Consider the following 57671-nt stretch of genomic DNA (forward strand, 5'->3'; position numbering starts at 1 on the left):
AACCATACGGAAGCCGTGATCGCGGAAGATCCGGCCGTCGTCGAGCGATTCTTCACCGAGATCGATTCGGCCATCCTGCTGCATAACGCTTCCACGCAATTTGCCGACGGCGGCGAGTTTGGCATGGGTGCGGAAATCGGCATTGCGACGGGCAAGATGCATGCCCGCGGTCCTGTTGGTGTCGAGCAGCTTACCTCCTTCAAATACCGCGTGCGCGGCACCGGACAAACGCGGCCCTGACGTGACGACAGACGAAATAGATCGTCGCTACCTTCGCATGCCGCACACCGAGCGAGGCATGGTCGTCGGTCTTTTCGGCGGATCCTTTAATCCACCGCACCAAGGGCATGCGCTGGTTGCGGAAATCGCCATACGGCGCCTCGGCCTCGACCAACTCTGGTGGATGGTGACGCCTGGCAATCCGCTGAAGAATCGCAACCATCTTGCGCCGCTTGCCGAGCGGATCGCACTCAGCGAAGCGATCACAACCGATCCGCATATCAAGGTGACTGCATTCGAACAGGCATTCGGCGTCAGTTACACGGCAAATACACTCGCCAGGGTAAAGGCGCGCAATCCGAACATCCATTTCATCTGGATCATGGGTGCCGACAGCCTGCAAACCTTCCATAGATGGCAAAAGTGGCAAGAGATCGCGCGCACCTTCCCGATCGCCGTCATCGATCGCCCCGGGGCGACGCTTTCCTATCTCTCGTCAAAAATGGCAAAGACCTTCGATTTCGCCCGTATCGACGAGGACGATGCCCGCGTGCTCTGGAAAAAATCCGCCCCTGCCTGGACCTTTATTCATGGCCCGCGCTCGGCATTGAGTTCGACCGCTATTCGCAAAGCGGCTGAATAGCGGCAATTTCAGGAAGTTTGACAAATGAAAAGCCCGACGGGGGAGGATCCGTCGGGCTTTATAAACTTGATCGACAGCTGGGAGGAGGAGTGCTGCCGACCCATATCTAACGGCTTTGGGAGGAGGAGATCGCCGTTTCGATAAGTATGTTTTATCATAAGTTCGGAAAACTGGAATACCGTATATTGCATTGCAGCAATGCGATGCGCGCAAGGCTCCTCGAATCCACATCTCACTGTTGCCGCTTTTTGCGGCATTGGAAAAATAGCTCTATCGCGTTCGCACAGTCTAATAGCATATCCACCTGAGCGGAATTCCAGTCCAAAAACGAGGGCGGAGCGGTCCTCAAGCCGGAGAGGGCGCAAAACCGACGAAGTTAGGACCAGACCAGATTCGCCAAGCTATGTCGCGTCGGGCCGTAGCGGCTGCCGACTGTTTCAGTAGCAAACGCGACCACGGCAGGGCAGCGTCTCGCCCGACGCGGACTTCGATGCCGGAGCAATTGGGTCTGGACTCGCGCCTCAGTAACTGATCGACCTCGAGTAACTGATTGACGCCGGCCACCTTGGCCCTCGTAGCTCGGGGCACGTATCCGGCGTTTTCCGCGTGACTACGACTTGCCGAACAGATTGATGACCTGGCGCATGAGCACTTGCGCTGGACAGCCCCATCTATTCCCCGAACCCGCAAAGCCAGCGTTTCGGTATACGGGTAAGATTTGTATTCTTTGGATACGTACAATTCGAATGAAATAAGCAATCAATCGTATATCTCTAACATCTAATACTTCGGCTTGAGTACTCGGAACTGGGGCATACTCATGCGTGAAGTTCTCAAACGGCATGTCGATCGATTTATTCGCGACGAGGTCGGCAACTTTGCAATCCTGACTGCGGTCGCAATCGTTCCCTTGCTGGGGGCGGCCTCCGTCGCGATCGACTTCGTTAATGCCAGTTTCGAGGCTGACAAATTGCAGGAGGCGCTGGACAGCGCCACGCTTGCGGCGGTGCGCCTTTACGGCGAGGGCTACAGCGAGGCGGAAGCCACTCAATTGGCGAACGAAATGTTCTTCGGCAATTATCAAGAGGCGGCTGCCGTCTCCCAGGGCGACGATGCAATCACCCCGGCAGCGGAACCTCCATCCCTGCATATCGTCTATTCCCTGGCGGGACAGCAGGTAACGGCGACGGCTGACTACGCAGTCAACTACCAGCCGGCATTTCTCACTCGATTATCATTCCCTATCTCCCGCCGCAGCAGCACCGCTTACCAAGCGGGCAACGAAGCCTGCATTCTGGCGCTCAGCCCGACGGCAGATCGCGCCTTCGAGGTTTCCGGTAGCTCGAAGGTCGACACGTCGAATTGTGCGATCACCGCGAACTCGCGCAGCAACGAAGCCATCTATGTCGGTGGATCAGGAAGCCTGAAGACGGAATGTCTTTATACGCCAGGCAAGATCTCCGCCTCGCCGTACAAAATCGATCTCGAATGCGACAAGCCGTACGAGGGAACGGCAGCGGCCCTCGACCCATTCAGACTCAAAACGGTGCCGAAAGCAGGTACGTTGGCCAAGAACAACGGCTCGGGCGAACTGGTGCCCGGGACGTACAAGGGTCTCCAGGTCAAGGGCGATGTGAAGCTGCAGCCCGGTGACTACATCATTGACGGGGGCAAGCTGAATTTCGGGAGCCAGTCGGTCATCACTGGCGAAGGGGTCACATTCTTCCTGCTCAACGGCGCTGAAATCGACATTCATGGCGGTTCGACCGTTAACGTCACTGCCCCGACATCGGGGCCATGGGCGGGTTTCGTCATCGTTGCCGACCGCAATAACACGTCCTCCGCAGTGATCAATGGCAACAGCAACTCGAACATCAGCGGCATCATCTACATGCCAGCAGCCGAAGAAATTCAGTATTCCGGCAATGGTACGACGTCTGGCGAGTGCGTCCGAATCATCGCCCAGAAAATCATCATGACCGGCAACAGCACTTTCAAGCTCGATTGCAAGTCGGAACTGGCGAACAACGAGATCAATAATCTCGGCGCCGTCCGGCTTGTCCAATGAGGGTGGAACACACGGCGACGGACGGCGGCCACATCTTTGGCGTCTTGCCTTCGCGGTAAAAGCCTGTCTAATTTTCCGCTCTGCCCGAACCCGGCAATCTCGATCACCTGCTATCGATGGCCGGTGGTGGTCTGGCCGATATCAAACAACCTCCAAGCCGATATTTTCTTCAAAACCTATCCCTAGCCAATTCTATCGATATCGATATATTCCTGTGAATATTTCGTCGGAGAATTGAAGATATGCATGATCGCCGGCAATGGATGAAACGTGTCGTCGGAATGTTTTCCGTGGTCGCCTGGATTGGCGCTGCCGGGCTGTTGCCGCAGCCAGCAGGGGCCAAAGACAGGATCACCGTCTTTGCGGCGGCGAGCCTCAAGAATGCCCTTGATGCCGCAAATGCAGCTTGGGCGAAGGAAAGCGGCACGGAAGCCGTCGTTTCCTATGCAGCGAGCTCCGCACTCGCCAAGCAAATCGAAAATGGCGCACCAGCCGATATCTTCATCCCCGCCGATCTCGACTGGATGGACTACACCGCCAAGAAGGGCCTGATCCGGGGAGACACCCGCGCAGACTTGCTTGGCAACCGCATCGTGCTGGTGACTGCCATCGATAAGGCAAAGCAGGTCGATATTAAGCCGGGCTTTGATCTTTCCGGTCTACTTGGCGATGGCAGGCTCGCCATGGGAGAAGTGACATCCGTCCCCGCCGGCAAATACGGCAAGGCCGCGCTCGAAAAGCTCGGCGTCTGGGCATCGGTGGAGCCGAAGATTGCCGGTGCCCAAAGCGTTCGTGCCGCTCTTGCGCTCGTCTCCCGCGGCGAAGCGCCTTATGGCATCGTCTATCAGACAGATGCGGCGGCAGATGACGGCGTCGCAATCGTCGGCATGTTTCCGTCCGATTCGCATCCGCCGATCATCTACCCTATCGCACTGCTTGCCGCCAGCAAGAACCCGGACGCGGTTGCCTATCTAAAGTTTCTAAGGTCGGATAAGGCCGCTCCCTTCTTTACTGCGCAGGGCTTTACGATCCTGAAGTGAACAGGGAGTTTATCCGCAGCTTCGAACCGATCTATCGGAGATACCCAACTTGGATTTTGGCCTGAGCAATGATGAGTGGACGGCTATCTTGCTCAGCCTGCGGGTTTCCGTTGTCGCCATGTTCGCGAGCCTGCCGTTCGGCATTGCGGTTGCGCTGCTTCTTGCCCGCGGCCGCTTCTATGGCAAGGCTGTTGTCAATGGCATCGTTCATCTGCCGCTCATTCTTCCGCCGGTCGTCACAGGCTTCATTCTTCTGATCCTCTTCGGCCGCAGGGGACCGATCGGCAGCTTGCTGGATCAATATTTCGGGATCGTCTTTTCCTTCCGCTGGACAGGCGCAGCTCTCGCCTGTGCGGTCATGGGGTTCCCGCTGATGGTCCGAAGCATACGGCTTTCGATTGAAGCGATCGACCGCAGGATCGAGGAAGCGGCAGGCACGCTTGGCGCAAGCCCGCTATGGGTGTTCCTCACCGTTACGCTGCCGCTGACGACGCCTGGAATCATCGTCGGGATGATCCTGTCCTTTGCCAAGGCGATGGGCGAATTTGGCGCAACCATCACTTTCGTATCGAACATCCCGGGCGAGACTCAGACGCTGTCTTCGGCCATCTACACATTCACCCAGGTCCCAGGCGGCGACGCCGGCGCTATGCGCCTCACCCTGGTTGCTATCGTCATCTCCATGGCAGCGCTGCTGGCGTCTGAACTCATGGCGCATCTCGCTGGCCGGAGGATAGACCCGGAATGACGCTCACCATCGAAACCAGGCACCGCTTCGGCGCCTTCATCCTTGATGCAGCCTTTACCTCCGAAGTCGGCGTAACGGCCCTCTTCGGCCGATCCGGTTCGGGCAAGACCTCGATGATCCGCATCATCGCCGGCCTCGTCCGGCCGGATGAAGGCCGGGTTCTCCTCGACGGTACGCCACTCACCGACACGGCCAAAGGCATCTTCATCCCCCGCCATCGCCGCCGTTTCGGCTATGTCTTCCAGGATGGCAGGCTCTTCCCGCACTTGAGCGTTCGAAAGAACCTCTCCTATGGAAGCTGGTTCGCGCCCAAGGCTTCGCCAAGCGGAAACTTTGACCACATCGTCGAGCTGCTCGGGATCGAAAGCCTGCTCGATCGGAGCCCTTCCAATCTCTCAGGCGGAGAAAAGCAACGGGTGGCGATCGGCCGCGCGCTGCTTTCCTCTCCGCGTCTTTTGCTGATGGACGAACCGCTCGCAGCGCTTGACGAGGCCCGCAAAGCCGAGATCCTGCCCTATCTCGAACGTCTGCGTGACGAGACGCAGATTCCGATCGTCTATGTCAGCCATTCGATCTTCGAAGTGGCACGCCTCGCCAATCAGGTCGTCGTGATGCGCGATGGCAAGGTTGAGGCCGCGGGCAGCGCGACCGATGTGCTGAGCCGTCCTTCGGCGGCCGAAGACCGGCGCGAAGCAGGTGCCCTTCTGGAAGGCGCTATCGAAAGCTTCGATGAAAAACATCGCCTTGCGACGCTCGCATTGAAGGCGGCCCGCCTTTATGTGCCGGGTGTCTCGGTGCCGCCGGGCAAGCGCGTTCGCGTCCACATTCCTTCCCGCGATGTCATGCTGGCGACCGTCAGGCCGGAAGGTTTAAGCGCATTGAATATAATCGACGGCATCGTCCGACATACATCGCCTGCGGAAGACGGAACGGTCGAGGTGCAGATCGACTGCGGCGGCGATATCATCCTGTCGCGTATCACCGCCCTGTCTGTTGAGAGGCTCGATCTTGTGCCCAACAAGCATGTCTTCGCTGTCATCAAGACAGTCGCGCTGCAGCCGTGACTATTTTCTTGCCGCCTCGGCCTGACTGCGGTTGCCTTCCAGCCAGGCAAGATCGCCCGCAAGGGCTATCCGCATGGCGTCCTCCATATGCCGGAACCGCGACAGCAACTCCTCGCCGAACGGCGTCAGCGCAGCGCCGCCACCCTTCTGGCCGCCGCGCTGGGATTCGACTACCGGCGCCTTGAACATGCGGTTCATGTCGCTGACGAGCAACCAGGCGCGCCGGTAGGACATGTCCATCGCCCTGCCGGCTGCCGAGATCGAGCCGGTTTGGCGGATGTGCTCCAGGAGTTCCATCTTGCCGCGGCCTAGGCGATCCTCGTGTGGAAAGCTAATGCGTAGGATGGGAACGAGTTGATTTCTGGCGGTAGTGTCCATTCGGTTCTGCAGTTACGGAAAATCGCAGCCACTTTACGCTTGGCCGTTGGCGCTGTACACAGCCGCCTTGCTGCCGGTAACGACATAAATCTTGAACGCGAATTTAAGTCTTCGCGAAATGAAAACCGGCTCGTGTCTTGAAAGATTAACGGTTTGATGCCTATCTTAACCATGATTTGGTTCGCCCAAATCAGTGATGCGCATGTTCTGTTATTGCAGGAAAGGAAAAGCACTGACAACAGTACACGCCAAGGGAAGAACGCTCGCCGTTGTCCCGAAGAGCCTGGAACGTGGCGCCGATGCCGCCGCCCGCGCTCTGCAAGCTGTCCTCACGAGCCTTGAGGACTCCAAAGCTGAAGATATCGTCACCATCGACATTGCTGGGAAATCTGCGCTGGGGGACTATATGGTCGTCGTCTCCGGCCGATCGAACCGCCATGTCCTGGCGATCGCGGATCATCTGCTCACCGACTTGAAGGACGAGGGCTTTGGCGCAGCCCGCGTTGAGGGCAAGGACGGCGGAGATTGGGTCTTGATCGACACCGGCGATATCATCGTGCACGTCTTCCGCCCCGAAATCCGCGAGTTCTACAACATCGAAAAGATGTGGGGCGCGCCGGATTTGGACGAAGAAACGCGGCACTGATAGGCGGGCCGGCTTGTCCGGTGCCTGAGCGCGGCAATAAACAGGCCGGAAACATGAGAACCCGGCCCAAAGCCGGTATTGTGCCTTCGCGGTGCATGACAGGAGCGGGTGGATGCGGGTTGGTCTTTTTGCGGTGGGACGGCTGAAGTCCGGCCCCGAGAAGGATCTTGCGGCCCGCTATTTCGACCGTTTTGCCAAGGCTGGTCCTGCGATCGGTCTCGAATTTACTCGCGTTGCCGAGGTTGCTGAAAGTCGCGCCGCCAGTGCAGAAACGCGCAAGCGCGAAGAAGCAGCCATGCTGCAGAAGACGCTAACTGAAGGCAGCATTCTCATTCTCCTCGACGAACGCGGCAAGGCGTTGGACAGCGAAGCTTTTGCAAAGGTCCTCGGCAACTATCGCGACCAGGGCAAACGGGATCTAGTGATTGCCATCGGCGGAGCCGACGGCCTTGACCCGGCGCTTTACGACCGCGCCGACATGACCTTATGCCTCGGCAAGATGACCTGGCCGCATCAGTTGGTGAGGACGCTCATTGCCGAACAGCTCTACCGTGCCGTCACTATCCTTTCCGGTCACCCCTATCACCGCGTCTGATCAGTCACGCAGCCGTGTTTTGCCAAGTGTGACCTTGTTCGCCAATCTTTCTGGCAAATGACGGCAAATCGGCATAGTCTCCGCGCGATTTGAAAGTTACCCCTGAACACGCATGACGAGAACTGCCCGCAAGCGAACGCGATTGATCCTGCCCGCATTCGCGGCTGGCCTCGGCGCGACAGTCATTTTCGCCCAGTTCGATTTTGGTGGAGCGGGCGCGTTCGCCCAGGATGCACCAGTCGCAGCGCCCGGGGCCGGAACATCTCAACAGGCCGATCAGACGTTGCCGGACCCGGCCGCCGAGCTCAAAAAAAAGCGCGACGAGACCCGCACTGAGCTCGAGGCCCTGTCAAAAACGATCAATCTTTCGTCAGATAGAGTGATGGCGCTGCAAAAAAGCATCGCCGATCTGGACAAAAGCAGCACGAACATCCGCCAGGCGCTGATCGATTCCGCAGCAAGGCGCAAGACGCTCGAAAAACAGATCCTCGAAAGCGAAAAGAAGCTTGCCGATCTTGGCATCAAGGAGGACGCCATCCGCCGCTCGCTTCATGAGCGGCGCGGGCTGCTTGCCGAAGTGCTCGCCGCCCTTCAGCGCATGGGCCGCAATCCGCCGCCCGCTCTCCTTGTGACACCGGACGATGCGCTTGCCTCGGTGCGTAGCGCCATCCTGCTGGGTGCTGTCGTGCCAGGCATGCGCAAGGAGACCGATAAGCTTGCCGCAGATCTCGCCAACCTCGCGGCCTTGCAGGCGGCGAGCGTGGTGGAGAAGGCAAATCTTACCGCCACCATGACGAATGGTATCGAAGAGGAGCGGCGCATGGACCTGCTTCTTGCCGAAAACGATAAGCTAAGCCGCAGCAGCGCTGCCGATCTCGAAGCCGAAAAGAAGCGCTCTGAGGAATTGGCAGGCAAAGCGACAACGCTCGAGGGCCTCGTCGCTTCGATGGAATCCGAGATCGCCTCCGTGCGCGAAGCCGCTGAAGCGGCCCGGCGCGAGGAAGAGAACCGGAAGCTGCTCACGGACGAGCAGCGGGCACAAGCCAGGGCACTTGCCGACAGCGGTGTGCCCGATAAAAACCGCATTGCGCCCGCATATCCGTTCGGAGAATTGAAGGCGAAATTGGAGCTGCCCGTGGCGGGCGATATTCTGCGCCACTTCGGCGACGCCGACGGCACTGGACACGAGGCCATGGGAATGACGCTAGCCACCAATCCGGATACGGTGGTGACTGCGCCAGCGGATGGACTGGTGGTTTTCGCAGGCGCCTTCCGCAGCTACGGCCAGATGATCATCCTCGATGCAGGCGAGGGATATCACTTGGTCCTCTCCGGAATGGACATAATCAGCACGCGCCAAGGAAAATTCGTTTTCGCAGGCGAACCGCTTGCGGTGATGGGTGCAAAAAGAGTCGCGAGCGCAACAGCATTGGCGCTGGAAACCAACCGGCCAACGCTTTACATTGAATTTCGAAAGGACGGAAAACCGGTCGATTCCCGACCGTGGTGGTCCGCCAAAGACACTGGAAAGGCACGCAATGATTCGTAGGGCTTCTCTTGTTCTGGTCGGCGCATTGATGGGTGCGACTGCCATGAGCGTAATTTATGCGGCAGGAGTGCCGGCCGAAGCGGCCGGGGCATCCACCTACAAGGAACTCTCCGTGTTTGGGGACGTCTTCGAGCGCGTCCGCGCCCAGTACGTCACGCCGCCGGCAGAAGACAAACTGATCGAAAATGCCATCAATGGCATGCTTTCGTCCCTCGATCCGCATTCGAGCTATATGAATGCCAAGGATGCCGAGGATATGAGCACCCAGACGAAGGGTGAATTCGGCGGTCTCGGCATTGAAGTCACGATGGAAGACGAACTCGTCAAGGTCATCACGCCGATTGACGATACGCCCGCGTCCAAGGCAGGCGTTCTTGCCGGCGATTATATTTCCGAGATCGACGGCCAGTCCGTCCGCGGATTGAAGCTCGAAGAAGCTGTCGAAAAGATGCGCGGCGCCGTCAACACGCCGATCAAGCTCACACTCATCCGCAAGGGTGCGGATAAGCCGATCGAGTTGACGATCGTTCGCGACATCGTCGCCGTACAGGCCGTCAAGTCTCGCGTCGAGGATGATGTCGGCTATCTCCGCGTCATCTCCTTCACCGAAAAGACCTATCCGGACCTCGAAAAGGCGATCGCCAAGATCAAGACGACGGTTCCGGCCGACAAACTCAAGGGTTATGTGCTCGATCTGCGTCTCAATCCGGGCGGTCTGCTCGATCAGGCAATCAAGGTTTCTGACGCTCTGCTGCAGCGCGGCGAAGTGGTCTCGACCCGCGGCCGCAATCCGGACGAGACCCGACGCTTCAATGCCGGCCCGGGCGACCTCACGGATGGCAAGCCGGTGATCGTGCTTGTCAACGGCGGCTCGGCCTCCGCTTCGGAAATCGTCGCCGGTGCCCTGCAGGATCTACGCCGCGCGACTGTTCTCGGCACGAGGTCCTTCGGCAAGGGCTCCGTCCAGACGATCATTCCGCTTGGCGAAAACGGCGCACTCCGCTTGACGACCGCGCTTTACTACACGCCGTCGGGCCGCTCGATTCAGGGCACCGGCATTACGCCGGACATCAAGGTCGAGGAGCCGCTGCCGGACGATCTGAAGGACAAGATGGCAACCGAGGGCGAGTCCAGCCTGCGCGGCCATATCAAGGGTCAGAGCGAGACCGATGAAGGCTCAGGTTCTGTTGCCTATGTTCCCCCGGATCCGAAGGACGACGTGCAGTTGAATTATGCGTTCGACCTGCTTCGCGGCAAGAAGACCGACCCGGCCTTCCCCCCGAATCCGGACAAGGCGGTTTCCGCCAAGTAACTTTCATGGGTCGTCAGGCCGGATTGTTGATCCGGCCTGATTTTTTGCTGTTTCCCGGTTTTGGAGCGGGCGAGGAAATTGGGAACGGATTTGCATGCACCATTAGGCCAGAACCGCAAGGCTGGCCGAAAGCGGCCGAATATCTTGCGGATCGGCCGGATTGCCGCCAGCCTCTGCCTGATCGCGATCGGCGGCTTTTCTCTCTACACGATGCTCAGTGACGATGGCCTTCAGCGGACACAGCCCCCTCTGGCCGAACAAGCGGCGTCACCACCAACAGATACCGGCCAGCCCCCCCCGACGCAAAGCCAGGCCGCAAATGGCATGCCTCGCTCCGACCCAAATTCCGGTGCGAATGTCGAGCGGATGGTGACCGGGGACGGCTCGGTTGTGACCAAATACAGCCCGCGGCCACGCGATGATAACGGCCCGGCGCTAGTAGACGCCATGCAGGTCGGCCAGGATCCGCGCATGGCGGCGATGCCGAATGAGAGCCTTCTGGAAGACAGCCAATTTGGCCGCCTACCCGTCATCGGGCCGGATGGCCGTCGCCCGATGGATCAGTATGCACGTCCATGGTCGGGCGCGCGCGGCACCCGTGTGGCGATCGTGGTCAGCGGTCTCGGCCTCAGTCAGACGGGTACGCAGCGCGCCATCAAGGAACTTCCGGAGGAAGTCACCCTCGCATTCGCCGCGAGCGGCAACAGCCTGCAGCGTTGGATGCAGGAAGCGCGCCGCAGCGGCCATGAGATCCTCCTGCAGGTTCCACTGGAGCCCTTCGATTATCCGGCAAACGATCCCGGCCCCGAGACGCTGCTGACCTCGAAGTCGCCAGCAAGAAATATAGAAAACCTGCACCGCGCGATGGGCGAAATCACCAATTATACGGGCATCATGAACTATCTGGGAGGGCGTTTTCTCTCCAATCCCGATGCCATGGAGCCGGTGATGCGCGATATCGGCAAGCGCGGATTGCTGTTTCTCGACGACGGTTCGTCTGCGCAGTCAAAGACGGAAGCTGTGGCGAAGGGAACGGAGCTTCCTCATGCTTTTGCGGACCTGCAGCTCGATGGTCAGGTCGATGTCAACGCTATCCTGCAGAGGCTTGACGAGCTCGAGCGCATTGCCAAGCGCAACGGCCAGGCAATTGGTGTTGCGGCGGCTTTCGACGAGAGTATTGAGGCAATATCCAAATGGAGCGACGAGGCGGGGATGCGGGGCATTGAGATCGTCGGTGTTGCTGCTCTTGCTGCAGATCCTAAAAATCCTTAAGGAGCATCCCGTGAATCAGGCAACAATCAAAGCCGAAGACCTTCCTTACCGTGCCTGCGTCGGCGTGATGGTTCTCAACCGCGACGGGCTTGTATGGGCGGGCCGGCGTGTCCCGGTTGGCAATTCCGAATATGATGGCTCACCACAACTGTGGCAAATGCCGCAAGGTGGCATCGACAAGGGCGAGGATCCGCTCGAAGCGGCATACCGCGAACTCTACGAAGAAACCGGTATCAGAACTGTGACCTTGCTCGCGGAGGCGAGAGATTGGATCAACTATGATCTACCGCCGCAACTGATCGGCATCGGCCTCAAGGGTAAGTTTCGCGGCCAGACCCAACGCTGGTTCGCCTTTCGCTTCGAAGGCGATGAAAGCGAAATCGCCATCAACCCGCCGCCCGGCGGCCACGAGCCAGAGTTTGATGCCTGGGCGTGGAAATCCATGCACGAGCTGCCTGGGCTGATCGTGCCTTTCAAACGCGCCGTCTACGATCGGGTCGTTTCGGAATTCAGCCACTTGGCCGACCTGCGAGCAGCGGACTGACGACGGCAGCAGTCTCTCGATCCAATTCCACTTTGCCGGTCCCCGAACAACCGGGGACGCCAAGGCTTACATATGGATGATTTTGGCCTTTCCTGTTCAAGGTTGGAAACTTGAAGAAAACAGGATAGCCACCGGCAAGTCTTTCAACGGCAGTCCCCTCTTCGCCTCCCAACTCCTTCCTTTTCGAATCCCGTTCGACATCGAGAATCTTTTGATTTCAATTGGTTGAAGGTTCTGCACTTCATCGAGGGTGGGCGGTTATAGTAGGCGCGACCACTTTCCGTCAGCCAGGTCGCCTTTGTTGCGAAGTCTCAAGCCGGAAAGCGGCTGAGAGCCAAGCGAGCCCTGTTCAAAATTGCCTCCGCAGCCACTATACTCTCTGCCTTGGACGGGAGAGAGTTCATGCGTCCACTAGCCCAGTGCCAAACGTTATTGACCGCGGTTCTGGCGGCCGCTGCCGCTGTGGTCTCGACATCTGCGTCCGCTCAGGATCGCCTTGCCGAACGTATGGCGATGATCGAAACAATCAATTTGCACGCTCGCTCAGCGCCGTCAGCCGTCGAGGGCCAGGGCATCGATCCGGTGGTGCTGAAGACGATGGGGAAGGTGCCGCGCCACTTCTTCGTCCCCGAGGAGCTGCGCATGGCGGCCTATCGAGATCGACCGCTGCCGATCGGATACGGTCAGACGATCTCGCAGCCCTTCATCGTCGCGCTGATGACCGACCTGATCAACGTCGGACCCGGTGACGTTGTCCTCGAGATCGGCACTGGCTCGGGCTATCAAGCAGCTGTCTTGTCGCCGCTCGCAGCAAAGGTTTACTCGATTGAGATCATACCGAAACTGGGCGAAAGGGCAGCCGCCCGGCTCGCGGAGCTCCACTTCGACAATGTCGAGGTGAAGGTAGGCGACGGTTATTATGGTTGGCCCGCGCACGCACCATTCGACGGAATCGTGGTGACTGCTGCTGCCAGCCACATCCCCGCGCCACTGGTCGAACAGCTCGCAGGGGGCGGCCGGATGGTCGTCCCCGTCGGAGGTCCCTTCGCGACCCAGTTTCTCATGCTGGTCGAGAAGCGAGTGGACGGAAGCATCACGACCCGGCAGCTGCTGCCGGTGAGCTTCGTGCCGCTGAGGGGCGGTCAGCCTCGATGAGAGTGGTTCACCTGCTGCCGGTCGGTCTCATATCGGCGGCGACCCTTGCCCACGAAGTGCTCCTAATGCGGCTCTTCTCGATCATTCAGTGGCATCATTTCGCCTATATGATCATAAGCATCGCGCTCCTGGGCTTCGGCGCGAGCGGTACATTCCTTGCGTTCGCCCGCCGCCCCCTGGTGGAACGCTATCCCGCCGCGTTCGCAGCGTCGGCAGCCCTGTTCGGCATGACCGCGGTTGCCAGTGTCGCCGGCGCCGAACGGCTTCCGTTCAACGCGCTTGAGATTATCTGGAATCCGGGGCAGCTCGGTTGGCTCGCGGCCAGCTATGCTGTCCTGGTCCTGCCGTTCTTTTTCGGTGCAACCTGTATCGGACTTGCCTTCATCCGCCACCCTGGCCAGATTGGACGCGTCTATGCCTTCGACCTAGTCGGCGCAGGGATCGGTGCGCTGGGCACCGTCGGGCTGTTGTTTCTTGTCCCTCCCCCTGCAGCAGTGTGCTTCGTCGCAGCGCTGGGATTCGCCGCGGCTGCCCTCGCCGCGACCGACATGGCTCGTCATCGTTGGCTCGGCGTGGGCAGTTTAGGGCTTGCAGCCTCGCTCATCGCGGTGTGGCTACCACCGTCCTGGACGGACCCCGGCCCGCATATGTCGCAGTACAAGGGCCTGCGCATGGCTCTCGAAGTGCCGAACGCGCGAGTCGTCGAGGAGCGATCAAGCCCGTTGGGACTGCTGACGATCGTCGAGAGCCCGACCGTGCCTTTCCGGTACGCGCCGGGCCTCAGTCTCGCCAACACCCAAGAGCCGCCCGCCCAACTCGCCGTCTTCACCGATGGCGACAGCATAACGACGATCACCGCCTATGGCGGCGATCCGGCGACAGTTGCATATCTCGACCGGACAACGGCGGCGCTCCCGTACCGCATCCTTAAGCGGCCGCGAATGCTGATCCTTGGTGCCGGCGGCGGCGAGCAGGTGCTGCTCGCGCTGCGCGCCGGAGCCGACACCGTGGATGCCGTAGAGCTCAACCCGCAGATGATCGACCTTGCTCGCAATCGCTTCGCGGATTTCGCCGGCAGCATCTTTAGCCGCCCGAACGTGCATCTGCATTTGGCCGAGGCGCGCGCCTACGCCGCGGCTACGGACGAGCATTACGACCTGATCCAGATGCCGCTCCTTGACTCTTTCAGTGCGGCCGCGGCCGGCGTACAGACCATGCATGAGAACTACACCTACACACTAGAGGCGCTGCGCGATTACCTCGCAGTGCTGAGACCGGGTGGTATCATCGCCATCACGCGATGGCTGCGGGTGCCGCCACGCGACATCCTCAAGCTGTTCGCCACGGCTACCGCAGCGCTTGAAGCTGATGGCGTGACCGAAGCAGGCCGGCACCTCGCCCTGATCCGCAGCTGGAACACTGCAACCCTCCTCGTCGCCAAGTCGGCGTTCACCGGCGAAGACGTCGCAGCCATCCGCGGCTTCGCGGCCGAGAATTTCTTTGACATTTCCTGGGCGCCGGGCATCTCGTCAGCCGACGTGAACCGTTACAACCAGCTCGACCAGGAGTATCTTTACGAGGGAGCCCTCGCCCTCCTCGACCCCAAGAAGCGGGCCGATTTCATCGAGCGCTACAAGTTTGATATTGCACCGGCCACTGACGATCGGCCTTATTTCTTCGACTTTTTCCGCTGGCGCGCCCTGCCCGAACTCCTAACGCTGCGCACCCAAGGTGGGGCAGCGATGCTCGACTGGGGCTACCTGATCCTGGCGACGACCCTCGTCCAGGCCGCGATCCTCAGCGCCGTCCTGATTCTGCTGCCGCTCTGGCTTCGCCGGCGGGCACTCGCAAGAGGAGTACATCGACTGCGCTTCGGGCTTTATTTCCTTGCCTTGGGCCTGGCCTTCCTCTTCATCGAGATCGCCTTCATTCAGCGCTTTGTGCTGTTCCTCGGTCATCCGCTTTACGCTGTCGCCGTCGTGCTTGCGGGATTCCTTGCCTTCGCGGGTCTGGGTAGCGCCCTTGCCGCACGCTGGATGGCGGTCGTCGGACGCGGGTCCGCGGTGCGCGGCATTGCACTCGCCGTCATGGTGATCGCATGCCTGGCTGCCACCTACCTGGTCGCGCTGCCTTTGGTATTTGAACGGCTGCTGGCATTGCCGGATGTCGCAAAGATCGCGATCGCACTCCTCCTCATAGCGCCGCTCGCCGTCTTCATGGGCATGCCCTTCCCCCTCGGCCTCGGTCACGTTGGCGCCTGCTCGGAGGCGTTTATCCCCTGGGCGTGGGGGATCAATGGCTGTGCGTCGGTGCTGAGCGCGATCCTCGCGGTACTGCTTGCAATGCATATCGGGTTCAATGGCGTCGTGGTGATCGCCATCATCCTCTATCTTGTCGCCCCGGCCTTACTCGCCGGGTCGTGGGACCGATACGTTCCGCAGACGCCGCAAGGCTTTGTTCCAGATCAGGACCGTACGCGAGTTAAACCAACGCCTGAACATCCGATCCGTTCAGGGAATGCGTCAATCGAATCCTGGAGGGGATGATGTCCGTAGCCCTCGTCGCACATTGCGACTGGAGCATCGATCGACAGAAACGCTGGACGTGCGTCGCTGTTTACGACGGTAGCCGTTGGATGATATCGGCGCCGGAGCCCGTCGGTGATACGGCGACACTACTGCCCCGGCTACGGCAGCGAGCCAAAGTCGATGGTGCGACGCTTGTGGGCTTCGACTTTCCGATCGGATTGCCGGAGGTTTATGGCAGGGCGATCGGGCTTTGTTCTTTCCGCGAGGCCTTGCAGACCTTCGGCACGGGTTCCTTTGCGGATTGGTTCGTGGTCGCCGAGCATCGCCGCCAGATCTCGCTGCACCGTCCGTTCTATCCAATGCGCCCGGGCGGCACGCAACGCCAGCATCTGTTCGACGCGCTGGGAGTGGCAACAGGTAACGATCTTCTCCGGCATTGCGAGCGTGCCACCGGCGAGCGGGGAAATGCCTGCATGATCTTCTGGACGTTGGGCGGCAATCAGGTCGGTAAGGCCGCGATAACCGGTTGGCGCGAGATCATCGTCCCCAACCTTGCTGAGATCGCCCTCTGGCCGTTCGACGGCGGGGTCGACGCCCTCGCGAAGCCTGACGTCACCATCGTCGCCGAGACCTATCCCGGCGACGTCTATGGCCAGCTCGGTATCCCCCGCCGACCCCTCTGGAGCAAGCGACAGCAATCAGGCCGCCAAGCCATCGGCCACCATCTCATCCGTTGGCTCGCTGCACGCCCGCAGGTCGACGGGACGGCTATACGCGAAGCCATTTCCGACGGATTTGGGTCAGACAAAACCGGCGAGGATCGTTTCGACGCAACGGTCGGCCTGTTCGGTATGCTCGATGTGGTAGATGGCTACCGTGATGACGGCGTCCCGGATGACAAGGTTATTGGTCAGTTGGAAGGTTGGATCCTCGGCCAAGCAGGCGCAAGGGGCCGTGGTTCTCAACGGCGCGGGGGACCGCCATGAATGCCCTTATTCGCCACCGGAAACGCGCTAAGAGCATCGTTCCCGCGAAGTACGAGGAGACTTGGATCGAAGATCCCGATCGTCCCTCCGGCATTATCGAGGCGCCACCGGCCTCGCAATGGAAATGGCCGACCTCGTGCGTGCGTCGGGTCGCCGACGACGCCAAAACGGGACCCAGCACGTCCAAAAAAACAAGGAACTGAGAGAAATTAACCGCAATTAGCTGGGATCCTGGATGCGGCGCTCGATGGAACGCAATTCCATCCCTGCGCAACACGCGTCCTCGACGTGAAGAACCAACCGGCCGCATATTTGCGGCCGGTTGGTTTTGAAGGTTTAGTCACTCGGCCTCGTTGGCAGAATCGGCGTTCAGCTGGCCATACTTGGCTTCGCCGATCTTCTCGAGCAACTCGAGCTGCGTTTCGAGGAAGTCGATATGGCCTTCCTCATCGGCAAGAAGCTCCTCGAAGAGCTTCATGGAGACATAGTCACCGGCGTCATGACAGATGTCACGCGACTTCTTGTAAGCTGTGCGGGCATCATACTCGCCGGCAAGATCGGCTTCCAGAACTTCCCTGACGTTCTGGCCGATGCGCAGCGGAGCAAGCGTCTGCAGGTTTGGATGCCCCTCAAGGAAGATGATGCGCGCGACAAGACGGTCGGCATGATGCATCTCTTCAATGGATTCGGCGCGCTCCTTCTTGGCAAGCTTGGTATAGCCCCAGTCTTCCAACAGGCGGTAGTGAACCCAATATTGGTTGACTGCGCCGAGTTCGAGGAAAAGTGCCTCGTTAAGCCGCTCGATGACCTTTTTGTCGCCTTTCAATGTCCGCTCTCCTGTTTTCTTCATGGAATTGTTTCAGGCGGGACATGAAATCAAATATCTCGTCATCCGTCGAGTCGCGACGGGCATGATATTCCTCGGTGGTCTGGATGATGAGGTTGACGACGTTGGGGAAACAACCACAGCAACGGCCGCGCTTTTCCATCGCATGATAGACCTTCGCAGGCACGATAAGCTGCCAACAGTCTTCATCGAGAAGGTCGTTGATGACCTCCCGGATTTCCTTGTCGGTTATATAGTTGCAACTGCAGACGAGCACGTCTTCATTTCCAAACATGACACTGACTATCGTGTTTTCTGCAAAAGAAGATGGTGCGTGTCAAGAAAAAAATCGAGGTAGAAGGCGCGGCCAGGAAGAGGAACCGCTGAACGGACCATCTCGGTCCTGATCGCACTGGCGTCCCCGCGGACATAAACGTGACGGGGGCAATCACTGGGCGCGTGGGGTGTCTCATGGCTGGGCACGCTGACATGGGCAACATCATCTATCGCTAACCCATCAATGAAAGTTGCGCCCCTTCGGCATGACCTTTGCGGTCTCCCCAGCATTCGCCTCAATGCTTGTTGATATCACTCGCCGTTCGATGGCCGCCTTTTTTAGGATATGCGTTATCTTTTTTCCACGCGGATCGGCCGTCGGCCGCATAGCCTCGTCGGCGCGTTCGCAAAGACCAAAGCGCTGCACCTCCTTCTGCAGAAGGCCGAGAGCGGGTGTCATATCTTCGATATGTTCGACAACAGTGTGAATGACGCCGCTCTGACTTTGCAATTTGCCATGGATTTTCACGAGCCGCGCCCCCATGACAACCGAGCGGTATTTCTCGAAGGCGTTTTTCCAAACGATAGCATTGGCAACACCCGTTTCATCCTCAAGCGTCATGAAGATCACGCCCTTGGCCGAGCCCGGGCGCTGGCGCACCAGCACCAGCCCGGCAATCGTCACCCTCTTTCCGTTCGGCACGGCCAGAAGATCGACATTGCGTGTAATCCCTGCTCTTTGGAAATCCTCTCGCAGGAAGGAAATCGGGTGCCCCTTCAGTGACAGCGAGAGATAGCGATAATCCTCGACCACCTGCTCGCCTGGCAGCATTTCGGGCAGTGTCACCCTCGGTTCGACTTGGAGATCGACATTCGACACCCGATCGAACAAAGGCAGCCTCTCTGCGGCACTTTTCACATCAAGCGCCCGCGCCTCCCAGAGCGCCTCTCGCCGCGACAAGCCGATGGAACCGAACGCATCGGCATCTGCCAGCCGTTCGATATCCGATTTTTCGAGGCCCGAGCGCAGCCATAGATCACGGATCGAGCTATAGCCGGCACCTCGATTTGCGATCAATTTCGCCTTTATCATGTCGCCGGAAAGGCCCTTCACCTGCCGCAAACCGAGGCGAACCGCCCTCTTCGTCCGGATGATCTTGTGCATGTCCCTGTGCCGGAAGTCGATCTTTGACTTGTCGAAATGCGCATCCTCCAAGAGGCAATCCCAATCCGAACGATTGATATCCACCGCACGAATTTCGACGCCGTGCTCCCTGGCATCCCGGACCAATTGCGCCGGCGCATAAAATCCCATCGGCTGCGAGTTCAGCATCGCCGCACAGAAGACATCGGGATAGTAGGCCTTTATCCAAGATGAAGCATAGACGAGCAACGCGAAGGAAGCCGCATGGCTTTCCGGAAAGCCGTATTCGCCGAAGCCTTTGATTTGATTAAAACACTGCCGCGCAAATTCAGACGAATAGTTTCTCGAAACCATTCCGTCGATGAATCGCTTCTCGAAATTGCCGATCGTGCCGGTTCTCTTGAACGTCGCCATCGCCCGTCGAAGCCGATCGGCTTCCGCCGGCTTGAAGCCTGCAGCGGTGATAGCAATTTGCATTGCCTGCTCCTGAAACAGGGGAACACCGAGGGTTCTTTCCAGCACCGCCTTCAATTCCTTGCTGGGATATTCGATGGGTGTTTTCTGCTCCCGTCGCTTGAGGTAGGGGTGCACCATATCGCCCTGTATCGGCCCCGGCCGGACGATTGCCACCTCGATGACGAGATCGTAGAATTCCCTTGGCTTCAGTCGCGGCAGCATGCTCATCTGCGCCCGGCTTTCGATCTGGAAGACGCCCAGCGTGTCGGCCCGGCACATCATCTCGTAAACCGGTTTGCCCTCCTCCCCATGCTCCTTGTTGCCGAGATCGGCGAGCGTTTTCTTCACATCGTAGTGCAGCTGAAGAAGTTCGAAGGCCTTGCGAAGACAGGTCAGCATCCCAAGCGCCAGAACATCAACCTTGAGAATCTTGACATTGTCGAGATCGTCCTTGTCCCACTCGATCATGTAGCGGTCCGGCATCGCCGTCTTCATGATGGGCACGACTTCGTCGAGCCGGTCCCGGGTGATGACAAATCCGCCGACATGCTGGGTAAGGTGGCGCGGAAAGCCGAGTAGCTCGGACGCATATCTGAGGACGTTCTTCGTCACCGGATCGCTCATGTCGAGACCGGCCGCCTTTGCATCGCGCTTCGACAGATTGTCTTCCGACCAGCCCCAGACGAGGCTGCTGATTGCCGATTGGACATCTTCCGAAAGCCCGAAGGCCTTGGCGACCTCGCGGCCAGCAGAGCGGGTGCGATAGGTGGTCACCCCCGCTGTCAGCCCGGCATGCTCTATACCGTATCTTTTATAGATGTACTGGATGACTTCTTCGCGCCTGTCGTGCTCGAAATCGACATCGATATCCGGCGGTTCGTCCCGGTCCATCGAGATGAACCGATCGAAAAGCAAGGTGGCCTTGTTCGGATCGACTTCCGTTATTTCAAGGCAATAGCAAATGACCGAATTCGCAGCCGATCCGCGGCCCTGGCACAGAACCCCGAGCTTGTAGCGGGCGTGTTGAATGATCTTGTAAACTGTCAGGAAATAGGAAGCGTAGTTTTTCTGCCTGATGAGATCCAGTTCATAATCGATCTGTGTCACGATTTTCTGCGGAACAGGCTGCGGGTGGTAGCGCTTTGCAGCTCCGGCCCAAGTCAACCGTTCGAGCGTTGCATACGGCGTTTCGCCAGGATCGTTTTCAGGCGGATAATTGTGCTCCAGCTCCTTGAGCGAAAAGGTCAAGCTGGAGAAGAATGCGCGTGTATTGTCGATCGCGTCGGGATAGTCCTTGAAGAGGCGCCCCATTTCCCGCGTTCCCTTGAGATAGCGCTCTGCATTCGGCGCCAGAAGGAAACCGGCTTCGGCAATCGGAACATGCTTGCGGATCGCAATCACGATATCGGAGAGAGGCCGCCGGTCTGGATGATGATAAAGAGGCTGATTGGTCGCGATCAGCGGAATGCGGTTGCGGGCGGCAAGCATGGAAAGGATTGCAAAAACCTGTTTGTCGCGGCCATCATAAGCCGGCGCTAGCGCCATATGGACCTTCTTCCGAAAGCGTTTTCGAAAACGCTGCAGGCAATTCTCAAATGCTAGCTGACCAACGGCATCATTCACAACGAGCCGGTCAGGAACAAGGGCGAGCATCATCTCGTCTCCCCATTCCATGATCTCCGCCTCGGTGAGAATGCAGGAGCCTTTCTCCGCCTCCGGCTTTAGATTCCCGGCGCTCAGAAGACGGCAGAGATGCGCCCATCCTCGCCTGTTTTGTGGATAGGCAAGAACATCCGGAGTTCCATCCGAAAAGACGAGACGCGCACCTGGCTGGATGCGGATTGGATCGGGAATGATCTGCTTCTTCTCGTCCTCTTCCAGAAGGCCGGCTTCCTTCCTGTCGAATTTTTTCCTGATCTCCTCCGCCTGCGCATGTGCCCGCACGACCCCGGCAACCGAATTCTTGTCAGCAATCCCGAGTCCGCCGAGCTTCAGGCAAGCTGCCTGCACCACCATCTCCTCGGGACTGGAGGCTCCTTCAAGAAACGAGAAGTTCGTTCTCGCACCAATTTCGAAAAATGCGGGCGTCGTGCTCATGCAAAGAGCCCATGCATGAACCAGCGAGGAGGAAGTTCATGCCCGTAAAAACCTTCGCGATAGATCCAGAAGCGGTGACCGGCATCATCCTCTATTCGGAAATAATCGCGTGGCTCGGCATCCGCGCCATCGGTCCACCATTCCATGGCAAGCCGCTCCGGTCCCTCGCTTCTTGCCACGCGATGCTGCATGCGCCGCCAGCGGAAGATTTGCGGCGGACCGTCAGGCACTTCGGCAAGCAGGGCCTCCACTTGCTCCGGCCTGGTAAAAAGCCGCAGGGGACGCTCACATCTGGAAGGAAAAGGATTTCCTTCCTCCGCCTTGCGGTGTGCCTGAAGGCCTTCCATGGCGGGAATTGCAATCGCCGCCCGCTCCGGCACATGGCTCTCGCGCAGTTGAAATCTCTGCAGGCAATCGGCGCCGAGGCGGGCTGCGATTTTGTCGATGAACGCCGCAAGCGATGTCTCCCTCTGTCGGCTTCCTTCGAAATCCCCCTGCGTCGCATTGAAGGGATCATGGCGCAGCACATTCAGCCGCAGGATTTCAAAGCCGTAGCCGGCATCGAGATCGTCGTGGATTGCCTGCAGACGCTCGCTGAAAAGCGAAGCGATATGCTTCGGATCCCTGAGAGGCTGCGAGGCGCCGACGGGAATCCTGAAGACCCTGCCGTCGACGCGAAACAGCACGAGTTCGAATACACGGCCGCCGGCGCCGCGTGCCTCAAGCGAGGCTTTCAGTGATTGGGCGATCTGGCCGGTGAGGGCGAGGATATCTTCTTCCGTACCGATCGGCTCTATGAGGCGTCGTTCGGCGGAAAGACTGGCAACGGGCCGCCGCGGGGAAACCGGCTCCTCTTCCACTCCAAGCGCCTGGTCGAGCCTGAGCAGGAGTTGCGCGCCGAAACGGCGGGCCAACGGCGCGCGTGGAGTAGACAGGAGGTCGACGATATATTTGAGGCCGAGCTTCTTCAGTGCCTCGACGGTCGCTTCCTCCAGCCGAAGGGCTGCGACCGGCAGTGGTGCCAGCACATGTTCCATTTGATCGGTTTCGATGACGCCACCATCCCCGAATCGGGAAACGGCCCAGGAAAGGCCCGGCGACGAAGAGATCGCGCCGCGGACATCGAACCCCATATGGAAGAGCCGGGAAAGGATATCCGTGAGCATGGCCCTTTCGCCGCCAAAGAGATGGGCGCAGCCGGTAATATCCAGAAACAGCCCGTCCTTGCCGTCGAATGCCACCAGCGGCGTATAACGGTCGCACCAATCAGCGATGCCCTCGAGAAGCCGACGATCGGCCGCCAGGTCTTCCTCGATGACATCCAGAAGCGGGTATATGGCACGCGCTTCGGCCACTCCCTGGTTTTTTTTCAGTTTGATCCGTTCCGCCACCTCGTCGAGCGCCGTTAGCCGCATGGCATTGTCGAGCCGTCCAGAACAGACGATCGGCGGCGCATCAGGGCGTCCGGCCGAACGCCAGGATAGACCCCACCTCTTGCGGGCGATCCTGTCGGTTGGAAGGTGGGGAAAGCTGAGCGACAGAATGCGCTGATTGCTCGCCTGGAGAACGAGTGCGCTCTGGTTGGCTAACGGGCAAAAACCGGCGGTCATGAGGGTTCCACTCCAGAAGAAAGGAGAGGGGAGCCGGGTTGCGGCTCTTCTCCAGGATGAGACGAAAAACCGGATTGCCGATGCCGCCATCTAACATCGAACCATCCGGCAGAGGCCGTGCGCTGGCTGGCGCAGGTTCGGCACGCAATCGGAAAATGGCGCTGCTCGCCTCCTCCTCGCCTCCCTGCCGCAACAGAAAAAGCGGGCGGCCGGAAGCCCTTGCCCGCATGCTCAATCGCCGGCTTTCTGTAAGACCGAATTGGACCGGATTGCCGCGCACCTCCAGGATCGTGGCTGGGAAGAGGCCGCTTTCGACAGCCGTTTCGGCAAGCCACAGCGCCTCTTCCAGCTTGTGTGGCGAGGCCATGAGAAAGCGTTCCGGCTCCAATCCGAAATCCTTGAGGCCCACAGCATAGGGATGCCCTGCTTCCATTGTGCATATTCTGTCACCAATCCAAAAAACCGGCATGCCATCCGCCGTCTCCTGCCGCTGCAGCCAGGCGGCTAGCGCCAGCACGAAACCGCTGGGGCCGGCCGCATCCCGCAGCATCGAAGACCGGACTTCGGTAATGCCGTTAAGCGGCAGACCGCCTTCAAGCGCTTCATCGAGAATGGGAATGTCAAAGGACAGACGCAGCGGCGTGTTTGCAGGTCTTAAATAGGTTTCATCACCAGCCGCAAAAGCTTCTTGCGCCGCCGCCGCAAGCGTCGGTGCCGGCTTGCCTTCGAGTTTCGCAATGGTTTCGCGGAGCGCACAAAGCTGCTCGCGCGCCACGGCCGTCTGCGCCACGACGTTCACTCCAAAGTCAGATTGTTCCTGTTATGTTCTTATGGATTCCAGAGCTTTCTAAAAGAGTCAACACCCAATTCTTATGAATTTATTCCTGCCTTTGATTCCACACTCGAAAATCACCCGCAAAGGTTCTATATGGGCGCCAAAGGAAGGGAATTTTCATGGCCCGCATAGACAAGAGCGAGGATTGGCGGGACCGCCATGCCCCAACGCTCAGCACATTCGAGTCCCTGGCGATGGACGCCTATAGCCACTTGCCGGATGAATTCCGCTCGCTCACCGACAATCTAACGATCGAAATCGAAGACTTTCCCGACGACGATGTTTTCGAGGATATGGCGCTGGAAACGCCGTTCGACCTGCTTGGCCTCTTCGAAGGCCGGGGTATTTCCGAGCGCTTCACGGTCGAGACCGGCGAGATGCCCAATCGTATCCGCCTCTACCGGCGTCCCATTTTGGATTATTGGGCGGAAAACGATGAAACGCTCGGAGACATCATCACCCATGTTCTCATCCATGAGATCGGTCACCATTTCGGGCTGAGCGATGACGACATGGAGCGGATCGAAGCGAGCGTCGAGGAGGCCGTCGAGCGCTGACCTATTGCTCGGAGAGCTTCATCTCCGGATGATAATCCTTGCCTTCGACCTCTTTGACGATCGCCTGGCCGGCAATCACCTGGCCGGTCTGAATATTGTAGGTCAGCGACGGTGCACCGTGAAGCGACCAGCCCTTGTTGAGCGCATCGGTTACGCGATGGCAGAACGCGGCGTCGTCCTGGCCGGTCAAAAGGCGATAGAGCTTCATGATAAAGGCTTTCGTTCAATAGTCTGGCGTTCGGAAATCAGGCGGGCTTTATGGACCAGGCTTTCCGCCTGGACAAGATGCAGCCGCTCAATCATCCGACCGTTCAAGGTGATGACGTTGAGACCTTCGGCCGAAGGATCGGCGAAAGCGGCAATGATTTCTTCCGCCTCCCGGATGGCAGCCTCATCGGGAGCAAAGTGCCGGTTGGCAGCCTCGATCTGCATCGGATGGATCAGCATTTTGCCATCGTAGCCCATGGCCCGGGCATGCGCGCATTCGGCCTCGAAGGCATCTACTTCCTTAAAATCATTGAAAACGCTATCGATCGCATCGAGACCATAGGCGCGCACGGCGAGGATGACCTGCATCAACCATGGCACGAGATAGGTTCGGCCCGGTTGAGGCAGAACGCCGGTCTCCTTGCGCAGATCGTTCAGCCCGACGACGAAGCAATCGAGTCTCGAGCCGAGGGTGCGGCCAGCCTCTGCGATTGCCGCCGCGTTCAAGATACCGCGCGGCGTCTCGATCATCGCCCAGATACGCAAGGTCTCTGGTGCATCCGCATCAGCAAGAAGGTCGCTCACGGCCATGACATCCTGCGGTTCGTCCACCTTCGGCAAAAGTACCGAATCTGGCCGAAGCGCCTGTACTAGCTCCATATCGGCATGGCCGAAAGCCGACGAAAGTGCATTGATGCGGATGATCTTTTCCTTGTTCGTAAGCGGCTTGCCCGAAAAGAAGGTTTTCAGGTTTTCGCGGGCCTCCTCCTTCTTCTCCAGCGCCACGGAATCTTCGAGATCGAAAATGACGGCATCGCAATCGAGGGCATGGGTCTTTTCGAGCGCTCGGAGATTGATTGCGGGAACGCTCAGCACAGAGCGGTGCAAACTGAAGGAACGGATGGGCGAATTCTGGCTCATCACGAATGTGTGCCAAGCTTTGTGAAGAGTGACAAGACAACAAAAAGCCATGCTTGACTTGCAGAAATAAAAAACAAGGACCACATTCCTTTCGAAGAAAGGTCTAAACTCATGCAGAATATACGCTCCATCTTCCTCATGCTGGCAGGGATCACTGTATTCGTGGCGCTCGCTGCTCTCACCTTTTCGGTGACGCTCGCCGTTGGCGGTATCCTGACCGTGCTGATGGCTGGCCGCGCGCTTTCGATGAAGATGAAGCCGGCGCCCGTCCGCGCCAAGGCTCAGCCAAAGCGCGAAATGCGCATCTGGAACGACGGCCGCGGCACGATCATCGATCTCTAAACGCGCCCCAAGATTCTCCTTCATTTTTACGGCGTTTTGCTCTATTGCCGGAGCAATCGTTGAAAAACGGCATACAAAGGCAGGTTTCCATGGAAAAGTTCGTGAAGCTCACGGGCGTTGCAGCACCCCTCCCGGTCGTCAATATCGACACGGACATGATCATTCCCAAGGATTACCTGAAGACCATCAAGCGCACCGGCCTCGGCACGGGCCTCTTTGCAGAAGCCCGCTACAACGAAGACGGCACGCCGAACCCGGATTTCGTGCTCAACAAACCGGCTTATCAGAATGCCAAGATTCTCGTTGCCGGCGATAATTTCGGCTGCGGTTCCTCGCGCGAGCATGCCCCGTGGGCGCTTCTCGATTTCGGCATCCGCTGCGTCATCTCCACAAGCTTCGCGGACATCTTCTACAACAACTGTTTCAAGAACGGCATTCTCCCGATCAGGGTCAGCCAGGAAGACCTCGACAAACTGATGGACGACGCTTCGCGCGGTTCCAACGCCATCTTGACGGTTGATCTCGAAAACCTGGAAATCACCGGCCCGGACGGTGGTTCGATCAAGTTTGACCTTGACGAATTCAAGCGCCACTGCCTGCTGAACGGCCTTGACGATATCGGCCTGACGCTGGAGAAGGCCTCTGCGATCGACAGGTTCGAAAAGTCAAACGCCGCGTCGCGTCCCTGGGCAGCTTAATCGCCCGAACGCGAGCATGCGATCAAGCCGGGCTTCTACCCGGCTTTTTCTTTGCTTCCAAGCCAGGATTCACATCGCCATCGTGAGGCAGCAAACCGTACCGATTCAGCCGTTCTGTTCCTTGAAATGGCGTCCGGCGGGGTCTAAGAAGCCGCAGCTTGTTTTTCCGCGGAGGGTTTCATGACAGCGCGCAATCTTTTCCTGCTGCCGGGCGACGGCATCGGTCCCGAGGCAATGGACGAGGTCCGCAAGATCATTGCTTACATGAACGAGGCGATGAACGCCGGCTTCGCCATCGGTGAAGGCCTTGTCGGCGGCAGTGCCTACGATGCGCATGGCGCGGCCATCTCCGAAGACGACATGAAAAAGGCGCTGGCGGCGGATGCCGTTCTCTTTGGTGCAGTCGGCGGTCCGAAATGGGACAGCGTGCCTTATGAAGTGCGCCCGGAAGCGGGTCTTCTGCGCCTTCGCAAGGACCTGGAACTCTTCGCAAACCTGCGCCCGGCAATCTGCTATCCGGCGCTTGCCTCCGCCTCCTCGCTGAAGCCTGAACTTGTCGAAGGTCTCGACATTCTCATCATCCGCGAACTGACGGGCGGCGTCTATTTCGGCGAGCCGAAGGAGATTATCGATCTTGGCAACGGCCAGAAACGCGGCATCGATACGCAGGTCTATGACACTTATGAAATCGAACGCATCGCCGGCGTCGCCTTCGAAATGGCCCGAACCCGTCAAAACCGTGTCTGTTCCATGGAAAAGCGCAACGTCATGAAGTCCGGCGTGCTCTGGAATCAGGTCGTGACCGAGACGCACAAGGCAAAATATTCCGACGTCCAGCTGGAGCATATGCTGGCCGATGCCGGCGGCATGCAGCTGGTACGTCAGCCCAAACAGTTCGATGTCATCGTCACCGACAACCTCTTCGGCGACATGCTTTCCGACGTAGCGGCGATGCTGACCGGCTCGCTTGGCATGCTGCCGTCTGCTTCTCTCGGTGCGCCGGATGGCAAGACAGGCAAACGAAAGGCGCTCTACGAACCGGTCCACGGCTCCGCTCCCGACATCGCCGGCAAGGGCATCGCCAACCCGATTGCGATGATCGCCTCCTTTGCCATGTGCCTGCGTTATTCCTTCAACCTCGTGAAGGAAGCCGACAATCTTGAGAGGGCGATCGCCAACGTTCTCGACAAGGGTATGCGCACGGCCGACATCATGGCCGAAGGCGCCAACAAGGTTGGAACTGTCGAAATGGGCCAGGCGATCCTTGCCGAGTTCAAGACGCTTTCTGCCTGATATTTCACGTGAAACGCTTCTCCGCCCTTCGTATCTATCGGTACGGAGGGCTTTTTATTGAAGGTATCAGTTCCGGTTCCTATGTCCTGCAAACGACGAAGGGCAAAACGACGAAGGAATGGAATGAGCAATACCGCCGATCACAAACCAGGCTGCCGATCCTATCTTTGCAAGCGCTACGACGCCCGACGCACGATCCATCGCAGAGTTCCCTGGAAGGCGTTCACGCTTTCCGCGATCAATGTGGTCGTCATTGCCTTTTTTGTCTTCGACAGACCGCTCGGACAGGCAGCCAAAAGCCTCTCGCCTCCCTTGGTATCGATCGCCGGCGACGTAACGGATATCGGCCGCCTTGCTTGGATCCTTGCGGGGCTTTGCACCGTTCTTGCTACCGGTTACGCCGTTCGCCGACGGCTTTGGAAGGTCCGCCGTCAATTCCGCATGGCCTATTTCGTCCAAATGACGGCATATGTCGGGCTTTCCGTCATCCTGGCCAGTGTCTGTGCCAACGCCTTGAAATTCCTGATCGGGCGGGCGCGTCCGCTTATCTATGAGCAGGAGGGCATTTTCAGTTTCTCGCCCTTGAACATGGATTTCCTGCATCAGAGCTTCCCATCAGGTCATTCGGCCAATATCGGCGCGCTCTTTGTGGCACTCATCCTCCTTTTTCCGCACGTCAGGCTCATTTTCATCGGTATCGGGCTCTGGCTCGGTGCAACCCGCATCATCATCGGCGTCCATTATCCAAGCGATGTCGTAGCGGGACTGGCACTCGGTGCCTGGCTCGCATTTGCCGTCTCAATCCTCTTTGCCCGCTTCGGCCTGGTCTTTGCTGTCGGTCGCGAAGGCTGGCCTGTGCCACGGCTCAGCAGGCTTATTTGAGTTCTGCGTAAAAAACTGTCGTTACCGTCTGCTGCCGTTGCTGTTGCTAAAACACTTTTCTAACGGATGACTTTTCGAGGTAGTCATGGATGACCGCGATCGTCTATTCGCGCTACGGGCTCCATTCAACCCGGGTCCTGACGGACGGCCGACGCCGAAAGGGCTTTTGCGGATAAAAAAACCGGCGCCTTTGGAAGGCGCCGGGTCCCGTTTCTCAATTCTGATGGTTTGCCTCAGTCCATCGTGCGGATATCGCGGTCTTTGGTTTCCGGCAGGAAAATCATGCCGATGACCAGGGTGATGCCCGCAAAGATGATCGGGTACCAGAGACCGTAATAGATGTCGCCCTTGAAGGCGCTCATCGCGAAGGCGGTTGCCGGAAGCAGACCACCGAACCAGCCGTTGCCGATGTGATAGGGCAGCGACATGCCGGTATAGCGGATACGGGTCGGGAAGAGCTCGACCAAAAGGGCAGCGATCGGCCCGTAGACCATCGTCACGTAGATGACGAGGACCGTCAGGACAGCGACGACGCCTACCCAGTTGAGCCTTGCCGGATCGGCAACCATGGTGAAAGCACCAGCGTTGGCGACCGTGTAGACAGCCATGTCGGTGACGCCCTTGGCCTCGTCGGCTGTCAGCAGCTTGTCGGTCACGAGCTTGGAGGCTGGGACCGTCTCCTTCTGACCTGCACGAAGCGCATCAGCATTGAGAGCCAGCTCCGGATTGGCGGCGATAAAGGCATCGAGCTTGGATTCCGGAACCTTGGCCGCACCGCGAACCAAGGGGTAGCCAGCGTCGCGAAGCGCGATGTTGATGCCCTTTTCGAACGCGCCGTTCATGGCTTTCGCCTTATCGCCAGCGGCAGCGGCATCATAGCTGGTAATCGTGTCGTCGGCGATTTTAACCGTGGCGGCTGAACCGGCGGCCCCGCTGACAACATCATAGGGTACCGAATTCTTCGTCAGGAATGAAGTGGCGATATCGCACGAGGTGGTAAACTTCGCGGTGCCGGTCGGGTTGAACTGGAACTTGCAATCGCCCGGTGCCGCAGTGACCGTTGCGCGGATCGTGGCCTGTGCCTCTGCAAGCGCCGGATTGGCGAAATTGGTCAGAGCCTTGAACAGCGGGAAGTAAGTCACCATGGCGAGCAGAAGGCCGGCCATGATGATCGGCTTGCGACCGATCTTGTCGGAAAGCCAGCCGAAGAAGACGAAGAAGCCGGTGCCGAGCAACAACGATGCAGCGACCATCAGGTTGGTCGACTGCGCGTCGACTTTCAGGATGTTCTGCAGGAAGAACAACGCGTAGAACTGACCGCAATACCAGACGACGGCCTGCCCCATGACGGCGCCAAAGAGCGCAAGCAGCGCCACCTTAGCGTTGCGCCACTGGCCGAAGGCTTCCGTCAGTGGCGCCTTCGAACCCTTACCCTCGGCCTTCATCTTCTGGAAAGCCGGTGACTCGTTCATCTTCAGACGGATCCAGACGGAAACGCCAAGCAGGACGACCGAGACGAGGAATGGAATACGCCAGCCCCAGGCGGCGAAATCGGCGGCGCCAAGCATGGACTGGACGAAGAGAATGATCAGCAGCGAAAGGAACAGGCCGAGCGTTGCCGTCGTCTGGATCCATGACGTGAAGAAGCCGCGCCGGCCATGCGGCGCATGTTCGGCCACATAGGTCGCTGCACCACCGTATTCGCCGCCGAGCGCCAAGCCCTGCAGCAGGCGCAGAGCGACCAGGATGATCGGAGCTGCAATACCGATTGACGCCGCACCTGGAAGGATACCGACTAGGAAGGTTGACAGACCCATGATCAGGATCGTGATCAGGAAGGTATACTTGCGGCCGACCAGATCGCCGAGGCGGCCAAAGACCAATGCGCCGAACGGGCGCACCAGGAAACCCGCTGCAAAGGCGAGCAGCGCGAAGATGTTTCGCGTCGTTTCCGGATACTGGCTGAAAAAGGTAGCGCCGATATAGGTGGCGAGTGAACCGTAAAGATAGAAGTCATACCATTCGAAAACAGTCCCGAGCGACGAGGCGAAGATGACCTTCTTCTCCTCGCCTGTCATCGGGCCGACTCTCGCGTCTCCGACGCTTGCGACATTTGCCATTGTCTGTCCTCCACAGAGTGATAAGCAACGAGACGCGCCCCAAGCTCTCCTCAAAGCATCCTTGGACGCAACTCGCCTGACGAGAGTGTGACAGAAAAGGATTCGGAGAAAGAGAGCGGCTTTGGGATTATGACTTTAGTCTAATGCCTATGCACAGATTGTCGCAGGCGAGGCTTCTTCCGGTTTGGGCCGCAACCTCTGCCCAAGTGCTCGACAGAGAGCAAGGTTGCAAAAACCTTGACTCCTGTGGAAAACCTTTTATGAGCAACGGCGGAAAGGAATATCCATGGTTCGCGACGAACACGCCATTGCTGCGCGCAATGATCTGGCACCGGGTGCCGGGATGGATATTGCTGTTCCGGTTTCTTCCAAAACCAAGGCCAAAACGACGACGAAAACCGTCTGACGTCTCTGGCCTGCCGCTCTCTCCCCGGCCCGGCTGGGGACAGGAAGCCGCGATCGTTTCGCGCCTTCCCCCTCACCGGACAGAGGAGAGAAGAGAAAGAGAGCTTGAAATGGGATTCAAAGTTGCAGTTGCGGGAGCGACCGGAAATGTGGGCCGGGAAATGCTCAACATCCTCTCGGAGCGCGGCTTCCCCGCCGACGAAGTCGTGGCGCTAGCCTCCGCGCGTTCGCAGGGTACGGAAGTTTCCTACGGTGACCGGACACTGAAGGTTTCCAATCTGGAGAACTACGATTTCTCCGATACCGACATCTGCCTGATGTCTGCTGGTGGCGAGGTGTCCAAGAAATTCTCGCCGAAGATCGGCCAGCAGGGATGCGTCGTGATCGACAACTCCTCCGCCTGGCGCTACGACGCCGACGTGCCGCTGATCGTTCCTGAAGTGAACCCGGATGCCGTGACGCAGTTCACCAAGCGCAACATCATAGCCAACCCGAATTGCTCGACCGCACAACTCGTTGTGGCTTTGAAGCCCCTGCATGACTTCGCCAAGATCAAGCGCGTTGTCGTCTCGACCTACCAGTCGGTTTCCGGCGCAGGCAAGGACGGCATGGACGAACTCTTCAACCAGACACGCGCCGTCTTCGTTGCCGATCCGATCGAAAACAAGAAGTTCACGAAGCGCATCGCCTTCAATGTCATTCCCCATATCGACGTCTTCATGGAGGATGGCTACACCAAGGAAGAATGGAAGGTTCTAGCCGAGACCAAGAAGATGCTCGACCCGAAAATCAAGGTCACGTGCACGGCGGTACGCGTTCCGGTTTTCATCGGCCATTCGGAATCGGTCAATATCGAGTTCGAAAACGAGATCACCGCCGATCAGGCGCGCGAGATCCTGCGTGACGCTCCAGGCTGCCTCGTTATCGATAAGCACGAAAACGGCGGCTATATCACGCCTTACGAATCTGCCGGCGAAGACGCGACCTATATTTCGCGCATCCGCGAAGATGCGACCGTCGAGAATGGCCTCAATATATGGGTGGTGTCGGACAACCTACGCAAGGGCGCTGCTCTGAATGCAATCCAGATTGCGGAGCTCCTCGTCAACCGCGGGCTGATCAAGCCACGCAAGAAGGCCGCCTGACACCAATAATTAACCATACTTTACTATCAGCCCCGCATATCACCTGATTATGCGGGGCTCCTACGAAAGCTGGCCGACGGCCATCAGGTTGCAAGGCCCACCGAAGGGTGATCGTGACAAAATTATCTGCTGCTGGCATTCTTGCGCGGCGCCAAGCTTGTGCAGATGGAGATCGGGGTTTCTTATGAGCATGACAAAATTCTTTGTGGCGGTCGTCGCTGCGGCGAGCGTACTCCAAGCTCTTCCGGCAGCAGCAAAGGCTGCCCAGTGCGGCAACAACAGCGCGGGTTTCCAAGCCTGGGTTGCAGACTTCAAGCAGGAAGCGGCCGCCAGCGGCGTCAGCCCATCGGTGCTAAACCGGGCCTTCGCCAATGTAAGCTATAATAAATCGACAATCGCAGCCGACCGTGGCCAAAAGAGCTTCAAGCTGTCCTTCGACGCATTCATGAAGAAGCGGGGCGGCGCAACGATCATCTCCCGCGGCAGAAGCATGAAACGCGCCAATCAGGGACTCTTTGCCTCGATCGAAGGCCGCTACGGCGTTCCGGCCGGTCCGCTTATTGCGATCTGGGGAATGGAGACCGGCTTCGGCAGTTATATGGGCAATCAGCATACCCTATCTGCCGTTTCGACGCTCGCTTACGACTGCCGCCGCTCGGATTATTTCACCGATCAGCTTTACGCCGCTCTGCAACTTGTTTCCGAAGGCTATCTGAACCCGCAGGCTCGCGGCGCGGCACATGGCGAAATCGGCCAGACGCAGTTCCTGCCGCGCAATGTGGTCCGTTTCGGAGCCGACGGCGACGGCAACGGCCGCGTCGACATGGTTGGCTCGCGCGCTGATGCCCTGGCTTCGACGGCAAACTTCCTTAGGGGCCATGGCTGGCAGCCCGGCGCCGGTTATCAGCCAGGCGAAGCGAACTTTGCAGCAATCGCAGGCTGGAACGCCGCAACGGTCTACCAACAGGCAATCGCTTATATCGGCCAGCAGATCGACGGCCAGTGAGCTTCCCGCCCGCGAAGGTTATACTTCCGGGCGGATAAAATCGAGCGTTTCCGCGTCCATCACCCATAGTTCACCGGTCGAGATATCGAACCACGCCCCATGCAGGGCGATCTTCCCCGCCTCTTCAAGCGCCTTGATATCCGGAAAACTTCTGAGGTTATTGAGCGAGTTGCGGATCGAGACGCGCTCGAGCGCCGTCTGGCGCTCAGCGGCAGTCATTACGTCATTGCTTTGGATCTGCTCGGCAGCGGGCCGGACGAGCGACATCCAGCGGCCAATGAAATCACCAGGCGACAGCGGTTCGGAATTGGGATCAAGCGCTGCGCGGATACCGCCGCAGCGGCCATGGCCCATGACGACGATGTCGGAAACCTTCAAGACCTGTACGGCGAATTCCAAAGCGGCAGATGTCGAGTGAAAATGGCCATCCGGCTCGTAAGGTGGTACCATGTTGGCAACATTACGGATGACGAAAAGCTCACCGGGGCCAGCGTCGAAGATAAGTTCCGGTGCTGCGCGCGAGTCCGAACAGGCAATCACCAGCGTATTCGGACTTTGCCCGTTTTCAGCCAGCATCTTATAGCGGTCGCGGGCGTCGGCGTACCGCCCGTTCATGAAGTTGCGATAGCCGTCCAGAAGTGAAGTTGGAAAACACTGCATGACTGTCGATTAGCGCGCAGACGCGGCAAGATCAACTGCTGCGCACGCGAAATGCGCAAACGGGCGCCCGCTAACTCTTCTTCCGTTGGGCGGGGTGCATGAGGCGGCGCATCTGCACCATGGCCATCGGTGTCGACAGGCTTGATGCATCGCTTGCGAGCGTAAGCTCATCGCTGCCGCGTTTGACCGCACGCACCAGCACTTCAAAGACGCTGGCTGTTGCAAGCTGCAGCGCCTTTTCGTCGTCCATCCCGGATAGGAGCCGCGAGAGGAAGACGGCCGCCAGCAGGTCGCCCAGTCCATTCGGCGGCTTGTCGACGACACGATGCTCGGCAAGCAGAGCATGGCGGCCGGAAAGATAGAGATTTCCGGTGCCCCCAGCCATCATCGCAATAGCGGAGGTGACAAGCATGCGGGAAGGACCGAGTGACAAAGCAGCCTCCATAACAGCTGTATTGTCCTCCAATGGTGCGCCCACCATCCAGGCCAGCTCATAGCGGTTGGGTGTCGCCAAAGACGCAAGCGGGATCAGATGGTCGCGGATCGCCTCCGCCGTCGCTTCGGGCACATAGAGACCTCCCAGATCGCCCATCACCGGATCGCAGACATAAAGCAGCTCGGAGTTCTTTTCACGCAATGCACTGACCAAACGGGCAACAGAACTAGCCTGGGCAGCGTTTCCGAAATAACCAGACAAGACTGCCTTCACTTCTCCAACCCACGGTGCACGGATGAGATCATCGATGGCGGCATCGAAATCGGCCTCCGCAAAAGTGAGCCGGGTCGAACGGCCATGACCGGGATGCCAAGGCAAAATGATCGTCGGCAGTGCCCAGACCTGATGGCCGAGCGTCTCAAGCGCGAAGACAGCGGCACGATTGCCGACCGAACCGCGAACGACATGGCTGGAGATGACGATCACCGTTCCTGCAGCACTATTATCCGGCATAGTCATTTAAACCCTGAATTCGATGCGCTGTTGATCGTCCTTTTGCCGCGCGCCTGTCAACCATTCTTCATCCATGCGTGGAAATCTCGGCGAGCTGAGAAAATCCAAGACCGGCCTGGGCTTTCCCATAATTGGAGAATCCCCTGAAATTCTACTGAAACAAGGTCAAAAACCCACAAAAACTGCGAAGGTGGAGCCTCTTTTAGGGGTTTTTTCGATAATTCTTCTGCTAACTTGCGGCAAATCACACAAATCGGGGGAATGTCTTCAATGGCTGCCAAAAACCATCCGCGACGGGAAAAGCTGATCGAAAGCGCAAAGAAGATCGCTGCTGCAGCCAAAGAGCAGTATCTCGATCCGGAAATCCTCTTCGGCCGGGCGAGCGGAGACGACCTCGATCACTACACACCGGAGATGCTGGCGCTTTCGGCCGTTCATTCTGCTAAGGAGCTCGCTGGCTGGGACGGCAAGGTCCCGCGCGTTACGATCGAAACGCTGGCCGATGTCGAACCCGATGGCGTTGCGGTCTCGGTCCTGACGGTTACCGATCAGAATAAGCCGTTCCTCTACGAGTCGGTTATGAGCGAGATCACAAGCACCTATCGCGATCTCTATATGGCGGTGCATCCGATCCTGGTGGTGGAGCATGGCAAGACGCCGGTACTTTATTCAGCCGAAGAGCCGAGCGATCCGGCAAAACGTGTCAGCCATATCCAGATTCACATTTCGCCGTTGACTACGGCGCAATCCGGCGACCTTCGAAAGCGCATCATGATCGTGCTGGAGCAGGTCCGCCAGGCTGTTTCCGACTGGAAGCCTATGCTTTCCAAGCTCGACACCGTGATTGCCGAATTGGGCAGCTACAGCGCCAGCCGCAAGAAGGCCGACCGGGACGAAGCACTGGCTTTCCTCACCTGGCTACGCGATGAAAACTTCACCTTCCTTGGCATGCGTGAATATGTCTATTCCAGCAACGGGAGCGAAGCGAAGGTCGAGCGTGACAAAGGCGCTGGCCTCGGCATTCTTTCCGATCCGGATGTCTTGGTGCTGCGCACCGGCAAGGATGCCGTAACGACAACGCCGGAAATCCTCGCCTTTCTCGATGGTCCGGATTTCCTGATCGTCACCAAGGCGAATGTGAAATCCGTCGTCCACCGCCGCGCCTATATGGATTATGTCGGCGTCAAGCGATTCGACAAGGACGGCAACGTCACCGGTGAATTGCGCATCGTCGGCCTCTTTACCTCTACGGCCTATACGTCTTCGGCTTCGGAAATTCCGCTCATCCGTTCCAAAGTTGCCAAAGTGACAGATCATTTCGGCTTCGATCCCATGAGCCATTCCGGCCGAATGTTGTACAACACGCTGGAATCTTATCCACGCGACGATCTTTTCCAGATCGACACGACGCTGCTCGCGAATTTCGCCGAACAGATCAATGACCTTGTGGAACGGCCGCGCGTCCGCGTTCTGCCGCGCATCGATCATTTCGACCGTTTTGTCTCGGTCATCGTCTATGTACCACGCGAGGAGTACGATTCCATCGTTCGCGAAAAGATCGGCAACTATCTGAAGACCGTCTATGACGGCCGGGTCTCTGCCTATTACCCGGCCTTCCCCGAAGGGCGGGTTGCGCGCGTACACTTCATCATCGGCCGGTCCGGCGGCAAAACGCCGCGCATCCCGCAATCGAAGCTCGAGGAAGCGATCCGCGCCATCACCGCCCGCTGGGACGATCGTTTCGAAGCGCTGGCTGGGCCGAAGGCGCCGAAGATCGTCGTCAGCAATGCCTTCCAGGATTCCTTCACCGCTGAAGAAACGGTTGCCGATCTCCCCGACATCACCGATTGCGCCTCTGGCGAGCCGATACGCATCGAGTTCTATTACCGCAATGATGCGGAACGCGGCCGGGTCTTCTCACTCAAGATTTTCCATGCTCGCGAGCAGCTTCCGCTCTCGCGCCGCGTGCCGCTTCTCGAAAATCTCGGTTTCAACGTGCTGAGCGAGCGGACCTTCGACATCGAAGTTTCAACCGCAGATGGCTCGGTCAACATCGTCGTACTGCACGATATGGAGCTTGAAGACCGCAGTGGCGCCGAAATTGACCTCAGCCGTCATGGTGGCGCGTTGGAAGAGGCCTTCATTTCTGCTTTCGACGGCACGATCGACAATGACAGTTTCAACCGGCTCATCCTTTCAGCCGGGCTTTCCGCACGCGAGACGAATGTCCTGCGGGCCTATGCGCGTTATCTTCGTCAGGCAGGTATCGCCTATTCGCAGGATTACATCGCAACGACCCTCGACAAATACCCAGAGATTGCCGCGTCGATCTTCCGCCTCTTTTATGAGGCGCTCGATCCGCAGCTTAGCGAGAAGGCGCGCATGAAAAAGAGCGCCGACCTGCATCGGTCGATTGAGACGGCGCTCGCCAATGTGCCGAGCCTTGACGATGACCGCATCCTGCGCCGATACATCAATGTCGTCGATGCGACGCTGCGGACCAACTACTTCCAGCGCAATGCCGATGGCTCGCCGAAGGCGATGCTTGCCTTCAAGCTCGATCCGAATCTCGTCGATGGCCTGCCGGACCCAAAGCCTTTCCGGGAAATCTTCGTCTATGGCGTCGAGGTCGAGGGCGTGCACCTGCGTTTCGGCAAGGTTGCCCGCGGCGGCCTGCGCTGGTCGGATCGCGCCGAGGACTATCGAACGGAAGTCCTGGGCCTCGTAAAGGCGCAGCAGGTGAAGAACGCCGTTATCGTTCCAGTCGGCGCCAAGGGCGGCTTTTATCCGAAGAAACTGCCAGCTGGCGGCAGCCGCGACGAGATCTTCAATGCCGGCCGCGAAGCCTACAAGACCTATATCCGCACCCTGCTTTCGATCACCGACAACATTTCAGGCACCGAAATCGTGCCTCCGGCAGATACGGTACGGCTCGACGGCGACGATCCCTATTTCGTCGTCGCCGCCGATAAGGGAACGGCAACCTTTTCCGACACCGCCAACGCACTGGCGCAGGAAGCTGGTTTCTGGCTCGACGACGCCTTTGCGTCAGGCGGCTCGGCCGGCTACGACCACAAGAAAATGGGCATCACTGCGCGTGGCGCCTGGGAAACTGTAAAGCGTCATTTCCGCGAGATGGATATCGACATCCAGACGACACCGTTTACGGTGGCCGGTGTCGGCGACATGTCCGGCGACGTTTTCGGCAACGGCATGCTGCTTTCTCCAAAGATCAAGCTGGTTTCCGCCTTCGACCACCGTGACATCTTCATCGATCCCGATCCGGACATGGAAAAGACGCTCGCCGAACGGCAGCGACTCTTTAACCTGCCGCGTTCAAGTTGGCAGGACTTCGACAAGTCGGTTCTTTCGAAAGGCGCGATGATCATTTCCCGCGCGGCGAAATCGGTCACGCTGACCCCGGAAGCGGTTGCCGCAATCGGCATCGACAAAGCGGTGGCAACCCCCTTCGAGGTCATAACAGCAATCCTGAAGAGCCCGGTAGATCTTCTCTGGTTCGGCGGCATCGGCACCTATGTGAAGGCGCAGACGGAAACCGATACGGAAGTGGGCGATCGTTCCAACGATCCGATCCGCATCACGGCTGATGAAGTGCGGGCGAAGGTGATCGGGGAGGGCGCCAACCTCGGCGTCACGCAAAAAGGCCGCATCACTTATGGGCTTAAAGGCGGACGGAGCAATTCCGATGCGATTGACAATTCAGCCGGCGTCAACACCTCGGACGTCGAGGTAAACATCAAGATCGCGCTCGCCAACGCGATGCATGACGGGCGGCTCACACGCACAAAACGCGATCAACTGCTGTCCTCGATGACGGACGAAGTTGCGGCACTCGTTCTGCGCAACAACTATCTGCAATCGCTGGCGATCTCGCTGACCGAACGCAAGGGAACCGCTAACGGCCTTGAGCTCGCGCGCTTCATGAGCGTGCTGGAAGGCGCCAAGCAGCTCAACCGGAAGGTGGAAACGCTTCCCGATGAGGCGACGCTTGCCGAGCGCTATGCTGCCGGCAGGCCGCTCACGCGGCCGGAAATCGGCGTGTTGCTCTCTTACGCCAAGATCGTGCTTTTCGATGCCGTTGCCGCAAGCGACCTCCCGGACGATCCTTATTTTGCGTCGACCCTTTCAAACTACTTCCCGGCTAAGATGCAGAAAACCAATGCCTCCGACATCGCAACTCATCGGCTGAAGCGCGAAATCATCGCGACGGTGCTTGCCAACGAGGCAATCAATCGTGGCGGTCCCGGCTTTGTGGTGAGCATGATGGATGCGACAGCGGCGTCAGCGCCGGAAGTCGTCCGTGCCGCGATCATCGCCCGCGATGGCTTCGACCTGACCAGGCTTTGGACCGAGACCGATGCGCTGGACGGTAACATTTCCGGACAGATGCAGAACCGTGTCTATGAAGAGATCGGCCATAGCTTCACCGTTTTGACTCGCTTGCTCCTGAAGACCGGCATGGCAAAAGGCGGCATAGCAGAAACCATTAGTCGGCTTCAGACTGCGTTGAAGAAACTAAAGCCCTCCTTCGCTGCGCAGGCTCCCGCGGAGTTCGAGGCGCGTGCCATGGAGTATCGCGAAGCCGGGCTGCCAGAAAGATTGGCCGACGTCATTGCCGGCCTGCCGGGCTTTGTGCTGGTGCCGGAGATCATGCAGATCGCCGAACGCACAGGCGAGGCGCTCGGACGTGCCGCGGAAAGTTATTTTGCCGTATCGCAGACCTTCCGCGTCGGGAGGCTGCTTGCAGCCGGCGCCCGCATTCTCACGTCGGATCACTACGAAAGCCTGGCCTTGGCGCGCAGCATCGACCAAATTGCCAGTGCCCGCCGCGATATCGTCATCTCGGCGCTGTCGGAGCATGGCAAGGAAAAGCTGCCGGTTCAGGCCTGGCATGGAGTCGATCGCATCAGGATCAACCGCATCGCCGAAGAGCTGTCAAACCTCAGCGACAGCGGCGATCCAACTCTTGCACGAATCACAGTGGCCGCAGGTCTTTTAACCGATCTTGCACGCGACCGGGCGAGGTGACACAGTCCGCCGCGAATGCGGGAGTGTAGGCGTGAGCAGAATAGACTGGACCGGAACGGGAACGCCGGCGCCGCAGAAGGCGTCGGAAAAGGGCATCTGGAGCTGGATGCTTTTCGATTGGGCCGCGCAACCGTTTTTCACGGTCGTGACCACGTTCATCTTCGGGCCCTACTTCGTCTCACGCCTGACGGACGATCCGGTTTCGGCACAAGCGATGTGGAGCAATACCGCGACGATCTCTTCGGTGATCATAGCCCTGCTCTCCCCGATCCTCGGCTCCATCGCCGATCAGTCCGGCGCCCGCAAACCATGGATAGCTTTTTTCGCTATCATCAAGGTTGTCAGCCTCTTCGGCCTTTGGTTCGCCGCGCCCGGTTCGCCGCTTGTCTATCCGGTAATCTTGATGATTTTCGCCTCGATCGCCGCGGAATTCTCGATCGTCTTCAACGATTCCATGATGCCGCGCCTTGTGGGCAAGGAGGAGGTCGGCAGGCTGTCCAATACGGCCTGGGGGCTTGGCTATCTCGGCGGCATGATCGTGCTCATCACTGTTGTGACGCTTCTTGCGGGAAACCTGGAAACGGGGAAGACGCTGTTGGGGCTCGACCCGTTGTTCGGGCTTGATCCTCATATCGGTGAGGACGCGCGTATTACAGGGCCGATTTCCGCGGTCTGGTATCTCATCTTCATCATTCCGATGTTTCTCTTCACACCCGATGCGGCGAAGGGATTGCCGCTCGCTGCTGCCGTCCGTTCCGGCCTCAGGCAGGTCGCAAACACAATCAGCGAGTTGAAGATCCGAAGAGGCATCCTGAAATTCCTGATTGCCCGCATGATCTATCAAGACGGAGTCAACGGGTTGCTGATCCTAGGCGGCGCCTTCGCCGCCGGCATGTTTGGATGGGCGACGATCGAAATCGGACTTTATGGGATCATCCTCAATGTCGTCGCGATATTCGGCTGCGTCATCGCCGGGCGCGTTGATCACCGGATCGGATCAAAAGCAACGATCCTGATCAGCCTGACGCTGCTTTTGCTCGCCACCCTCGGGATCATTTCGACGGGGCCTGGATATACGCTTTTCGGCCTGCTGCCGATGTCAACGGCCGACACCGGAGGGCTTTTCGGCACAGCGGCGGAAAAGGCCTATATTCTTTACGGGCTGTTGATCGGCCTCGCCTTTGGTCCCGTCCAGGCTTCGTCGCGCTCTTATCTGGCGCGCAGCGTCAGCCCGCAGGAGGCAGGGCGCTATTTTGGCATCTATGCGCTATCCGGCCGCGCCACGAGTTTCATGGCGACGCTCTTCTTCTCGCTGATAACCTATGCCAGCGGATCAGCGCGTCTCGGCATGGCAACGCTGATTCTTTTTCTCGCAGGCGGACTGATCCTGCTGATCGCGACCCCTTATCCGGCGGACAGGAAGCAAGACTGAAATGAACGCCGGACGCCGGCTAAGCGCCTAACGTTCTGTCCGCTCAATGGCGGAAATGGCGCATGCCGGTGAATACCATGGCGACGTCGTGCTCGTTGGCAGCGTCGATAACCTCTTGGTCGCGCATCGAACCACCCGGCTGGATGACTGCCGTCGCACCCGCTGCAATCATCGACAGGAGACCATCGGCGAACGGCAGGAAGGCTTCCGAAGCAACCGCAGAGCCGCGTGTCATCGCAGTAGGCAAACCCAGCGCCTTGGCGGCTTCCTCGGCTTTCAGGGCAGCGATACGGGCGGAATCAACACGGCTCATCTGGCCGGCGCCAATGCCGGCCGTCTGGCCATCCTTGGCGTAAACGACGGCATTTGATTTCACGTGCTTGCCGACCTTGAAGGCAAACTTCATGTCTTCCAGTTCCTGTTGCGTCGGCGCGCGCTTGGTCACGACCTTCAGCTCCAGATCCTCGATCATGCCGTTGTCACGGCTTTGGACCAGCAGGCCGCCGGAGACTGTTTTCGCCGTCAGGCCAGCGGCACGCGGATCGGGCAGATCGCCGGCACAAAGCAGGCGCAGATTCGGCTTCCTCGCAACGATCGCCTTGGCTTCTTCGGTTACATCCGGAGCGATGATCACTTCGGTGAAGAGCTTGATGATCTCTTCGGCGGTCTCCGCATCGAGCGTGCTGTTGAACGCAATGATGCCGCCGAACGCAGAAACGGAATCGCAGGCGAGCGCCCGTTTGTAGGCTTCGACAAGTCTTGGCCCCGTGGCAACGCCACAAGGATTGGCGTGCTTGATGATGGCGCAGGCGGGCGCCTTTTCAGGCAGGAATTCAGCGACGAGTTCGTAGGCCGCATCGGTGTCGTTGATGTTGTTATAGGAGAGCTGCTTGCCCTGCAGCAGCATCGCCGTCGAAACACCCGGTCGCTTTTCCCCGGTAACGTAGAAAGCCGCCTTCTGATGTGGATTTTCACCATAGCGCATCTCTTCCTTCAAAACGCCGCCGATCACCCGATGGCGCGGCGTATCGATGGAAAGCGCTTCAGCGAACCAGTTTGAGATCATCGCGTCATAGGCAGCGGTGCGGGCATACGCCTTGGCTGCCATACGCTGGCGGAACGCATAGCTCGTCTGACCTGCATCGGCCGAAAGCTGTTCGAGCAGTTCCGGGTAATCTGCAGGGTCGGTCAGGATCGTAACGTAAGCATGGTTCTTCGCAGAGGCACGGATCATTGCCGGACCACCGATATCTATATTCTCGACCGTCGTGGGGTAATCACCACCGGCGGCACGCACATCTTCGAATGGATAGAGGTTAATGACGGCAAGATCGATACCTTCGATACCATGCGCCTTCATGGCCTCCTGATGCGCGCTATCATCACGGATTGCCAAAAGACCGCCGTGGACCGTCGGATGCAGCGTCTTCACCCGGCCATCCATGATTTCCGGAAAACCGGTGACTTGGGAAACGTCGGTGACAGCCAAACCCGCGGCTGTGATGGCCCTGTGCGTCCCGCCTGTCGAAAGCAGGCGGACGCCCTTTTCGGAAAGCACGCGGGCAAGCTCGACAATACCCGCCTTATCGGAGACGGAGAGTAGCGCGGTCTTGACCTTGACCTTATCAGGGGCGGGGATTTTCTTGGAAGTGACGGCCATGAACCTTCTCCGTTCGGGCTTCGGGAGACATCCGGCAAGGGACGTACAGGATAATGGCGCCGCGTTAGCACGAGCTATGCCGCTTCGCAAACGGCGACTAGCTCTTGCGGGACAAAAACCAGCGAATTTCCGGCTTCTCGGCAAAAACGAAGTCGATCTCGATCTGGTCAGAACCGCAGATGCCGGAGGCGTCAGCAAAAAAGATATCTTCAGTGATCAGAACTTCGTTCCCCGGCGACGAAAAGAGCCAACTTTCGCCATCCGGCGCTGTCAGCAACACGGACTCGCGATCGCTCTGCTTCACATTTATGGCCGGATGGATATGGAAGCGCGCGGCAGCACGAAGAGGCTCGTCAATGACGCGCTCGCCCTGCGGCACCAGCCGATCACGGCCAGTGACGATGGAGCCTGCAGCATTCAGAGTCAGTTCGCGCTCATGGAGCATGCCGAAATTTTTCAGATAGCCGTCGTGACTGACCTTGATGCCGTCGCGTCCGTCGTCGGTTTCAGCGCGCTCGACGCTAACGGTCTTCACCGAATCCGTCATGACATAACCGAGAAATTCCGAAGCCGAGAAGCGGCTGGATGAGGTGTCGTTCAGTGTCACGGTCGAATGCGTCGCAGTCGTGCGCGCCATCTGCACATAGCGGCGACCAGCGAATTTCGGTGAGCCGGAGTTGACGATAAAGCGATGACGACCCGAGGACATTTCGAAGGAAAGGCAGCCTGCATGCGCCGTGCGCGACAGGGGGCCTGCTGCGGGAGGACCGGTATCGGCGATCAAAATGGTATTTCCCGCCGCAAGACGTTGATAGCGCGAATGCGGCATCGCCTTGAACGGTGGGCCGGCCGTTTCGTCATAGCGCAGAACCGACATCAGCTCGTTGGCAAGCGTCGATGTCGCGCCGTTAAAGAGCGCGAGGTCGCCATTGTGGTGGCGGAAGAAGCGCAGCGCCGGATACATGCGATCGATGCCTGAAATCAGCTTCTGCGGCAGATCGTGACCGAGGTTCACATAGGTCTGCCGGAGCGGTAGGAGATCGAGAAGCAATTCCAGGCCTGTGCGGGGATTGCGGGAGATATGCCCGCCGTCCGGTAGAATCTGGCTATCGAATTCATTATCCAGCGCCTGGGCGGCCTTGCGCAACACACCTTGTCGCGCTGGCATTGCAATCGAAGCCATGGCGAGGGCGATCCGCAGGCGGAAAAGACCTTCCCCCGCCGGCGCGAAAGCCGCCATACGGCGCAGGTAGCGAACCTGAAACGCCAGAGACTTCATGAAACGACGGTAAAAGCCGCGATCAGCATTCTGCAGCACGACCGGCGAATGCGAGAGCCAGGCAATCACTCGCTGTGAAGTGACATCGATTTCCCAGGCAATGCCTTCCATGCGGCCAGCGTGCAACGAGAGCCAGCTATCGACGATCGCCCGGGCAACCGCGCAAGCTTGATCGCTTTTGTAGGCACGCATATGGCGAAGCCAGCCGAAGCCATGCAAACGGCTGGCAAAAGCGCGTGAGGGAAGCGTAAAGCCGAAGGGTGACTTGCCGTTTGTCTCCAGCAGGCGGCCTGCCAGAGCGAAGCGGCCGTTCATGATCTCCTCGGCGATATGAGAATCGATGGCGCGAAGATCAGTCGGCGCGACGATAAGCCTCTCGGGCACTTGGATTGTATGGCGCAAAAGGCGAAGGCGCAGGGATGCGATGCGCCGCGACATGCGGCGCCAAGCCTCCCGAACATACAAACTCGAAAACCGCCGGCCGGACTGCATATTCTATTGTCTATTGACCCTCATGATTAAGAATAGGTGAATGAGAGCCGGTTTCAGCGGAAAGACTGCATTAATTGTGACAGAAACGAAATCTAGGGAAGGTCCATGCAATCAGGCAAGACGCCGCAGCACTGCAGCGTAAAAACCGTCAAGACCTGAAGCGACCGTTGCGGGCATGCGCAGCATGGCGGGGGTCGTCCGGAATTCGCCAAGCGGACTGATCGCCATTTCCAAACCGGGCCATAGAGCAGCGTCGATCCGGACGCGCTCGACATTCGCTGTGTCCGCCAAGATGCGGCTGACGACATCCTCGCCTTCGACTGGATCCAGCGAGCAATTTGAAAAGACGAGAGTACCGCCAGGCTTCAGGAGCGTCAGCGCATGGCGAAGCAGGCGTTCTTGCACGCCAGCAAGCTTTGCGATGTCCTCCGGCCCCTTCGTCCAGAGGACATCCGGATGACGGCGCGTGGTGCCCGTCGAGGAGCAGGGCGCGTCGAGCAGGATGGCATCAAACGGCTCGCCCGGCTGGTATTTCACAAGATCCGTCGCGAGCGTTTCTGCCTTGAGGGCAAGGCGGTCGAGATTGGAGCGTAGGCGCTTCAATCGGCTTTCAGATTGATCAATCGCAGTGACGCTACCTCCGGCGAGAATGAGCTGTGCGGTCTTGCCGCCCGGTGCGGCGCAAAGATCGACGACGCGTTTGCCAGACAGGTCGCCAAGGAGCTTGGCCGGAATGCTTGCCGCGGCATCCTGCACCCACCATTCGCCTTGATCGAAACCTTCAAGGGAGGGGATAGTGCCATCAAAGGCTGCGAGACGCACGCCACCGGTCGGCAGGACTTCCCCATTCAATCTTGCTGCCCAGCCTGCCGCATCCGACTTCACGGTGAGATCGATTGCCGCCGGCTCGAGCTGAGATTCGGCGATCGCCGCGGCGGCCTCTTTCCCGTAAGCCTTTTCAAGACGGTCGATAAACCAAGCCGGCATCGGCGAAATCTTCGCGACGTCTTCGAGGACCTTCTCCTTCTCGCGGCCAAGTCGTCGCAAGATCGCATTCACCAGTTTTGCGAAGCGGCGATTGCGAGGATCCTGATTTGCCTGCTCGACGGCAAGATCGACCGCCGAATGGTCGGGGACGTCGAGATAAAGGATCTGCGCCGCCCCAACCGCAAGCACATGATGAAGTGCGCGCGCGCCTTCGGGCAACGGCGAGTCTAATAGAGAAGCAATCGCCGCATCGATGCGGGGCAGGTGACGGAGCGCACTGTTGAGAATAGCGCGAACCAGTGCGCGATCGCTCTCCCTGAGTGCCTTGTATGCGGGATTTCCGTGTTCGTGATCCAATGCACCATCTAGCGGCAGTTTGCGGTCAATCACGGCAGCGAGAATCTTCGCTGCGGCCGCACGCGCCTCTAGGCCCGGCTTGACCGCCAGGCGTTCTAAAGGCGGTTTCTTTTTGTTGAATGGCTTGTTTCTGCCGTCTGAATTCAAGACCAGGGACCTTTTGGCGGTTGGGAACCACCGCGGCCAATACCCGTATTCGGAACCGAGCGCGATCTGCGCGACGGATTACCAGTACGAACCGTCGCCGTCGAGCCATTCATACCGTTTGCTGCCATTTCCTGAAGTGCTGCAATACGGTTTTCCGTATTCGGGTGCGTCGAAAACAGGTTGTCCATACGCTCCCCGGAGAGGGGATTAATGATGAACATATGCGCTGTCGCAGGATTGCGCTCGGCATCATAATTCGGGATATGCGCCGCGCCACGGGCAATCTTGCCGAGCGCGGAAGCGAGCCATAGGGGGTTGCCGCAGATTTCGGCGCCGCGCCGGTCGGCAGAATATTCGCGCGTCCGGCTGATCGCCATCTGCACAAGCATAGCGGCGAGCGGCGCTACGATCATCGCCAGAAGCACGCCGACGAAACCGAACGGGTTATTGTTGTTCTCGCGATTGCCGCCGAAAAAGAAGGCGAAGTTACCGAGCATCGAGATTGCGCCGGCAAGCGTTGCCGTGATCGTCATCGTCAGCGTGTCGCGGTTCTGGATATGCGCCAGTTCATGCGCCATCACAGCCGCCACTTCTTCCGGCGAGAGCGCGCTGAGCAGCCCCGTCGAGGCCGCCACGGCGGCATTCTCCGGATTGCGGCCCGTGGCAAAGGCATTCGGCTGCGGATTGTCGTAGAGATAGACTTTCGGCATGGGCAGCCCGGCATTTTGCGCAAGATCGCGAACGATGCGGAAGAATTCCGGCGCGTTGCGCTCATCGACCTCCCGCGCCCGGTAGGCCGAAAGCACCATCCGGTCCGAATTCCAGTAGGAAAAGAAATTCATACCCGCAGCGATCAGGAAGGCGATCATCATGCCGCCGCGGCCACCGATCAGGAATCCGACGAACATGAACAGAGCCGTCATGAAGGCAAGCAACATGGCAGTGCGAACGAGGTTCATCGAGGTCTCCATCTCCCATTTGCGGCAAAAGGGTTTCAATCAAGGCGCCGGCGCACTATGATTTGGTTATTCGTCAGCCATTTTCAATATTTCCGGCGGGAGACGCTATTGCAGCCAGCCGACAACGACAATGTAGATAGCACTGTGGCAGAAGGAGCAGAACTGCCGCGCAAGGTTCTGTCTCCCGCTGCCAAACGCGCGCTTGCCGAAGCCGAGGAACGACGCAGGAACCAGAAACCCCTGGAACTGCCACCGGAGATCGGTGGACGGGGAGGAGCCGAGCCAGCGCGCTTCGGCGATTACGAAATCAACGGCCGTGCGATCGATTTTTAAGGAAATATTCCTTTTCTTCTCGACCTTTGAAGTCCTCGCGATTCGCCGGGGCTGTCTGTCGACGCACTGCAAGACTTGACGGCGGGTTCACCCCGTGTGCGGTTGATGAAGAGCGACAACTATTTTGGCCTGATTGCCGCCAATGCGGTTCGTTCAGATGAGAACCCGGCCGAAGATATGCTGTTGGAAGGCGCCCGTGAATACGAGGGCGCGCGGAGCTGCGCGCCCGTCTGTGCCAGCACGATTGACAAGCGGCTCCCGGGTTTCCGGGAGCCGCTCTGATTTCACGCGGTTACCTTGTTCTGCCTGTTGGCAATGAGGTCATCAACGACCGCCGGATCGGCAAGCGTGGACGTATCTCCGAGCGCGCCGAAATCGTCCTCGGCAATCTTGCGCAGAATACGGCGCATGATCTTGCCGGAACGGGTCTTCGGCAAGCTGGGCGCAAACTGGATCTTGTCCGGAGATGCGATCGGGCCAATTTCTGAGCGAACATGCTTCACCAACTGTTGGCGCAACTCATCGGATCCTTCGTTTCCGGCCATCAGCGTGACGTAGCAATAGATGCCCTGTCCCTTGATCGAATGCGGGTAGCCAACGACCGCGGCTTCCGAAACCAGATTATGCGAGACGAGCGCGGACTCCACCTCGGCCGTGCCGAGGCGGTGGCCGGATACGTTCAGCACATCGTCGACACGACCGGTGATCCAGTAGTAGCCGTCTTCATCGCGGCGGCAGCCGTCGCCGGTAAAATACTTGCCCTTGTAGGCGGAAAAGTATGTCTGGATGAAGCGCTCATGGTCGCCATAGACCGTGCGCATCTGCCCGGGCCAGCTGTCGGTAATGCACAGGTTGCCGTCGGCAGTGCCTTCCAGCACCTTGCCGTCATTGTCGACCAGCTGCGGCTTCACACCGAAGAATGGGACGGTCGCTGAACCCGGCTTCAGGTCGATCGCACCAGGCAGCGGCGTGATCAGGATGCCGCCGGTCTCTGTTTGCCACCAGGTATCGACGATCGGGCAACGGCCATCGCCGACGACATTGTAATACCACTCCCAAGCTTCCGGGTTGATCGGCTCGCCGACCGTCCCGAGCAGGCGCAAGGACGAGCGGGACGAGCGGGTGACAAAATCGTCGCCGGCGCCCATCAACGAACGGATCGCTGTCGGAGCAGTATAAAAGATGTTGACCTTGTGCTTGTCGATGACCTCCCAGAAGCGGCCCTGGTCGGGAAAGTTCGGCACGCCTTCGAACATCAGCGTCGTCGCGCAATTCGCAAGCGGACCGTAGACGATGTAGGAATGGCCGGTCACCCAGCCGACATCGGCCGTGCACCAATAGATATCGCCATGGTGATAGTCGAAGACGTATTCATGGGTCATCGACGCATAGACAAGATATCCGCCCGTCGTGTGCAAGACGCCCTTCGGCTTGCCGGTGGAGCCAGAGGTATAGAGGATGAACAGTGGATCCTCCGCTTTCATCTTCACAGGTGGGCACTCGGCTTTCACCGTCGCCGCTTCCTGGTGGTACCAAAGATCGCGGCCGGGAGCCCAGCCGGTCTTGCCGCCGGTCCGGCGCACGACGAGGACCTTGCCCACCGTCACATGCTGGCGGGCCGCGATGTGGATCGCGGTATCGGCATTGTCCTTCAGAGGCACCGGCTTGCCGCCGCGCACGCCCTCGTCGCACGTGATGATGAACGTCGAACCACAGTCGACGATACGGCCGGCAAGCGCTTCCGGCGAGAACCCGCCGAAGACGACGGAATGCACGGCGCCGATGCGGGCACAGGCGAGCATGGCATAGGCCGCTTCGGGTATCATCGGCATATAGATGGTGACGCGGTCACCTTTCTTGACGCCATGCTTCTTCAACACGTTCGCCATGCGGCAGACATGCTCGTAGAGCTCGTTATAGGTGATCTTCTTGTCGATATAGGGATTGTCGCCTTCGAAGATGATGGCGACCTGGTTGCCGTGCGTTTTCAGGTGGCGGTCGATGCAGTTGTGGGAAACGTTCGTCTGACCGTCTTCGAACCACTTGATCGAGACCTTCCCGGTAAAGGACGTGTTCTTGACCTTCGTATAGGGCTTGAACCAGTCAATCCGCTTGCCGTGCTTGCCCCAGAATTTGTCCGGGTTCTCGATGCTATCCTCGTACCATTTCTCATACTTGGCCTTATCGATCAGGGCATGGCTCTTCACCAGTTTCGTAACCGGATGGATCTTTTCCGACATGTGGTTCCTCCTCAACACAGGCACCGGCTAACTGCGCAAGGCGATCACCGGAACTCGATTTAGGCATTCATAGCAGGTCAAAAGCACCCGGCAATTAGACAAAGGTCATTTCATTCCTGATCAATTGCAATTCTGCGTCACTCCAGTTATATAGCGCCATATTTCCCGGATATTATGGTGATATCCACGGACCGCGACACCGGCGCGGACGACAGAAGGACTATATCCATGGCTCAACAATTGCTCATGCCGAAGGCGACCGCCATCTGGCTCGTCGACAATACGGCGCTGTCTTTCGATCAGATCGCCCAGTTCTGCAAGCTGCATCCCCTCGAGGTGAAAGCAATTGCCGACGGCGAGGCAGCGCAGGGCATCAAGGGCCTGGACCCGATCTCGACCGGCCAGCTTTCACGCGATGAAATTGCCCGCGCCGAAGCTAATCCGAACCACAAGTTGAAACTCTCGGAGCCGAAGGTTCGCGTTCCCGAATCCAAGCGCCGTGGTCCGCGTTACACGCCTGTTTCCAAGCGCCAGGACCGTCCGAATGCCATTCTCTGGCTCGTTCGCAATCACCCGGAGCTGAAGGATGCTCAGATTTCACGCCTCGTCGGCACGACGAAATCGACGATCGAGCAGATTCGTGAACGCACGCATTGGAACTCGGCCAACCTGACGCCGATGGATCCGGTCACGCTCGGCCTCTGCAGCCAGATCGACCTCGATATGGAAGTGGAAAAGGCATCCAGGGGCCGGCCACTGCCGACCGCCGCCGAACTCGGCGCCACGCTGCAGTCCGCCCAGGAAACTGAGCGCATGAGCCCGAATTTCGAACGCGAAGAAGAACGCGAAATCGACGCCGATGCCGTCTTTGCCAAGCTCAAGTCTCTGAAGTCCTCCCCCAAGGACAAGGATGAAGACGAAGACGATCGCTTCTGACCTGTTTGCATAAACGTGAAAAGACCCGCCGGATCTGAACTGACCCCATTAAGTTGGACGGTTTAAAGGCAAGGCAGATTTAAGGGCTGGGTTCTGTATTGTACAGGACTCAGCCCTTTGAGTTTCATTTTGATCCTGTCGTGATTGTAGTAGTGGATATAGTCGGTGATGGCGGACTGCAGGCTTTGAATGCTGGCGAATTTGGTCGGGTAGAACAGCTCTGATTTCAGCACCGCGAAGAAGCTTTCCATTGCCGCGTTGTCGAGGCAGTTGCCTTTGCGTGACATGCTTTGGATGACGTCGTGTTTTTCAAGCGTGCGCTGATAGGCGGTCATCTGATAGTGCCATCCCTGATCGGAATGCAGGATCGGCTTTTCGCCGCTCCCCAGCCGGTCCAGCGCCTTACTGAGCATGGTTTCCACGAGTTTGAAGACGGGACGGCGGGCTGTCTCGAAGGCGATGATCTCGCCATTGAAGAGGTCCATGACCGGTGAGAGATAGAGCTTTTCGCCCGCAACGTTGAACTCGGTCACATCCGTCACCCATTTCTGGTTTGCATCCTCAGCCGTGAACTTGCGCTGGATGAGATCGGGAGCGGTGCGGCCGGTAGCGCCCTTGTAGGACCGATACTTCTTCGGCCGCACCAGCGATTTCAAACCCATTTGCCCCATCAGCCGCTGAACTGTCTTGTGATTGACGCGCCGTCCCAGTCGGCAGATGGCAGCCGTGATGCGGCGATAGCCATAGCGCCCCTTGTGAAGGGCGAAGATGGCTTTGATGCTGTCTTTGAGCGCGGCATGGCGGGCGGCCAGCGATGCTGCCGTTTGCTGGTAGTAGAACGTGCTGCGGGCCAGGCCTGCCAATTGCAGCAGACCGGCAAACGAATGGAGCGGCCTTAACGCGTGAACGGCTTGCGCTTTTTGAGCCGCTGTTGTTCCTGCGTTAAGGCCTCCAGTTTTTTTAGGAAAGCGTTCTCCATGCGCAGATAGGCCAGTTCCGAAAGCAACTCCTCGCGGCTCTTCGTGTCATCGCTCGCCAAGGCTTGCGGTTCATCGTGGGCAGGCGGTTTGGGCATCAATCGGGGCCTTCCTCTGCACCGCGGGGCCAACGCCTCTATCCCGCCGCGCTCGTAACACGTCTCCCAATCGACAAGGCTACTCTTGTTGCGGATGTTGAAAATCGCAGCCGCCTGCCGATAGGAAAGCCCATCGTCCCACATCCGCTGCAATACCGAAAGCTTGAAAGACGCGTCAAAGGAGCTGTATTTCTTTACCAACCCTGACACGCCATGCGCCGCATGAGCCGCAGCCCATTTGCGCACCGTCGAATGATCAACGTCAAACCGAGCCGCTACTGCGCGTGCCCCTTCCGTGCCGCTCTCATAAGCGGCGATGACGGACTGCTTGAACGCTAAGCTGTACTTGGACATGCAAAACCCCCGAAGGTCGGTGTCCAACTTTCGGGGGTCAGTTCAATCGCTCCGGCGGGTCTTTTGTTTTCCGCTGTTGCCGCGTTTAGCTGCGGAAGAGCGACAGGATGTTCTGAGATGCCGAGTTCGCAATCGACAGAGATTGGATTGCAAGCTGCTGCTGCGTCTGAAGAGCGGTCAGCTTGGACGATTCTTCTTCCATGTCGGCGTCGACGAGGCGGCCGATGCCGGAGTCGATCGAGTCGCTCAAAGTCGAGACGAAATCCTCCTGCAGTTGGATGCGAGTGGAGATCGAACCGAGCTGTGCACCGGCGCTGGTCATCGCCTTCAGAGCGGATTCGACAGCCGTCAGCGCCAGACCGACGTCCTCTGTGGTGAAATTGGTGATGTCCATCTTATAGACGGAGCCGATCGTACCGTTCGAGGTGCCGATAATACCCGTGGACGTTTCGATCAGGCCTCCGCTCATGCCGAACAGGACGTTGCCGACCGAGGTGTCATCGAGGATATATTCGGTCTGCTTGACGGATACAGCGTTCGAACCATCGCGAACGAAGGTCGAAACGACGCTCTTCGTACCCTCGCCGGCGACCCAGTTTTCACCGGAGAAGGAAGCAGACTGAGCGATGCTCAGCAGCTGAGCCTGAAGCTGGGAAATCTCCTCCTGAACCTTGGCCTTGTCGACGCCCTTTTCGGTTGCGGCAACCAGCTTGGCCTTGATTTCGGAAACAATATCGATGGCGCTGTCCATCGCGGCATAGGCAGTGTCGACCTTGGCGGCACCGAGGCCGAGAGCGTCGGAAACGGCCGAAAGCGCCTTGTTGTCGGAACGCATGGTCGTTGCGATCGACCAGTAAGCGGCATTGTCAGCCGCCTTGCCGACGCGCAGGCCGGACGAAACGTGGTCCTGGGTTTCCTTGAGGCTTTGGTTTACACCGCGAAGGGTCTGCAGTGCCGCCATTGCGGCAGTGTTCGTTAGAATGCTTGACATCGCTTTTTGTCCAATTCGCTTGGGTGAAAGGGCATTCCGGCCGAAGCCGAGAGCGGCGGTGCTTCATGCTCACCTGCAACAGGTGTCCGTGCGCCGAACCTAGCGAAAACATGGTTAACAACTCGTCAACGCTGGTTACTTCTCGTCAACGAACCTTACCGAATAGGTAATCTCCTACATTGGAAGCGAGCCAAAACCCTTGCTGCGCAAGGCATCCGCGATTTCATGCAGAATAGCCGGATCGTCGATGGTCGCCGGCATTTTCCATGGTTCGCTGTCGGCGATCTTCTGCATCGTGCCACGCAGGATCTTGCCCGAACGGGTCTTCGGCAGACGTTCGACGACAATCGCCGTCTTGAATGCGGCCACCGGACCGATCTGGTCGCGAATCAGTTTAACGACCTCTGCTTCGATCGTCGCCTTCGCCCTGGTGACGTTCTTCTTGAGCACAAGGAAGCCGCAAGGCACCTGCCCCTTGAGCGGATCTGCAATACCGACGACGGCGCACTCCGCAACATCCGGATGCTTTGCGCAGACCTCTTCCATTGCTCCTGTCGAGAGCCTGTGGCCAGCACAATTGATGATGTCGTCCGTGCGCGACATGATGAACAGATAGCCGTCGTCATCCAAATAACCGGCGTCCGCTGTCTTGTAGTATCCCGGGAATTCCTCGAGATATGCCGAGCGAAAACGCTCATCCGCCTTCCAGAGTGTCGGCAGACAACCCGGCGGCAAGGGCAGCTTGGCGACGATGTTGCCGAGCGTGCCGGGTGGCACCTGATGTCCTGCGTCGTCGAGAACCTGGATCTCATAACCAGGCACCGGCACGGATGCTGATCCGTGCTTTACTGGAAGCCCGCCGAGACCGAGTGGATTTGCAGCGACCGGCCAGCCGGTTTCCGTTTGCCACCAATGATCGACGACGGGAACCTTAAGCATCTTTTCCGCCCATTTGAGAGTTTCGGGATCGGCTCGCTCACCCGCAAGAAAAAGAGCCCGGAAATGCGGGTTCGAATAGCGGCGCACGAACTCGCCATCGGCATCTTCCCGGCGAATTGCGCGGAATGCTGTCGGAGCGGTAAAGAGAACACGCACATCGTATTCGCAAATCACGCGCCAGAACGCGCCGGCGTCGGGTGTGCCGACGGGTTTGCCCTCAAAGATTACAGTCGCCACACCCGCAAGCAACGGCGCATAGACGATATAGGAATGACCGACCACCCAGCCGATATCGGAGGCTGCCCAGAAAACTTCGCCGGGTTTCATTGCATAGATGTTCGCCATCGACCAGTGCAGCGCGACCATGTGCCCGCCATTGTCACGGACGACGCCTTTCGGCTGACCGGTGGTGCCGGATGTGTAAAGGATATAGAGCGGATCGATCGCTTTGACGGCTACGCAAGGAATGCTCCTGCCATGGTGAAGCGCTACGGTCTCTTGGAAAGCATGATCACGCCCAGGCACAAGTTCGGCCGTCAGTTGCGGCCTTTGCAGAACGAGGCAATGTGCGGGCTTTGATTTCGCCGCATCGATGGCCTGATCGACAAGCGGCTTGTAAGCCACGACACGGCCGGGCTCCAATCCGCAGCTGGCAGTGACCACGAGCTTTGCGCCTGAATCATCGATGCGGGCCGCAAGTTCGTTGGCAGCGAACCCCCCAAAAACCACTGAGTGGATGGCGCCGATGCGAGCGCAGGCAAGCATGGAGAAAATGGCTTCAGGCACCATAGGCATGTAGATGATGACACGATCGCCTTTGCCGATGCCGAACGCTTGAAAGGTCGCCGCGATTGCCTGCACTTCGCCAAGCGCTTCCTCGTAACTAAAACGTGCCTTGGCGCCACTCATGGCACTGTCGAAGATGATGGCTGTTTCGGTGCCGCGGCCTGCCAACACATGACGGTCCAGGCAATTGTAACAGGTGTTGGTCTCACCGTCTGCGAACCAGCGGCCGTAAACGCCCTTTGACGGCGAGAAGACCTGCTGCGGCTCCTTGAACCAGGTGATCGCTCTTGAAGCATCGCGCCAGAATGCGTCCGGATCGCTCTTCCAGCTCGCATAGACCTGTCGATAGCTGCTTTGCATTTGCTCCTCCCCAGGACATACGCGCCGTCTGGCGAGTTTAGGCGAGGGGAGGCTGGACCGGAAGCCCGACAAAAGCAGAAGACTAACGCGCGCCGAAAATAGCGGATCCGACGCGCACGCTCGTCGCACCGAAGGCCACGGCGGTTTCGTAGTCCCCCGACATGCCCATTGAGAGTTTTTCGACACCGCATTTTCCTGCGATCTTAGCCAGCAGGGCAAAATGCGGACCGGGATTTTCCTCGGCTGGGGGAATGCACATCAGGCCCTCGATCGAAAGGCCGAGCTCATTCCGGCAAAAATCGACGAATGCGGGTGTATCGGCGGGCGCAATACCGGCCTTTTGCGGTTCTAAACCGCTATTCACCTGGACATAGAGCCGAACGGTCTTACCTTGCCTTTTCATTTCCCCGGCGATCGCGCGGGCAATCTTTTCCCGGTCGACGGTTTCTATGACATCAAAGAGCGCAACGGCATCCGCTGCCTTATTCGATTGCAGCGGTCCGATAAGGTGCAGCTCGATGCCGGGCGTCTCGGTCTTGAGTTCCGGCCATTTGCCTTGACTTTCCTGAACGCGGTTCTCGCCGAAAAAGCGCTGACCAGCCGCAATCGCGGGGCGGATGGCCTCCGCATCGAAGGTCTTCGACACGGCAACGAGTTGAACCGATCCGGCAGGACGCTGAGACTGACGCTCTGCTGCCGAAATGCGCGTGCGAACATCGTTCAACCGCTCTTGAAGTTCCATTATCTTATCCCGACATGTCCGCAAAAGGAGGATGGCATGCACTAACCGCGCCTGACATTCTTGCCAAGGCCCTGTCTACCAAAAAGCAGTTCACCGCGAGGGAGGGGCGCTTGCAGTACCTGCAAAACTTGACGCTACAGCGGTTTCATGGTGAAGGTCACCACCAACCTCCCCTGATTTTCCGGAAATTCGAATACCATGGCTACCGAACGTTATAATCCGCGCGATGCCGAGCCCCGCTGGCAGCAAAAATGGAACGAGGCGAAGGTCTTTGAGACCGACAACGCCGATCCGCGCGAAAAATACTATGTACTTGAAATGTTTCCCTATCCGTCGGGCCGAATTCACATGGGCCATGTGCGCAACTACGCGATGGGTGACGTCGTGGCCCGTTACAAGCGGGCCCGCGGTTTCAATGTCCTGCACCCGATGGGCTGGGATGCCTTCGGGATGCCGGCGGAAAACGCCGCCATGGAGCGCGGCGTCCATCCGGCGTCGTGGACCTACCAGAATATCGACTCGATGAAATCGCAGTTGAAGGCCATGGGGCTTTCGCTCGATTGGAGCCGGGAGTTTGCCACCTGCGACGTGGAATACTACCAGCATCAGCAGCATCTTTTCCTGGACTTCCTGGAGAAAGGCCTGGTCTACCGGAAGCAGTCGAAAGTCAATTGGGACCCGGTCGACAATACCGTTCTTGCCAATGAACAGGTTATCGACGGCCGCGGCTGGCGTTCGGGTGCTCTGGTCGAGCAGCGGGAACTCACACAGTGGTTCTTCAAGATAACTGACTTCAGCCAGGATCTGCTTGACGCTCTGGATACACTCGACCAGTGGCCGGAGAAAGTTCGTCTGATGCAGAAGAACTGGATCGGCCGCTCCGAGGGTCTGATGATCCGCTGGGAAATCGTGCCGCAGACGGCGCCTGCCGGCGAAACCGAGGTGACGGTTTATACCACACGTCCCGACACGCTGTTTGGCGCCTCCTTCCTTGCGATCGCAGCCGATCACCCCCTGGCAAAGGATGCTGCCGCGTCAAATCCAGCTATCGAAGCCTTCTGCGAAGAGTGCCGCCGGGCCGGCACCTCGCTGGCAGCCCTTGAGACGGCCGAGAAGAAGGGCATGGATACCGGTATCCGGGTCAAGCATCCGCTTGATTCATCGTGGGAACTTCCGGTCTATATCGCCAATTTCGTACTGATGGACTATGGCACGGGCGCTATTTTCGGTTGCCCGTCCGGCGACCAGCGAGACCTCGATTTCGCGCGCAAATATGGTTTGCCAGTTGTTCCGGTGGTCATGCCGAAGGACGGCGATGCCACAGCCTTCACGATCGGTGACACCGCCTACGACGGCGACGGCGTGATGATCAACTCC

General features: G+C 58.6%; 46 protein-coding genes and 2 pseudogenes (2 of these 48 only partly in view). 28 read left to right on the top strand and 20 right to left on the bottom strand.

Translation table 11 applies throughout. The features are described 5' to 3' along the window. From RGR602_RS19815 to modC, 6 genes are all read left to right on the top strand, one after another. Positions 1-240, top strand: partial view of a glutamate-5-semialdehyde dehydrogenase gene (locus RGR602_RS19815; RefSeq protein WP_039846504.1) — the 3' portion only. 1044 nt of this gene lie to the left of the window's left edge; the window shows 240 of its 1284 coding nt (coding positions 1045-1284); its start codon lies beyond the left edge, outside the window; it ends in the stop codon at positions 238-240. Positions 241-277: 37 nt separating this feature from the next. Next, positions 278-862, top strand: a complete 585-nt coding sequence (locus RGR602_RS19820; protein ID WP_223844030.1) for a nicotinate-nucleotide adenylyltransferase — start codon at positions 278-280, stop codon at positions 860-862. A gap of 820 nt (positions 863-1682) precedes the next feature. Beyond that, complete coding sequence (locus tag RGR602_RS19825; protein WP_039846506.1) at positions 1683-2930, top strand: TadE/TadG family type IV pilus assembly protein; 1248 nt, start codon at positions 1683-1685, stop codon at positions 2928-2930. A gap of 242 nt (positions 2931-3172) precedes the next feature. Next, positions 3173-3970, top strand: a complete 798-nt coding sequence (gene modA / locus RGR602_RS19830) for a molybdate ABC transporter substrate-binding protein (protein WP_039846507.1) — start codon at positions 3173-3175, stop codon at positions 3968-3970. A gap of 49 nt (positions 3971-4019) precedes the next feature. Beyond that, on the top strand, positions 4020-4718 hold the full coding sequence (modB, locus tag RGR602_RS19835) for a molybdate ABC transporter permease subunit (RefSeq protein WP_039846508.1): 699 nt from the start codon (positions 4020-4022) through the stop codon (positions 4716-4718). Next, positions 4715-5782, top strand: coding sequence for a molybdenum ABC transporter ATP-binding protein (gene modC, locus RGR602_RS19840; RefSeq protein WP_039846509.1), 1068 nt, complete (start codon positions 4715-4717; stop codon positions 5780-5782). The genes modB and modC overlap by 4 nt, the downstream gene beginning before the upstream one ends. Here the strand turns inward: modC and RGR602_RS19845 are convergent, their stop codons facing one another. Then, positions 5783-6160, bottom strand: coding sequence for a winged helix-turn-helix domain-containing protein (locus RGR602_RS19845; RefSeq protein ID WP_039846510.1), 378 nt, complete (start codon positions 6158-6160; stop codon positions 5783-5785). It lies immediately after the preceding gene. A 202-nt stretch (positions 6161-6362) separates the two neighbouring features. Here RGR602_RS19845 and rsfS point away from each other — a divergent pair, with 202 nt between their 5' ends. From rsfS to RGR602_RS19890, 9 genes are all read left to right on the top strand, one after another. Continuing rightward, entirely contained in the window at positions 6363-6806 is a 444-nt protein-coding gene (gene rsfS, locus RGR602_RS19850; RefSeq protein WP_039847046.1) for a ribosome silencing factor, read from the top strand. Positions 6807-6918: 112 nt separating this feature from the next. Then, positions 6919-7401: a 23S rRNA (pseudouridine(1915)-N(3))-methyltransferase RlmH gene (gene rlmH, locus RGR602_RS19855; RefSeq protein WP_039846511.1), complete on the top strand. Its 483-nt coding sequence runs from the start codon at positions 6919-6921 to the stop codon at positions 7399-7401. Positions 7402-7543: 142 nt separating this feature from the next. Next, positions 7544-8950: a murein hydrolase activator EnvC family protein gene (locus RGR602_RS19860; RefSeq protein ID WP_039847047.1), complete on the top strand. Its 1407-nt coding sequence runs from the start codon at positions 7544-7546 to the stop codon at positions 8948-8950. After that, positions 8940-10262 carry a S41 family peptidase gene (locus tag RGR602_RS19865; RefSeq protein ID WP_039846512.1) on the top strand — a complete coding sequence of 441 codons (1323 nt, stop codon included), beginning with the start codon at positions 8940-8942 and terminating at the stop codon, positions 10260-10262. Before RGR602_RS19860 ends, RGR602_RS19865 begins: the two co-directional genes overlap by 11 nt. 78 nt (positions 10263-10340) lie before the next feature. Beyond that, a complete protein-coding gene (locus RGR602_RS19870; RefSeq protein ID WP_039846513.1) occupies positions 10341-11534 on the top strand; it encodes a divergent polysaccharide deacetylase family protein in 1194 nt (397 codons plus the stop codon). Positions 11535-11544: 10 nt separating this feature from the next. Next, positions 11545-12078 (top strand): RNA pyrophosphohydrolase, encoded by a 534-nt coding sequence (locus RGR602_RS19875; protein WP_039846514.1) that lies wholly within the window; start codon positions 11545-11547, stop codon positions 12076-12078. 402 nt (positions 12079-12480) lie between these two features. Next, on the top strand, positions 12481-13233 hold the full coding sequence (locus RGR602_RS19880) for a protein-L-isoaspartate(D-aspartate) O-methyltransferase (RefSeq protein WP_039846515.1): 753 nt from the start codon (positions 12481-12483) through the stop codon (positions 13231-13233). Between the two features lie 65 nt (positions 13234-13298). Continuing rightward, positions 13299-15779 (top strand): class I SAM-dependent methyltransferase, encoded by a 2481-nt coding sequence (locus RGR602_RS19885; protein WP_203226176.1) that lies wholly within the window; start codon positions 13299-13301, stop codon positions 15777-15779. Then, the gene (locus tag RGR602_RS19890) at positions 15779-16747 is read left to right on the top strand and encodes a hypothetical protein (protein WP_052451626.1); all 969 of its coding nucleotides are present in this window, start codon (positions 15779-15781) and stop codon (positions 16745-16747) included. Before RGR602_RS19885 ends, RGR602_RS19890 begins: the two co-directional genes overlap by 1 nt. A 340-nt stretch (positions 16748-17087) precedes the next feature. Here the strand turns inward: RGR602_RS19890 and bfr are convergent, their stop codons facing one another. The 5 genes and pseudogenes from bfr to RGR602_RS38515 form a co-directional block, all read right to left on the bottom strand. Then, positions 17088-17573, bottom strand: a complete 486-nt coding sequence (gene bfr, locus RGR602_RS19895) for a bacterioferritin (RefSeq protein WP_039846517.1) — start codon at positions 17571-17573, stop codon at positions 17088-17090. Then, positions 17539-17944, bottom strand: a pseudogene (locus tag RGR602_RS38510) ((2Fe-2S)-binding protein). Before RGR602_RS38510 ends, bfr begins: the two are co-directional and overlap by 35 nt. Before the next feature lie 146 nt (positions 17945-18090). Next, positions 18091-21546: an error-prone DNA polymerase gene (locus RGR602_RS19905; RefSeq protein WP_039846518.1), complete on the bottom strand. Its 3456-nt coding sequence runs from the start codon at positions 21544-21546 to the stop codon at positions 18091-18093. Then, on the bottom strand, positions 21543-22961 hold the full coding sequence (locus tag RGR602_RS19910) for a Y-family DNA polymerase (protein WP_039846519.1): 1419 nt from the start codon (positions 22959-22961) through the stop codon (positions 21543-21545). The genes RGR602_RS19905 and RGR602_RS19910 overlap by 4 nt, the downstream gene beginning before the upstream one ends. A 40-nt stretch (positions 22962-23001) precedes the next feature. Beyond that, complete coding sequence (locus tag RGR602_RS38515; protein WP_039847050.1) at positions 23002-23946, bottom strand: ImuA family protein; 945 nt, start codon at positions 23944-23946, stop codon at positions 23002-23004. A gap of 164 nt (positions 23947-24110) precedes the next feature. Between RGR602_RS38515 and RGR602_RS19920 the strand changes: the two genes are divergently transcribed. Continuing rightward, positions 24111-24548: a metallopeptidase family protein gene (locus RGR602_RS19920; protein WP_039846520.1), complete on the top strand. Its 438-nt coding sequence runs from the start codon at positions 24111-24113 to the stop codon at positions 24546-24548. 1 nt (position 24549) lies between these two features. Here the strand turns inward: RGR602_RS19920 and RGR602_RS19925 are convergent, their stop codons facing one another. Both RGR602_RS19925 and RGR602_RS19930 read right to left on the bottom strand, forming a co-directional pair. After that, on the bottom strand, positions 24550-24756 hold the full coding sequence (locus RGR602_RS19925) for a DUF1737 domain-containing protein (protein ID WP_022717565.1): 207 nt from the start codon (positions 24754-24756) through the stop codon (positions 24550-24552). Then, positions 24753-25676 (bottom strand): HpcH/HpaI aldolase/citrate lyase family protein, encoded by a 924-nt coding sequence (locus RGR602_RS19930; RefSeq protein WP_039846521.1) that lies wholly within the window; start codon positions 25674-25676, stop codon positions 24753-24755. The genes RGR602_RS19925 and RGR602_RS19930 overlap by 4 nt, the downstream gene beginning before the upstream one ends. 111 nt (positions 25677-25787) lie before the next feature. Here RGR602_RS19930 and RGR602_RS19935 point away from each other — a divergent pair, with 111 nt between their 5' ends. From RGR602_RS19935 to RGR602_RS19950, 4 genes are all read left to right on the top strand, one after another. Continuing rightward, positions 25788-26018 (top strand): hypothetical protein, encoded by a 231-nt coding sequence (locus tag RGR602_RS19935; RefSeq protein WP_039846522.1) that lies wholly within the window; start codon positions 25788-25790, stop codon positions 26016-26018. A gap of 89 nt (positions 26019-26107) precedes the next feature. After that, complete coding sequence (leuD, locus tag RGR602_RS19940) at positions 26108-26716, top strand: 3-isopropylmalate dehydratase small subunit (protein WP_039846523.1); 609 nt, start codon at positions 26108-26110, stop codon at positions 26714-26716. Between the two features lie 180 nt (positions 26717-26896). Next, positions 26897-28009 (top strand): 3-isopropylmalate dehydrogenase, encoded by a 1113-nt coding sequence (leuB, locus tag RGR602_RS19945; protein WP_039846524.1) that lies wholly within the window; start codon positions 26897-26899, stop codon positions 28007-28009. A gap of 123 nt (positions 28010-28132) precedes the next feature. Continuing rightward, the gene (locus RGR602_RS19950) at positions 28133-28891 is read left to right on the top strand and encodes a phosphatase PAP2 family protein (protein ID WP_039846525.1); all 759 of its coding nucleotides are present in this window, start codon (positions 28133-28135) and stop codon (positions 28889-28891) included. Between the two features lie 233 nt (positions 28892-29124). Here RGR602_RS19950 and RGR602_RS19955 read toward each other — a convergent pair whose 3' ends face one another. Beyond that, positions 29125-31011: an MFS transporter gene (locus RGR602_RS19955; protein ID WP_039846526.1), complete on the bottom strand. Its 1887-nt coding sequence runs from the start codon at positions 31009-31011 to the stop codon at positions 29125-29127. Between the two features lie 206 nt (positions 31012-31217). On the opposite strand from RGR602_RS19955, the pseudogene RGR602_RS37360 reads away from it, so the two are divergent. The 3 genes and pseudogenes from RGR602_RS37360 to RGR602_RS19970 all read left to right on the top strand — a co-directional run bounded on the left by RGR602_RS37360 (position 31218) and on the right by RGR602_RS19970 (position 33567). Next, positions 31218-31417, top strand: a pseudogene (locus tag RGR602_RS37360) (hypothetical protein). Between the two features lie 109 nt (positions 31418-31526). Beyond that, positions 31527-32561, top strand: a complete 1035-nt coding sequence (locus tag RGR602_RS19965; RefSeq protein ID WP_022717572.1) for an aspartate-semialdehyde dehydrogenase — start codon at positions 31527-31529, stop codon at positions 32559-32561. Between the two features lie 184 nt (positions 32562-32745). Then, complete coding sequence (locus RGR602_RS19970; RefSeq protein ID WP_039846527.1) at positions 32746-33567, top strand: lytic murein transglycosylase; 822 nt, start codon at positions 32746-32748, stop codon at positions 33565-33567. 18 nt (positions 33568-33585) lie between these two features. On the opposite strand, the gene RGR602_RS19975 is transcribed toward RGR602_RS19970, so the two are convergent. After that, positions 33586-34227 carry a carbonic anhydrase gene (locus tag RGR602_RS19975; RefSeq protein ID WP_039846528.1) on the bottom strand — a complete coding sequence of 214 codons (642 nt, stop codon included), beginning with the start codon at positions 34225-34227 and terminating at the stop codon, positions 33586-33588. 70 nt (positions 34228-34297) lie between these two features. After that, positions 34298-35176 (bottom strand): pyridoxal kinase PdxY, encoded by an 879-nt coding sequence (gene pdxY, locus RGR602_RS19980; protein ID WP_039847051.1) that lies wholly within the window; start codon positions 35174-35176, stop codon positions 34298-34300. A gap of 270 nt (positions 35177-35446) precedes the next feature. Here pdxY and RGR602_RS19985 point away from each other — a divergent pair, with 270 nt between their 5' ends. Both RGR602_RS19985 and RGR602_RS19990 read left to right on the top strand, forming a co-directional pair. Then, positions 35447-40225 carry an NAD-glutamate dehydrogenase gene (locus RGR602_RS19985; RefSeq protein ID WP_039846529.1) on the top strand — a complete coding sequence of 1593 codons (4779 nt, stop codon included), beginning with the start codon at positions 35447-35449 and terminating at the stop codon, positions 40223-40225. Between the two features lie 31 nt (positions 40226-40256). Continuing rightward, entirely contained in the window at positions 40257-41657 is a 1401-nt protein-coding gene (locus RGR602_RS19990) for an MFS transporter (protein WP_039846530.1), read from the top strand. A gap of 43 nt (positions 41658-41700) precedes the next feature. Here RGR602_RS19990 and purH read toward each other — a convergent pair whose 3' ends face one another. The 4 genes from purH to htpX all read right to left on the bottom strand — a co-directional run bounded on the left by purH (position 41701) and on the right by htpX (position 47538). Beyond that, entirely contained in the window at positions 41701-43317 is a 1617-nt protein-coding gene (gene purH, locus RGR602_RS19995; RefSeq protein ID WP_039846531.1) for a bifunctional phosphoribosylaminoimidazolecarboxamide formyltransferase/IMP cyclohydrolase, read from the bottom strand. 97 nt (positions 43318-43414) lie between these two features. Beyond that, positions 43415-45088 (bottom strand): heparinase II/III family protein, encoded by a 1674-nt coding sequence (locus RGR602_RS20000; RefSeq protein WP_039846532.1) that lies wholly within the window; start codon positions 45086-45088, stop codon positions 43415-43417. A 111-nt stretch (positions 45089-45199) separates the two neighbouring features. After that, entirely contained in the window at positions 45200-46585 is a 1386-nt protein-coding gene (locus RGR602_RS20005) for an RsmB/NOP family class I SAM-dependent RNA methyltransferase (protein WP_039846533.1), read from the bottom strand. Then, the gene (htpX, locus tag RGR602_RS20010; protein ID WP_039847052.1) at positions 46576-47538 is read right to left on the bottom strand and encodes a zinc metalloprotease HtpX; all 963 of its coding nucleotides are present in this window, start codon (positions 47536-47538) and stop codon (positions 46576-46578) included. The genes RGR602_RS20005 and htpX overlap by 10 nt, the downstream gene beginning before the upstream one ends. 108 nt (positions 47539-47646) lie before the next feature. Here htpX and RGR602_RS20015 point away from each other — a divergent pair, with 108 nt between their 5' ends. Then, entirely contained in the window at positions 47647-47871 is a 225-nt protein-coding gene (locus RGR602_RS20015) for a DUF1674 domain-containing protein (protein ID WP_039847053.1), read from the top strand. A 284-nt stretch (positions 47872-48155) separates the two neighbouring features. On the opposite strand, the gene acs is transcribed toward RGR602_RS20015, so the two are convergent. Beyond that, positions 48156-50111 carry an acetate--CoA ligase gene (gene acs, locus RGR602_RS20020; RefSeq protein ID WP_039846534.1) on the bottom strand — a complete coding sequence of 652 codons (1956 nt, stop codon included), beginning with the start codon at positions 50109-50111 and terminating at the stop codon, positions 48156-48158. Between the two features lie 228 nt (positions 50112-50339). Here acs and RGR602_RS20025 point away from each other — a divergent pair, with 228 nt between their 5' ends. Next, a complete protein-coding gene (locus RGR602_RS20025; protein WP_039846535.1) occupies positions 50340-51047 on the top strand; it encodes a DUF1013 domain-containing protein in 708 nt (235 codons plus the stop codon). A 62-nt stretch (positions 51048-51109) separates the two neighbouring features. Here RGR602_RS20025 and RGR602_RS37365 read toward each other — a convergent pair. From RGR602_RS37365 to RGR602_RS20050, 4 genes are all read right to left on the bottom strand, one after another. Then, a protein-coding gene (locus RGR602_RS37365; RefSeq protein WP_407692034.1) for an IS3 family transposase occupies positions 51110-52476 on the bottom strand; the annotation gives its coding sequence in 2 pieces (ribosomal slippage) (positions 51110-52002 and positions 52002-52476; 1368 coding nt in all). An 85-nt stretch (positions 52477-52561) separates the two neighbouring features. Next, entirely contained in the window at positions 52562-53467 is a 906-nt protein-coding gene (locus tag RGR602_RS20040; RefSeq protein WP_039846538.1) for a flagellin N-terminal helical domain-containing protein, read from the bottom strand. Between the two features lie 174 nt (positions 53468-53641). Beyond that, positions 53642-55552 (bottom strand): propionyl-CoA synthetase, encoded by a 1911-nt coding sequence (locus tag RGR602_RS20045; protein ID WP_039846539.1) that lies wholly within the window; start codon positions 55550-55552, stop codon positions 53642-53644. Between the two features lie 82 nt (positions 55553-55634). Further along, complete coding sequence (locus tag RGR602_RS20050; RefSeq protein WP_039846540.1) at positions 55635-56294, bottom strand: YggS family pyridoxal phosphate-dependent enzyme; 660 nt, start codon at positions 56292-56294, stop codon at positions 55635-55637. Between the two features lie 198 nt (positions 56295-56492). Here RGR602_RS20050 and leuS point away from each other — a divergent pair, with 198 nt between their 5' ends. Beyond that, positions 56493-57671: the 5' end (the start) of a leucine--tRNA ligase gene (leuS, locus tag RGR602_RS20055; protein ID WP_039846541.1), read on the top strand. It continues 1452 nt past the right edge of the window; 1179 of the gene's 2631 nt are visible here — the first part of the coding sequence; the start codon lies at positions 56493-56495; the stop codon falls past the right edge of the window.

The sequence above is a fragment of the Rhizobium gallicum bv. gallicum R602sp genome (genome assembly GCF_000816845.1).
Lineage (GTDB): Bacteria > Pseudomonadota > Alphaproteobacteria > Rhizobiales > Rhizobiaceae > Rhizobium > Rhizobium gallicum.

Coding starts and splice junctions, on each gene's coding strand:
- RGR602_RS19885 (WP_203226176.1), top strand. CDS start 13,299: ATGCGGCTCTTCTCGATCATTCAGTGGCATCATTTCGCCTATATGATC.
- RGR602_RS19970 (WP_039846527.1), top strand. CDS start 32,746: ATGAGCATGACAAAATTCTTTGTGGCGGTCGTCGCTGCGGCGAGCGTA.
- RGR602_RS19820 (WP_223844030.1), top strand. CDS start 278: ATGCCGCACACCGAGCGAGGCATGGTCGTCGGTCTTTTCGGCGGATCC.
- RGR602_RS20045 (WP_039846539.1), bottom strand. CDS start 55,552: ATGCAAAGCAGCTATCGACAGGTCTATGCGAGCTGGAAGAGCGATCCG.
- RGR602_RS19950 (WP_039846525.1), top strand. CDS start 28,133: ATGAGCAATACCGCCGATCACAAACCAGGCTGCCGATCCTATCTTTGC.
- RGR602_RS19865 (WP_039846512.1), top strand. CDS start 8,940: ATGATTCGTAGGGCTTCTCTTGTTCTGGTCGGCGCATTGATGGGTGCG.
- rsfS (WP_039847046.1), top strand. CDS start 6,363: ATGTTCTGTTATTGCAGGAAAGGAAAAGCACTGACAACAGTACACGCC.
- RGR602_RS19925 (WP_022717565.1), bottom strand. CDS start 24,756: ATGAAGCTCTATCGCCTTTTGACCGGCCAGGACGACGCCGCGTTCTGC.
- RGR602_RS19930 (WP_039846521.1), bottom strand. CDS start 25,676: ATGAGCCAGAATTCGCCCATCCGTTCCTTCAGTTTGCACCGCTCTGTG.
- modA (WP_039846507.1), top strand. CDS start 3,173: ATGCATGATCGCCGGCAATGGATGAAACGTGTCGTCGGAATGTTTTCC.
- acs (WP_039846534.1), bottom strand. CDS start 50,111: ATGTCGGAAAAGATCCATCCGGTTACGAAACTGGTGAAGAGCCATGCC.
- pdxY (WP_039847051.1), bottom strand. CDS start 35,176: ATGCCGGATAATAGTGCTGCAGGAACGGTGATCGTCATCTCCAGCCAT.
- leuD (WP_039846523.1), top strand. CDS start 26,108: ATGGAAAAGTTCGTGAAGCTCACGGGCGTTGCAGCACCCCTCCCGGTC.
- RGR602_RS20050 (WP_039846540.1), bottom strand. CDS start 56,294: ATGGAACTTCAAGAGCGGTTGAACGATGTTCGCACGCGCATTTCGGCA.
- RGR602_RS19890 (WP_052451626.1), top strand. CDS start 15,779: ATGTCCGTAGCCCTCGTCGCACATTGCGACTGGAGCATCGATCGACAG.
- RGR602_RS19965 (WP_022717572.1), top strand. CDS start 31,527: ATGGGATTCAAAGTTGCAGTTGCGGGAGCGACCGGAAATGTGGGCCGG.
- RGR602_RS19920 (WP_039846520.1), top strand. CDS start 24,111: ATGGCCCGCATAGACAAGAGCGAGGATTGGCGGGACCGCCATGCCCCA.
- RGR602_RS20000 (WP_039846532.1), bottom strand. CDS start 45,088: ATGCAGTCCGGCCGGCGGTTTTCGAGTTTGTATGTTCGGGAGGCTTGG.
- RGR602_RS19910 (WP_039846519.1), bottom strand. CDS start 22,961: ATGCGGCTAACGGCGCTCGACGAGGTGGCGGAACGGATCAAACTGAAA.
- RGR602_RS19985 (WP_039846529.1), top strand. CDS start 35,447: ATGGCTGCCAAAAACCATCCGCGACGGGAAAAGCTGATCGAAAGCGCA.
- RGR602_RS19880 (WP_039846515.1), top strand. CDS start 12,481: ATGCGTCCACTAGCCCAGTGCCAAACGTTATTGACCGCGGTTCTGGCG.
- rlmH (WP_039846511.1), top strand. CDS start 6,919: ATGCGGGTTGGTCTTTTTGCGGTGGGACGGCTGAAGTCCGGCCCCGAG.
- RGR602_RS19845 (WP_039846510.1), bottom strand. CDS start 6,160: ATGGACACTACCGCCAGAAATCAACTCGTTCCCATCCTACGCATTAGC.
- RGR602_RS19975 (WP_039846528.1), bottom strand. CDS start 34,227: ATGCAGTGTTTTCCAACTTCACTTCTGGACGGCTATCGCAACTTCATG.
- RGR602_RS19955 (WP_039846526.1), bottom strand. CDS start 31,011: ATGGCAAATGTCGCAAGCGTCGGAGACGCGAGAGTCGGCCCGATGACA.
- htpX (WP_039847052.1), bottom strand. CDS start 47,538: ATGAACCTCGTTCGCACTGCCATGTTGCTTGCCTTCATGACGGCTCTG.
- RGR602_RS20040 (WP_039846538.1), bottom strand. CDS start 53,467: ATGTCAAGCATTCTAACGAACACTGCCGCAATGGCGGCACTGCAGACC.
- RGR602_RS19935 (WP_039846522.1), top strand. CDS start 25,788: ATGCAGAATATACGCTCCATCTTCCTCATGCTGGCAGGGATCACTGTA.
- RGR602_RS20025 (WP_039846535.1), top strand. CDS start 50,340: ATGGCTCAACAATTGCTCATGCCGAAGGCGACCGCCATCTGGCTCGTC.
- purH (WP_039846531.1), bottom strand. CDS start 43,317: ATGGCCGTCACTTCCAAGAAAATCCCCGCCCCTGATAAGGTCAAGGTC.
- leuB (WP_039846524.1), top strand. CDS start 26,897: ATGACAGCGCGCAATCTTTTCCTGCTGCCGGGCGACGGCATCGGTCCC.
- modC (WP_039846509.1), top strand. CDS start 4,715: ATGACGCTCACCATCGAAACCAGGCACCGCTTCGGCGCCTTCATCCTT.
- RGR602_RS19825 (WP_039846506.1), top strand. CDS start 1,683: ATGCGTGAAGTTCTCAAACGGCATGTCGATCGATTTATTCGCGACGAG.
- RGR602_RS19905 (WP_039846518.1), bottom strand. CDS start 21,546: ATGAGCACGACGCCCGCATTTTTCGAAATTGGTGCGAGAACGAACTTC.